This window comes from Limosilactobacillus secundus, assembly GCF_020784695.1.
In the GTDB taxonomy this organism is placed as follows: domain Bacteria; phylum Bacillota; class Bacilli; order Lactobacillales; family Lactobacillaceae; genus Limosilactobacillus; species Limosilactobacillus reuteri_F.
On sequence record NZ_JAJGUA010000004.1, the window covers coordinates 1 to 51,586 of the forward strand.

Annotated in this window: 54 protein-coding genes, 9 tRNA genes, 2 pseudogenes, 1 riboswitch and 1 other annotated feature; of the genes and pseudogenes, 14 read left to right on the forward strand and 51 right to left on the reverse strand. The window is 38.3% G+C overall.

The genetic code is table 11. From position 1 onward, the window contains the following. Positions 1 to 172: 172 nt before the first annotated feature. Positions 173 to 243, reverse strand: a tRNA-Gly gene (locus LMB57_RS00025). Between the two features lie 63 nt (positions 244 to 306). Then, positions 307 to 579, reverse strand: a complete 273-nt coding sequence (locus LMB57_RS00030) for a hypothetical protein (protein WP_003664174.1) — start codon at positions 577 to 579, stop codon at positions 307 to 309. Between the two features lie 141 nt (positions 580 to 720). Between LMB57_RS00030 and LMB57_RS00035 the strand changes: the two genes are divergently transcribed. Next, positions 721 to 1,056 (forward strand): hypothetical protein, encoded by a 336-nt coding sequence (locus tag LMB57_RS00035; protein ID WP_229271701.1) that lies wholly within the window; start codon positions 721 to 723, stop codon positions 1,054 to 1,056. On the opposite strand, the gene folP is transcribed toward LMB57_RS00035, so the two are convergent. From folP to LMB57_RS00095, 12 genes and pseudogenes are all read right to left on the reverse strand, one after another. After that, positions 1,022 to 2,185 carry a dihydropteroate synthase gene (folP, locus tag LMB57_RS00040; protein ID WP_229271700.1) on the reverse strand — a complete coding sequence of 388 codons (1,164 nt, stop codon included), beginning with the start codon at positions 2,183 to 2,185 and terminating at the stop codon, positions 1,022 to 1,024. The genes LMB57_RS00035 and folP overlap by 35 nt on opposite strands. Position 2,186: 1 nt before the next feature. Then, positions 2,187 to 2,774, reverse strand: a complete 588-nt coding sequence (locus tag LMB57_RS00045; RefSeq protein ID WP_229271699.1) for a non-canonical purine NTP pyrophosphatase — start codon at positions 2,772 to 2,774, stop codon at positions 2,187 to 2,189. Next, entirely contained in the window at positions 2,764 to 4,023 is a 1,260-nt protein-coding gene (locus LMB57_RS00050) for a bifunctional folylpolyglutamate synthase/dihydrofolate synthase (RefSeq protein WP_229271698.1), read from the reverse strand. The genes LMB57_RS00045 and LMB57_RS00050 overlap by 11 nt, the downstream gene beginning before the upstream one ends. Beyond that, complete coding sequence (gene folE, locus LMB57_RS00055; RefSeq protein WP_229271697.1) at positions 4,010 to 4,588, reverse strand: GTP cyclohydrolase I FolE; 579 nt, start codon at positions 4,586 to 4,588, stop codon at positions 4,010 to 4,012. The genes LMB57_RS00050 and folE overlap by 14 nt, the downstream gene beginning before the upstream one ends. After that, the gene (gene folK / locus LMB57_RS00060; protein WP_229271696.1) at positions 4,570 to 5,082 is read right to left on the reverse strand and encodes a 2-amino-4-hydroxy-6-hydroxymethyldihydropteridine diphosphokinase; all 513 of its coding nucleotides are present in this window, start codon (positions 5,080 to 5,082) and stop codon (positions 4,570 to 4,572) included. The genes folE and folK overlap by 19 nt, the downstream gene beginning before the upstream one ends. Before the next feature lie 2 nt (positions 5,083 to 5,084). Beyond that, positions 5,085 to 5,444 carry a dihydroneopterin aldolase gene (gene folB, locus LMB57_RS00065; RefSeq protein ID WP_324255210.1) on the reverse strand — a complete coding sequence of 120 codons (360 nt, stop codon included), beginning with the start codon at positions 5,442 to 5,444 and terminating at the stop codon, positions 5,085 to 5,087. 63 nt (positions 5,445 to 5,507) lie between these two features. Then, the gene (locus tag LMB57_RS00070) at positions 5,508 to 5,903 is read right to left on the reverse strand and encodes an ASCH domain-containing protein (RefSeq protein ID WP_229271694.1); all 396 of its coding nucleotides are present in this window, start codon (positions 5,901 to 5,903) and stop codon (positions 5,508 to 5,510) included. Between the two features lie 120 nt (positions 5,904 to 6,023). Further along, positions 6,024 to 6,098: pseudogene (locus LMB57_RS00075) on the reverse strand (hypothetical protein); the annotation flags it as partial. 311 nt (positions 6,099 to 6,409) lie between these two features. Continuing rightward, positions 6,410 to 7,183: a DUF1828 domain-containing protein gene (locus LMB57_RS00080; RefSeq protein ID WP_229271693.1), complete on the reverse strand. Its 774-nt coding sequence runs from the start codon at positions 7,181 to 7,183 to the stop codon at positions 6,410 to 6,412. Positions 7,184 to 7,196: 13 nt separating this feature from the next. Further along, on the reverse strand, positions 7,197 to 7,625 hold the full coding sequence (locus tag LMB57_RS00085; protein WP_229271692.1) for a DUF6978 family protein: 429 nt from the start codon (positions 7,623 to 7,625) through the stop codon (positions 7,197 to 7,199). Between the two features lie 36 nt (positions 7,626 to 7,661). Continuing rightward, positions 7,662 to 8,297, reverse strand: coding sequence for a sunset domain-containing protein (locus LMB57_RS00090; protein WP_229275839.1), 636 nt, complete (start codon positions 8,295 to 8,297; stop codon positions 7,662 to 7,664). Between the two features lie 201 nt (positions 8,298 to 8,498). Next, positions 8,499 to 9,128 (reverse strand): helix-turn-helix domain-containing protein, encoded by a 630-nt coding sequence (locus LMB57_RS00095; protein WP_229278018.1) that lies wholly within the window; start codon positions 9,126 to 9,128, stop codon positions 8,499 to 8,501. A 163-nt stretch (positions 9,129 to 9,291) separates the two neighbouring features. On the opposite strand from LMB57_RS00095, the gene LMB57_RS00100 reads away from it, so the two are divergent. The 4 genes from LMB57_RS00100 (at position 9,292) to LMB57_RS00115 (ending at position 11,337) form a co-directional block, all read left to right on the forward strand. Further along, the gene (locus LMB57_RS00100) at positions 9,292 to 9,537 is read left to right on the forward strand and encodes a helix-turn-helix domain-containing protein (protein ID WP_229271689.1); all 246 of its coding nucleotides are present in this window, start codon (positions 9,292 to 9,294) and stop codon (positions 9,535 to 9,537) included. 293 nt (positions 9,538 to 9,830) lie between these two features. Beyond that, positions 9,831 to 10,565 (forward strand): Rha family transcriptional regulator, encoded by a 735-nt coding sequence (locus LMB57_RS00105; RefSeq protein ID WP_229271688.1) that lies wholly within the window; start codon positions 9,831 to 9,833, stop codon positions 10,563 to 10,565. Positions 10,566 to 10,582: 17 nt separating this feature from the next. After that, positions 10,583 to 10,936, forward strand: a complete 354-nt coding sequence (locus LMB57_RS00110; RefSeq protein ID WP_229271687.1) for a hypothetical protein — start codon at positions 10,583 to 10,585, stop codon at positions 10,934 to 10,936. 98 nt (positions 10,937 to 11,034) lie between these two features. After that, positions 11,035 to 11,337: a hypothetical protein gene (locus tag LMB57_RS00115; protein ID WP_229271686.1), complete on the forward strand. Its 303-nt coding sequence runs from the start codon at positions 11,035 to 11,037 to the stop codon at positions 11,335 to 11,337. A gap of 288 nt (positions 11,338 to 11,625) precedes the next feature. Here LMB57_RS00115 and LMB57_RS00120 read toward each other — a convergent pair. The 7 genes from LMB57_RS00120 to LMB57_RS00150 form a co-directional block, all read right to left on the reverse strand. Then, positions 11,626 to 11,709, reverse strand: a tRNA-Leu gene (locus LMB57_RS00120). An 82-nt stretch (positions 11,710 to 11,791) separates the two neighbouring features. Then, positions 11,792 to 12,070 carry a heavy metal-binding domain-containing protein gene (locus LMB57_RS00125; RefSeq protein ID WP_003664194.1) on the reverse strand — a complete coding sequence of 93 codons (279 nt, stop codon included), beginning with the start codon at positions 12,068 to 12,070 and terminating at the stop codon, positions 11,792 to 11,794. A gap of 344 nt (positions 12,071 to 12,414) precedes the next feature. After that, entirely contained in the window at positions 12,415 to 13,092 is a 678-nt protein-coding gene (locus tag LMB57_RS00130; RefSeq protein WP_229271685.1) for a CPBP family intramembrane glutamic endopeptidase, read from the reverse strand. After that, positions 13,076 to 13,321 carry a hypothetical protein gene (locus tag LMB57_RS00135; protein WP_267493681.1) on the reverse strand — a complete coding sequence of 82 codons (246 nt, stop codon included), beginning with the start codon at positions 13,319 to 13,321 and terminating at the stop codon, positions 13,076 to 13,078. The genes LMB57_RS00130 and LMB57_RS00135 overlap by 17 nt, the downstream gene beginning before the upstream one ends. A 125-nt stretch (positions 13,322 to 13,446) precedes the next feature. After that, positions 13,447 to 14,370, reverse strand: coding sequence for a ribokinase (gene rbsK, locus LMB57_RS00140; protein WP_003668535.1), 924 nt, complete (start codon positions 14,368 to 14,370; stop codon positions 13,447 to 13,449). 56 nt (positions 14,371 to 14,426) lie between these two features. Then, positions 14,427 to 15,443: a ribose utilization transcriptional repressor RbsR gene (gene rbsR / locus LMB57_RS00145; protein WP_229271683.1), complete on the reverse strand. Its 1,017-nt coding sequence runs from the start codon at positions 15,441 to 15,443 to the stop codon at positions 14,427 to 14,429. A gap of 81 nt (positions 15,444 to 15,524) precedes the next feature. Continuing rightward, entirely contained in the window at positions 15,525 to 16,133 is a 609-nt protein-coding gene (locus tag LMB57_RS00150; RefSeq protein ID WP_229271682.1) for a hypothetical protein, read from the reverse strand. A 215-nt stretch (positions 16,134 to 16,348) separates the two neighbouring features. Here LMB57_RS00150 and LMB57_RS00155 point away from each other — a divergent pair, with 215 nt between their 5' ends. Further along, on the forward strand, positions 16,349 to 16,981 hold the full coding sequence (locus LMB57_RS00155) for a deoxynucleoside kinase (protein ID WP_229271681.1): 633 nt from the start codon (positions 16,349 to 16,351) through the stop codon (positions 16,979 to 16,981). A 34-nt stretch (positions 16,982 to 17,015) separates the two neighbouring features. On the opposite strand, the gene LMB57_RS00160 is transcribed toward LMB57_RS00155, so the two are convergent. From LMB57_RS00160 to pepV, 3 genes are all read right to left on the reverse strand, one after another. Beyond that, positions 17,016 to 18,065 carry a glycoside hydrolase family 73 protein gene (locus tag LMB57_RS00160; protein ID WP_229271680.1) on the reverse strand — a complete coding sequence of 350 codons (1,050 nt, stop codon included), beginning with the start codon at positions 18,063 to 18,065 and terminating at the stop codon, positions 17,016 to 17,018. An 89-nt stretch (positions 18,066 to 18,154) separates the two neighbouring features. Beyond that, a complete protein-coding gene (locus LMB57_RS00165) occupies positions 18,155 to 18,667 on the reverse strand; it encodes a universal stress protein (protein WP_229271679.1) in 513 nt (170 codons plus the stop codon). 25 nt (positions 18,668 to 18,692) lie between these two features. After that, positions 18,693 to 20,096 (reverse strand): dipeptidase PepV, encoded by a 1,404-nt coding sequence (gene pepV / locus LMB57_RS00170; protein WP_229271678.1) that lies wholly within the window; start codon positions 20,094 to 20,096, stop codon positions 18,693 to 18,695. Between the two features lie 88 nt (positions 20,097 to 20,184). Here pepV and LMB57_RS00175 point away from each other — a divergent pair, with 88 nt between their 5' ends. Then, on the forward strand, positions 20,185 to 21,045 hold the full coding sequence (locus LMB57_RS00175; RefSeq protein ID WP_229271677.1) for an NAD(P)H-hydrate dehydratase: 861 nt from the start codon (positions 20,185 to 20,187) through the stop codon (positions 21,043 to 21,045). 64 nt (positions 21,046 to 21,109) lie between these two features. On the opposite strand, the gene LMB57_RS00180 is transcribed toward LMB57_RS00175, so the two are convergent. From LMB57_RS00180 to LMB57_RS00205, 6 genes are all read right to left on the reverse strand, one after another. Further along, positions 21,110 to 22,759, reverse strand: coding sequence for a putative polysaccharide biosynthesis protein (locus LMB57_RS00180; RefSeq protein ID WP_229271676.1), 1,650 nt, complete (start codon positions 22,757 to 22,759; stop codon positions 21,110 to 21,112). A 114-nt stretch (positions 22,760 to 22,873) separates the two neighbouring features. Beyond that, positions 22,874 to 23,137, reverse strand: a complete 264-nt coding sequence (locus tag LMB57_RS00185) for a type II toxin-antitoxin system HicB family antitoxin (protein ID WP_229271675.1) — start codon at positions 23,135 to 23,137, stop codon at positions 22,874 to 22,876. A gap of 62 nt (positions 23,138 to 23,199) precedes the next feature. After that, complete coding sequence (gene leuS / locus LMB57_RS00190; RefSeq protein WP_229271674.1) at positions 23,200 to 25,620, reverse strand: leucine--tRNA ligase; 2,421 nt, start codon at positions 25,618 to 25,620, stop codon at positions 23,200 to 23,202. A gap of 60 nt (positions 25,621 to 25,680) precedes the next feature. After that, positions 25,681 to 25,889 (reverse strand) — a binding site (T-box leader). A 52-nt stretch (positions 25,890 to 25,941) separates the two neighbouring features. Then, a complete protein-coding gene (metK, locus tag LMB57_RS00195) occupies positions 25,942 to 27,129 on the reverse strand; it encodes a methionine adenosyltransferase (RefSeq protein WP_003664212.1) in 1,188 nt (395 codons plus the stop codon). Then, a riboswitch (SMK box riboswitch) is annotated at positions 27,127 to 27,239 on the reverse strand. It overlaps the preceding gene by 3 nt. Positions 27,240 to 27,289: 50 nt before the next feature. Next, complete coding sequence (locus tag LMB57_RS00200) at positions 27,290 to 27,829, reverse strand: DNA-3-methyladenine glycosylase I (protein ID WP_229271673.1); 540 nt, start codon at positions 27,827 to 27,829, stop codon at positions 27,290 to 27,292. Between the two features lie 72 nt (positions 27,830 to 27,901). Next, complete coding sequence (locus tag LMB57_RS00205) at positions 27,902 to 29,341, reverse strand: MFS transporter (protein ID WP_229271672.1); 1,440 nt, start codon at positions 29,339 to 29,341, stop codon at positions 27,902 to 27,904. Between the two features lie 123 nt (positions 29,342 to 29,464). Here LMB57_RS00205 and LMB57_RS00210 point away from each other — a divergent pair, with 123 nt between their 5' ends. Beyond that, positions 29,465 to 29,920 carry a Fur family transcriptional regulator gene (locus LMB57_RS00210; protein ID WP_229271671.1) on the forward strand — a complete coding sequence of 152 codons (456 nt, stop codon included), beginning with the start codon at positions 29,465 to 29,467 and terminating at the stop codon, positions 29,918 to 29,920. Positions 29,921 to 29,950: 30 nt separating this feature from the next. Here the strand turns inward: LMB57_RS00210 and LMB57_RS00215 are convergent, their stop codons facing one another. Together LMB57_RS00215 and LMB57_RS00220 are read right to left on the reverse strand one after the other, a co-directional pair. Next, positions 29,951 to 30,109, reverse strand: a complete 159-nt coding sequence (locus LMB57_RS00215; RefSeq protein ID WP_229271670.1) for a hypothetical protein — start codon at positions 30,107 to 30,109, stop codon at positions 29,951 to 29,953. A gap of 109 nt (positions 30,110 to 30,218) precedes the next feature. Then, positions 30,219 to 30,596, reverse strand: a pseudogene (locus LMB57_RS00220) (amino acid permease); the annotation flags it as partial. Positions 30,597 to 30,684: 88 nt separating this feature from the next. On the opposite strand from LMB57_RS00220, the gene LMB57_RS00225 reads away from it, so the two are divergent. From LMB57_RS00225 to LMB57_RS00235, 3 genes are all read left to right on the forward strand, one after another. Continuing rightward, a complete protein-coding gene (locus tag LMB57_RS00225; RefSeq protein ID WP_324255208.1) occupies positions 30,685 to 31,296 on the forward strand; it encodes a VanZ family protein in 612 nt (203 codons plus the stop codon). Between the two features lie 11 nt (positions 31,297 to 31,307). Beyond that, a complete protein-coding gene (locus tag LMB57_RS00230; RefSeq protein ID WP_003664220.1) occupies positions 31,308 to 31,475 on the forward strand; it encodes a hypothetical protein in 168 nt (55 codons plus the stop codon). Positions 31,476 to 31,801: 326 nt separating this feature from the next. Then, the gene (locus LMB57_RS00235; protein WP_229271668.1) at positions 31,802 to 32,326 is read left to right on the forward strand and encodes an HdeD family acid-resistance protein; all 525 of its coding nucleotides are present in this window, start codon (positions 31,802 to 31,804) and stop codon (positions 32,324 to 32,326) included. Between the two features lie 23 nt (positions 32,327 to 32,349). Here LMB57_RS00235 and LMB57_RS00240 read toward each other — a convergent pair whose 3' ends face one another. The 3 genes from LMB57_RS00240 to LMB57_RS00250 all read right to left on the reverse strand — a co-directional run bounded on the left by LMB57_RS00240 (position 32,350) and on the right by LMB57_RS00250 (position 34,859). Then, complete coding sequence (locus LMB57_RS00240; protein ID WP_229271667.1) at positions 32,350 to 32,796, reverse strand: hypothetical protein; 447 nt, start codon at positions 32,794 to 32,796, stop codon at positions 32,350 to 32,352. After that, positions 32,793 to 34,292: a Y-family DNA polymerase gene (locus LMB57_RS00245; protein ID WP_229271666.1), complete on the reverse strand. Its 1,500-nt coding sequence runs from the start codon at positions 34,290 to 34,292 to the stop codon at positions 32,793 to 32,795. Before LMB57_RS00245 ends, LMB57_RS00240 begins: the two co-directional genes overlap by 4 nt. Positions 34,293 to 34,427: 135 nt before the next feature. Next, complete coding sequence (locus LMB57_RS00250; protein ID WP_003670784.1) at positions 34,428 to 34,859, reverse strand: Hsp20/alpha crystallin family protein; 432 nt, start codon at positions 34,857 to 34,859, stop codon at positions 34,428 to 34,430. A 132-nt stretch (positions 34,860 to 34,991) separates the two neighbouring features. On the opposite strand from LMB57_RS00250, the gene LMB57_RS00255 reads away from it, so the two are divergent. Beyond that, entirely contained in the window at positions 34,992 to 35,840 is an 849-nt protein-coding gene (locus tag LMB57_RS00255) for an aldo/keto reductase (protein ID WP_229271665.1), read from the forward strand. A 90-nt stretch (positions 35,841 to 35,930) separates the two neighbouring features. Here LMB57_RS00255 and preA read toward each other — a convergent pair whose 3' ends face one another. Then, positions 35,931 to 37,229, reverse strand: a complete 1,299-nt coding sequence (gene preA, locus LMB57_RS00260; RefSeq protein WP_229278019.1) for an NAD-dependent dihydropyrimidine dehydrogenase subunit PreA — start codon at positions 37,227 to 37,229, stop codon at positions 35,931 to 35,933. Then, positions 37,222 to 38,463, reverse strand: a complete 1,242-nt coding sequence (locus LMB57_RS00265) for an NAD(P)-dependent oxidoreductase (protein ID WP_229271663.1) — start codon at positions 38,461 to 38,463, stop codon at positions 37,222 to 37,224. The genes preA and LMB57_RS00265 overlap by 8 nt, the downstream gene beginning before the upstream one ends. Positions 38,464 to 38,758: 295 nt before the next feature. Between LMB57_RS00265 and LMB57_RS00270 the strand changes: the two genes are divergently transcribed. Continuing rightward, on the forward strand, positions 38,759 to 39,520 hold the full coding sequence (locus tag LMB57_RS00270) for an exodeoxyribonuclease III (protein ID WP_229271662.1): 762 nt from the start codon (positions 38,759 to 38,761) through the stop codon (positions 39,518 to 39,520). Positions 39,521 to 39,640: 120 nt separating this feature from the next. Here LMB57_RS00270 and apf (LMB57_RS00275) read toward each other — a convergent pair whose 3' ends face one another. The 6 genes from apf (LMB57_RS00275) to nrdD form a co-directional block, all read right to left on the reverse strand. Beyond that, positions 39,641 to 40,348 (reverse strand): aggregation-promoting factor, encoded by a 708-nt coding sequence (gene apf / locus LMB57_RS00275; protein WP_229271661.1) that lies wholly within the window; start codon positions 40,346 to 40,348, stop codon positions 39,641 to 39,643. A 328-nt stretch (positions 40,349 to 40,676) separates the two neighbouring features. Then, positions 40,677 to 42,377: a phosphoenolpyruvate carboxykinase (ATP) gene (locus tag LMB57_RS00280; RefSeq protein WP_113897429.1), complete on the reverse strand. Its 1,701-nt coding sequence runs from the start codon at positions 42,375 to 42,377 to the stop codon at positions 40,677 to 40,679. A 154-nt stretch (positions 42,378 to 42,531) separates the two neighbouring features. Beyond that, the gene (apf, locus tag LMB57_RS00285; RefSeq protein WP_229271660.1) at positions 42,532 to 43,365 is read right to left on the reverse strand and encodes an aggregation-promoting factor; all 834 of its coding nucleotides are present in this window, start codon (positions 43,363 to 43,365) and stop codon (positions 42,532 to 42,534) included. A gap of 372 nt (positions 43,366 to 43,737) precedes the next feature. Continuing rightward, positions 43,738 to 44,637, reverse strand: a complete 900-nt coding sequence (locus LMB57_RS00290; protein ID WP_324255209.1) for a SufD family Fe-S cluster assembly protein — start codon at positions 44,635 to 44,637, stop codon at positions 43,738 to 43,740. 8 nt (positions 44,638 to 44,645) lie between these two features. Beyond that, entirely contained in the window at positions 44,646 to 45,224 is a 579-nt protein-coding gene (gene nrdG / locus LMB57_RS00295; RefSeq protein WP_035157640.1) for an anaerobic ribonucleoside-triphosphate reductase activating protein, read from the reverse strand. 61 nt (positions 45,225 to 45,285) lie between these two features. Further along, positions 45,286 to 47,520: an anaerobic ribonucleoside-triphosphate reductase gene (nrdD, locus tag LMB57_RS00300; protein ID WP_229271658.1), complete on the reverse strand. Its 2,235-nt coding sequence runs from the start codon at positions 47,518 to 47,520 to the stop codon at positions 45,286 to 45,288. Between the two features lie 404 nt (positions 47,521 to 47,924). Here nrdD and LMB57_RS00305 point away from each other — a divergent pair, with 404 nt between their 5' ends. After that, positions 47,925 to 49,322, forward strand: coding sequence for a DHA2 family efflux MFS transporter permease subunit (locus LMB57_RS00305; protein WP_229271657.1), 1,398 nt, complete (start codon positions 47,925 to 47,927; stop codon positions 49,320 to 49,322). Positions 49,323 to 49,502: 180 nt separating this feature from the next. On the opposite strand, the gene LMB57_RS00310 is transcribed toward LMB57_RS00305, so the two are convergent. The 8 genes from LMB57_RS00310 to LMB57_RS00345 form a co-directional block, all read right to left on the reverse strand. Next, a complete protein-coding gene (locus LMB57_RS00310) occupies positions 49,503 to 50,054 on the reverse strand; it encodes a GNAT family N-acetyltransferase (RefSeq protein WP_229271656.1) in 552 nt (183 codons plus the stop codon). 843 nt (positions 50,055 to 50,897) lie between these two features. Further along, positions 50,898 to 50,982, reverse strand: a tRNA-Leu gene (locus tag LMB57_RS00315). Between the two features lie 14 nt (positions 50,983 to 50,996). Then, a tRNA-Cys gene (locus tag LMB57_RS00320) sits at positions 50,997 to 51,067 on the reverse strand. Positions 51,068 to 51,103: 36 nt separating this feature from the next. Then, positions 51,104 to 51,178 (reverse strand) — tRNA-His (locus LMB57_RS00325). A 17-nt stretch (positions 51,179 to 51,195) separates the two neighbouring features. Continuing rightward, a tRNA-Trp gene (locus tag LMB57_RS00330) sits at positions 51,196 to 51,266 on the reverse strand. Positions 51,267 to 51,273: 7 nt separating this feature from the next. Continuing rightward, positions 51,274 to 51,356: transfer RNA gene (locus LMB57_RS00335), tRNA-Tyr, on the reverse strand. A 5-nt stretch (positions 51,357 to 51,361) separates the two neighbouring features. Further along, positions 51,362 to 51,434 (reverse strand) — tRNA-Phe (locus tag LMB57_RS00340). A 36-nt stretch (positions 51,435 to 51,470) separates the two neighbouring features. Then, positions 51,471 to 51,543: transfer RNA gene (locus tag LMB57_RS00345), tRNA-Val, on the reverse strand. Between the last annotated feature and the right edge of the window lie 43 nt (positions 51,544 to 51,586).

Genomic DNA, 51,586 nt, shown 5'->3' on the forward strand with positions numbered 1-51,586 from the left:
TCTTAAGGCAAAAGAGGCCTTTTTATATAATTTTTATCGCCCACCCGCATAGCAGGTGGTTTTTTGTTTCGTGCACTCGCTCTGCTCGCGCACTCAACCAGGCCTAAAGACATTAATCTAAAAAAGCTGAGGCTAGGAGAAAGTTTTCTCCTAGCCTCAGCTTTTTTATAAGAGCGGGTAACGAGAATCGAACTCGCGACGCAACCTTGGGAAGGTTGAGTTTTACCACTAAACTATACCCGCATTAACTAACTAAGTTCAATACTTAGTTAGTATATACCTCTTCTAACTATTTGTCATCTTTTTTTAAGATTTTTTTGAAGATTTAGCATCTTCTGCTGTTTCTTCGTCATCCTTTTTTTCTTCACGAGGAACAGCCTTTACCATCTTAGCTTCTTTTTGGCGAATAACAGCGCGGCCATTTAATTCGTTAACCCCACTTTTATCAGACGGATCAAAATCTTGGATAGATACCATAATTGAATTAGTATAAACCTTTTCAACAACACCAGAAAATTCATGTTCGAGGGGACCGAATTTCTTTCCTTTTACAATATCGCCAATTTCAAAATCTGCCACTTGATTTCACCTCAAATATTATTTATTTTTACGCAAGCAATATACGTACCATACACTTTTTTTATTATATTTTCAAGTCAAAAGCATATAGTCAGTTCCTCTCATTAATGCTAAAATCAAAGCCGAAAGGAGTTTACCCATATGTTCAAAATAATAGTGGCGGTCTTAATCATTATTTTGATTCTCACCACTACCACTGGTTTACATGCAAAAATTGAACGGAAAGTGACTAACTGGCTTGAACTAAGCCGCTTATTCTTTTTCCTTTTATTGACCGCTTCGATTGTCCATACCTTTCTTCATTTTAAAACTCAGCTTCTGAGCAACCTAGTATGGATCATCTTTTTAATTCTAATCTATATCTTAATGGAAACTGCTTTCCGCCTTAAACGGGAAACATTTGGCAATCCCTATCTAACAGCCTTACTTTTTGTTGCCCTTATTATTGCCTTGGGGATTGGTTGTTGGTGGATCTAAACCAGTAACTATTTTCAATAGTGTCGATCATTTTCACTAATTGACTAGTTTCCTCAACATCATGAACTCGTAAAACACGACCGCCTCGCAAATACATTGCTGTCTCAGCAATCAATGTTACGCCGAGACGGTCTTCTTTTGCTAAGTTAAATAATTTTTGACCAAAACCTTTTCGGGAGATCGCAACCATAATTGGACGATGGAGGTAATTAAGCTGGTCAACGTTGCGCATCATCGCATAATCTTGATAACCGTCAGCAACCTTGGCATACCCAATTCCTTGGTCTAAAATCACTCGTTCAAGATCAATACCAGCAGCCGCTATTGTCCCAAGATTATGTTCAAAAAATTTCTGCATCGCTACGGTAAGGTTATCATAGTCATGGGTTCGGCTGCTATGCATCGTTACCATTCCAACATTTGCTTTAGCCATCAAAATTAGTTTTTGTTTTGAATTAAATGCCTGCACATCATTGATAATATCTACCCCAGCCTTAATTGCCGCCGCCATTACTGGAAGTTTATACGTATCAACTGCGATAGCAACCTGGGGATAGTTTTCACGAAGAAGCTGAATGGCCGGCATAATTCGCGCAATTTCTTCTTCAGGATCAACCTCTTTAAAGCCACCCGGTTTCGTAGTTTGCCCCCCGACTTCAATTACGTTTGCACCGGCAGCTACCATCTTAGCAATTTGATCGACGATAGCGGAGTAGGATTGAAATTTACCTCCATCATAAAATGAATCAGGAGTTACATTTAAAATCCCATAAATCACTGGTTGCTCTGTCAGATCAAAAGTAAGCCGACCTGCACGCCAAATAATTTGGTGATGACGATAAACCTGCTCAAGAGAAGCAATTAATTCTTGGTCGTTCTCCCACCGCTCTTTCACCCGCGCTATTAGTTCTTTTAGAGAAAGGAGCGGAAAAGAAAATTCTACGCGCTTTTCAACACAAGCGACGGGAGTATCAAAATGACGGATAAATTGCTCCACCATTCCAGTCGTCTCCACATCTGGACACTCCCAAGTCAATAAAAGCTGCTGATGGCGATTAACTTGGTCGGCCAAGATCGCGGACACTAACTTCGAATGGTCTTTAGTAACTAACTTTTCAGTAACTTTCATTTTATTCTCCTAATTGATCTAATAAATTTTTAACAGCCCGTGCACGATATAAATAAGAAATACGGGTCGGCTGATCCATTTCGGCAAGCGTTTGTGATTCGCCAGCTGGAATAAAAATCCGATCAAAACCGGTCGCATTAACTCCGCGTTCAGCATGAGCAATTGTCCCCTTTAATTGACCATGACCAATTTTAACCACTTGATTATTTATCGCTAGGGCAATTGTTGTTTTCATTATAAATTGTCGTGATTTACCATCGACTAAGTGAATCAAATAATCATTTAAATCACCATTGGGAACTTCTTGCGCCAATTCCCGCGCTGTCTGCACCCCGTACCTTCCAGGAAAAGCCGGAAGCTCTAAACCGGAATCATCGGCAATTATTTTTGCTGCCGGTAGTTGTTGACTGATAAAGAGGGCCTTCGCCTTTGCGTTTTCTTCATAACTCACTGTTGATTCAGGAGGAAAAGCTTGTTGAGGCAACTTTTTTCGATACCCTTCACCATGTTGGTGGTAAAAATTTAGAATGGTTTCAATTTCTTTAATTTTATGAATATTATGGGTTGCAATAATAAAGTTATTTTTCATCTAAATTGGCCTCGATATCTTTAATCGTATAAAAAGAACCCGTTACGATAATTAAATCATTCGGCTCTGCAATCTTTTTTGCCATCACTAACCCTTTTCGTGGATTATCAGCAATAGTCGCTTGAGGCAAAACTGATTTTAATTCATTTGCTTCAAGAGCGCGGGTGGGATGGTTAGGAGTAGTAATTATTATCTCATCTGCCATTTGCTGATAAATTTTAACCATCGGACTAATATTTTTATCAGCGAGGAAGCCAAGAACCATAATTACTTTATTATGGGGAAACTTAGAAATAGTTTGGGTAAGTTGCTTGGCTGCATCTGGATTATGGGCCCCATCCAAAATAATAGGAGGATGATCAGCAATTTTTTGCATTCGACCAGCAATCTTCACTGTCGCAAGCGTAGATAGTAAAGGCCGCCAAGAAGTGACAAGCCCTCGTTGAAAAAGAAAATTAAATACACTGACAACGGTTCCTAAATTTTCACTTTGGAAAGTCCCCAACAAATTAAAGGGAACTTTATATATTTTGTGGTTAGCTTTTAGGATCGCCTTTCCATCAACAATTGTTTGAGTATCTGCTTGCGTCAATCCTACTCCTTGTTGATGAGCCTTTTCCTTAATAATTGTCAAAGCGTCTTTTTCTTGATGTGGCGCTAAAAATACTTGCTTAGTCCCCGTCTTGATAATCCCTGCTTTAGCCTGAGCAATTTTAGTAATCGTTGGGCCTAAGATCCGCGTATGATCAAGGGCAATATGCGTTATCACACTAATAAAAGGCGCATTGATAATATTGGTTGCATCATCTTGTCCGCCTAAGCCGCATTCAACGACTGCCCAATCCACTTTTTGATCCGCAAAATATTGCAGCATTATTAAGGTCCACCACTCAAAAATGGTAATATCATCAGGTGAAATATCAGTCGGCAGGTGCTTGATGATCTTTTGGTAAGTGATTACAAAGTCTTCTTTACTAATCAAATGTTCATTAACCTTAATTTGCTCCCGCTCATCTACCAAAGCCGGACTACTAAAATAGCCGACCCGGTATCCAGCATTTTGCAAACCCTGTTCTAACATTGTCCCGGTCGAGCCTTTTCCGTTTGTCCCCGCAATATGGATAATTTTAAAGCGCTGGTCAGGATTTTCTAACCGAGTAAGAATTCGTCGTAAAAATTTTACCCGATCCTGTTGTCCTCCCAACATTTGGCGGTTAAAACCCGCGTTAATTCGTTCATAGGTCTGCACGATAATTCCTCGTTTGATTTAGAAATTCTTGTTTCAAATCACGGTCAGTCTTAAATTGACCTGTAAACTTATCAGTATAAGTAAATTGACCAGCCTTATTAACACCCCGCATTTCCATACAAAGGTGACGGGCCGCAATAGTCACTGCAACCCCGGCTGGATCAAGGATTCGTTGCAACTCGGCTACTAAGTCTGTTGTAATGCGTTCTTGCATCCCGGGTTTCTTCGTTACAAAATCTAACAACCGGGGAATCTTACTGAGACCAATAACTTTCTTATCTTTGGGGACATAAGCCACATTCGCGTATCCGAAAAAGGGCAGCAAATGGTGTTCACACATTGAATAAAAAGGAATGTGCTGCACTAATACCATTTCCGGCACATCATCAACATGAAAAACCTTATAGTTGGCCATTTCTTCTGGTTGATGATTAAGGGAAGAAAAAACTTCTTGGTACATTTTGGCAACGCGCTGAGGTGTTTCTGCCAATCCTTCTCGTTCCGGATCTTCCCCGATTGCAATTAATAAATCTTTAACAGCCCTTGCTATTTTTTGTTGGTCCATGAAAACACCTCTTGTCCATATATCTTTTTAAGCCAATTATGATCTGAAGTCTTATTTAACAAGTGATCCAATTGTTGATAATAAGGATCATTTTGATTAGTAATTTCGCGCATTGGCAATAAAACAAACTGTCGGTTAGCCATTTCTGGATGAGGGATCGTTAACGTTGGGGTTTTAATACGTTGATGACCAAAATCAATAATATCAAGGTCAATTGTCCGTGGGCCCCAATGAATGAGCCGGCGTCGATGTAACTCCTGTTCGATATTGTGAAGGTGGTCGAGAAGTTGCTGAGCTGTTAACTCGGTCGCAACCTTAACCGCAATATTATAAAAAGAATCTTGTTTGACATCCCCCACCGGTTCTGTTTCATAAACTGAGGAGATCGTCGTAACATCAATTTTAGGTGGCACATTCAGCATCTGAATAGCTTTTTGAAGGTTTGTTAACCGGTCGCCCATATTACTCCCAATGCTTAGATATGCTTCAGTCATAATTACTTGCTCCCTGCTACTTCAATTTCGACATTATCGAAAATTCCAGCGATTGGCACACTATATTTACGAATGCGAAGACGAATCTCATCAAGCATCGGGTATGTCTTGAAAAGCTCATGCAATAAGTTATTAGCAAGGCTTTCAATCAAATTGTAGTTATGATGGGCAACAAACTCCGCGATGGTTTCATAAATATCAGCATAACTGACAGTTTCCTCTAATTCATCGGTTTTAACCATCGTTTCAATTGGATAGTCCATTTCACAGTCAATTTCAATTTTTTGACCAAGCTTTTTCTCTTCTGCAAACACACCATTGTAAGTATTAAATGCCATGTTGTTAATTCTAATCTTTCCGATAAGCTATTGCCCCTTCATTTTTTATTTTCTATCATAACGCATAAGTTAGTTGGTGAAAATATCTTAATAGATTAAGGGGGCAATCTTTTCTTGGTACCATTGCTTACCAGCTTTTGAGAAAGGGTTAGTAAATGGCGCAGGTTTAATCAAGCGGTCATCGACGTTAAACAATTTTAACTGTCCCTTAACTTTTAACGGTTCAATCCAATAAGAACCACCTTCCTCAAATGGAGCAATTATCCACGCGTAGTATTTTTGTTCACCATCGTCCCGTTCTGCAATTCCAATGATCTTGGCAACACATAACGCATGACCAGATACCGCCCCACGTGTCTTCTTAGCACTATTGCAAATTAAAAGGTCTCCACGATATTTAGTTGTCCATGTCCTGTATTCCTCTGTTTTTGTGCCATTTAAGATTTCCATTCCATATTCAGGATGAATTGATAAAGCTTTCATCTTGGTCTTCCTTTGCAGTTTTATTTCAATATAAAGAAAAAAGCCCGGCAAATCAATGTTTACCGAGCTATTATGATGCTTCATAGAGTTCATACCAGCGCCAATAATACTTAGCTAGTGTCATACAAGGTTTACCTGGTCTAACTCTGCTTCTAGTTTATTGGCTGCTTGCAGTGCTTCACGCTTTAAATTAAAACAGCCGGCTGATTTCTGATGCCACTTTCCCTCATTATCTTGATAGCTTGCATAACCGTAGTATCCTTCTTACATAACTCATAAAATTACCTCTTTCAATCGCACAGCTTGCCAACGTGGAATATTGGAGGTATGTATTTGAGTTTCGTAGCCGTATTTTCGGTCACCAAAAAGGGATAGACTGAGCGCAGTTTTGCGTTGAGTAAAGATTTGTCCAATTCTGGACAGATGTACTCACCCCAAAATTGAGGTGAGTAAGATGTGCGCAATTATGCGCAGATCTAATCAGCCGAGTTTTCGACCAGTTTAAATTATGCAGTTAGTAAATCGGTAATACGATCCATTTCACTAAATGGAACTGCACTAATACCTACATCATTTGCAATCTTCATTGACTGTTTGCTTGGGCTTGCAACTTTTTCGTTATAAATAAGTAAAAAGGTTGGATCAGTATAATCAAATTCAACATTATTTTTAATATCGTTAACTTGAAAAGCTGTTTGCATCATATTTCCATTACTTATATTATTTGCTACATCAACTACTTTAAGTGGATGATGTTTTCTTTGAGGAACGACATAAGGCAATGGATAATTTACTCCACTGCGTCCAACGAAGCTACTTGGTATACCACCAAGATCTTTTTTCTTGAGTGTTGATATAACATCATCAACAAACATCTTTTTAACTCGGGAGTGTTGTGTGAATGAAAGATCACCAATTTTTAGAATTGCTGATGTTAAATTTAATTTCATTATAGGAAAGTCAGAAGGTGTACCAGTGTTAAATAAGATGCCTTCGTTTGAGAGAGAGACTTCATATTGATTACAAATCCTTCTTAACAATTGTTGGCGTGTATCAGACAAATTTACGTTCATCATCTTTAGATTATCAAGAGTATAACCATCATCATCTAGTTTAATTTTATGGTTCTTAATTTGTGATAGATAAAGAGTAACATTGTCTCCGATATTATCAGTAAACGGAGTAACGATTTCTTCAGCATCATCCAATTTGTTTATTTGATAACTTTTACTTAAAAAATGATAGTAATCATCTAATAGTTCTTGAGTTGTCTTAGTCATTATTGACACCTCCTTATACTAGATTATTTGAAATTGTTAATTCTTTGATTTCAAAGTTATTATAGACTAAAAAAGCTTTTAGTGATTTTAGCACATCATCAGATAAATAGGGATAATTTTTAAGTTCTGAAAGAGGGAAAGCGTCAATACCATTGTTATGTGCTTCATCAAAAATATGCACATGTGGTGTTGAAATATGACAATGTGTTTTCCCATTTATATCAACACGAATAAGAGTACCTTTTGAACTCCGCAAAATGTAGGTAAGATTATTCACTCTATGATGTCCCTTACGATTCTGAATTACAGTAAATTTTTCTTTTGTATTAAATTTTCCGTGCCCACTCATACTAACTTGAGTAAATTGAGCAGCCATATTGATGTTATAATCATCCAATTCTTTGGGCAAATCATGTAATCGTTGATATTCTTCGTTTTTCATTCATTCACATTCTTTCTCCGGAGAGGGCTTTTTTAATTATCTTGCAGATTTACGATAACCAGCAGCTTGTGCTTCGGCTTCAGTATTAAAGTAAACTGCATTAGCTGAGTTCATGCGATAGCCTTGCTGATCTGGAGTATGGTAAACCATCGTGCGTGAATTACCAACTATTGTGCCTTGTTGGTCGGTCTCCATATCACCCTTAGTGGTGTTAGCATCGTCATTGCTTGTAGCAGTTGAGTTATCTTTATCGTTCGTGCTGTAATCAGCGTTACTTTCATTTGAAGAAGTGTCCACTGAATCCCCTTCGCTATCTGACAATTCATCGTCCTCACTGTCGCTGCTTGATTCATCTTCACTGCTACTACTTTTCTCCTCATTATCATTACTCGAGGAGGATGCCTTAGCTGAGCTAGCAGATTGCGATACCGTTTCTGAATTACCTGACATAGCGCCATAAATTCCGCTGCATATTAACAATAATACGAAGGCTGGTAATACTCTTTGCAATAGCAACGTTTTTCTATTGTTACTGTTTTTAATTGCTTTAACGACATAATAAATAATTGCTCCAAGCGATACTAATGCTCCCAAAAGCATTAGATATTTAAATAGCCAGACAATAATAATGAATAGGAAAAGTCCTCCCAATACCGTGTCTCTATTTTTCATAAAATCCCCCAAATTATAAATCTAATAATTATTTTTTCTTGCATTACAACAATATTCCAAAATTAGCTATCTAATAGCTTATGGAAGTAAGTTACATAGGATTCAACTATGAGTGAAATTGTATTGAACATAGTAATAATGACATTTTGCAGTTAACTATAATAGAACTACTAATATATCAATAACTTTTTAGACGTGATGTTATTTTTTATTATTATGTTTAGTTTTTTGTAGTCTTTCTTGTGCTTCATGGACTACATGAGGATCATATTTTTCAAAATATAATTCATCAATTTCTTGAATACATTCTTTAGCGACACTATCACCTTTCTGCGCACTAAAAAACATTTCACTAACCCTGCTAAGAGTACCAGTATACGCTGCAACTGGTTCAGGTAAATCATCAAAACCATTAGTAAATTTTGAATCGGCTATTATTTTTTTATAGTTTTCTTTTTCTTCTGGCTGATTTGAAAAGAGTGCATCAATAATCAGATTTGCTTCTTCAAACTGTCTTTTACTGTAGTCATGAGTCGAAAGGTCATTTTCAAATAATTTCTGAATTATGTTCCAATTAATCTTCCCATTCTCATCAAACATTAAAGGTTCTAAGCTATCACTTTCATCTTTTATGTAATTACTTATACCTTGTAAATATGGAGTTGGAACGTTCAAATAATCAGCCATTTTTACCCATGAGGCTAAAGAGGGCTCACGCAAAGCTTTTTCATAATATGCAATTGCTTGCTCCGAAACTCCTAATAATTTTGCTAAATCTTTTTGAGTTTTATGTTGTGATAGTCGAATTTCTTTAATTCGATTATTATTCATAGGCTCTTTTTTATTTTTCGACACGATTTTCACCACTCTTTCACTACATAATAATAAGTCCTTTTTAATGTTTAATCAACAAATAGTTGACCTAACTATTTGTTGGGTGTATCTTATTAGCCGTAAGCCAACAATTTGTTGACATCAAAAGAGATGATACTAGATGCCAATGTTTCTAACAGATAATCAAGTTACAGCATTAAAACGGAAACGTGGGGAACTCAATTTATCTACTGTAACGCTTGGACGTCAACTTGATTTAAGTCGGTGGACGCTAGACAACATCTTTAAGCGCAACCATCGCAAGGTAACGCCAGATACTTATAAGAAGTTGAGCGATTGGCTCATTGATGAGTACGCCACAGCAGATATTAAAGACAATACCGCAGTAGTAACACAGGATAAGTAAGAGGATGTTTTGAATGAATGATATTTAATTCTTGCTATTTACGACAAGAACGACACAAACACAGCAGTTTCACTTTATGGAGCGTTTCATAGCAAGGAAAAAGTTAAGAAATATCGAAAAGACTTAGCTTATAAGTTTGTTGGTGACATGTTCAACACCACTGACAGAAAAGAGATTGAGCAAAAAAGCGCTGATGAGCTGAAATGGAATTTAGAAATGCTTTACGTCAAGCGTGTTAAGGACGTTTACCCGTGTCCTAATTTGACAGTTGAAGAACCGATGGAGGTTTAATCATGACATCAGATATTTTATTCAACGTGATTATTAAAAATCGCAATGCAGTAGTTAATAGTCGGGACGTGGCCAAAGTTTTTCATAAGCAACATAAAAACATTTTGCGTGATATTGACCACCTAAAAAGTGACTGGAGTAATTTTACTCGGCTCAAAAGTGAGCCCAGTAAAACACTGAACCCAAATTTGAGCCCAGTGGATTTAGAAACGTTGAACCACGTTAGCAAAATGAAGTTTGATGATTGTTTCATCCCCTCAACCTATATCACCAAAGACGGGCGAACAGTTCGCTCATATGATATGAACCGAGACGGCTTTATGTTGCTAACAATGGGCTTTAATGGACGTGACGCCTTAGCATTTAAATTAGCCTATATTTCTCGCTTTAATGAAATGGAGCAGGAACTAACCAAGCGTAACACCCTGTACGACTTAGAAAAGTATTTGCGTAAGCAATTAACCGATACTATCCAGCAGTATTACACAGGCGACAACTTAGGGCGTGAAATTATGCAACTAACTAATTTGTTGTACATGGTAGCAACGGGCCACAATGCAGCCAAGCTCAAACGTGATAGAGGTTTCTCTAAAGATGTATCAGCATTTGCAGAAGTCCTCACTAGTGATGAGCGAGAAGCGTATATCAGCACTGAAAATAAAATGATTGGCTTATATACAAGTGGTGTTAGTGGCTATCAAGAACTTAAACACCGATTAAGTAAAAAGCCGGTTTAATGATTGGAGTTGAGAAGATGGAAAGTTTACAAGTGCAGTTGCCAGATGATTTACAGGAAGCAATCAAAGCAATGATTGGGGATGCACTTAGCGAAGCGATTAAGGATGTTCAAACTAAAAACAGCTTCCCGCCTTATCTAAACAAGGGAGAAGCTAACACCTATTGTGGCGTATCACGGGGTATCTTTAATTCATGGATTAAGAAGTACGATATCCCCACTATACAGATTGACATCCCCAAAGACAATAAAAGACTTGCTGATATTTTTGATATGTTAATCCATAATTGCTATGAAATTGAGGACATCCAATTAGGAATTAATAACATTATGAACGCTGCTAATCAAATGCCACAATATCAAGATGAATAATCATTAGCCAATCTATTAATACAGCACCTACCCGAGTACACTAAGCAAACATTGGAACAACCCTCTAGTAATGATTAAGACGCAGAGGTGATACATTCATGAACCTAACAGCATTTGAGAGAAACCTTTCTAACTTTAGCGCTGGATATGAGACCTATACTAAATTGATGAGTGATATTAAACGATTAGACAACCTAATCCAAGCCAACGAGAAGCAATTAAACGATAGCTTAATCAAGATACCATTTACCCACTTGCATTTTGTTGATGGTCTAGGTATTTTCAAACATCAAACGCCTACCCTACTCAAACAAAACAGGCAATTAATATTTAAATACAATCATCAACTAATAAAAGTTTCTAACTCACTTCATGAGCGGTTAGCGGTGCAATTTAAGTAGTTCTTACACCCATAAATAGCTAATTACCACCTCATATATTAGCAACGCTGATATTAATATCCCCTACTCGATTTAAAACCTCTTTGGGGATGTTTCTAATTTCCCACTGGCAAAATAAAAAACCACCTAAAAACAGGTGGCCCACGTTGGCAAGAAGATATATTATTTTGTCGTGAAATTGTCGTGGATTTAATTAAAAATAGCGTTCTATAGTGTAAACCTAAAATCAAAAATGCTGATATATCAACGATTTAGACACTATTGAAAAGTATTTAAAATACAAAAAAATGCCTCAGGCAGGATTCGAACCTGTACATGGATAACCATACAACGACCTGAACGTTGCGCGTCTGCCAGTTCCGCCACTGAGGCACTAACTATTTTGTAACATTATTAAGTATACCGAACTCATCAAAAATTACAAGTATTTTTATTAACAATCCTCAATTTGCTCTTATTTAACAAATTGAATCATTGTTCCATATGCAGTTAGGACCAAGAATTTGGGTGCAACCTGCATATTGGCAACATCCGTAGTAAAACGAACCCCAACAACACCATCTGCACCTTTTTCACTGGCCCGCCGCTTTAATTTTTCTTGAACATCACTAAATAATTGGTCCATGGACTCAAATGAATCAATTGCTTCGGTAGGCATCGCCAAATGACTGGTCGCATTAACAATCCCTAAAATGCGGTGAGCTTGAGGAAACCCCTCAGTTGATAAAAACATCTATTATCCTCCCTAAATTCTTTACCATTTAAAAATAACAAAGAGGCCGAAACATTTCCAGCCTCTTTTGTTTATCGCGGAAAGAATCTGCTACTTTGCTAAGGAACTAATTATTAATTCATTTTTGATTCTAACTTCCGCAAAGTCGCATTTATATCATCAACCTAGTGCACCCTGGTGACCTTATTACATAAATATTCAGTCTAAAATTTCATGTCACACTTATGTTGCTTCTATCCTACTATTAACTTCTTCGGTGCTAGATTGATATAGGGGATCTTACCACTCTAATCTTTCCACACTTATAATGTACCACCATCTGTAAGCGATTTCAACGTTTAGCTTTAGATAACTTGAACTAAGAGTACATACATCGCAAACGCATTATTAATCATATGAATTGCAATTGAATTTCGAATGTCGTCCGTTCGCAAATAAACATAGGCCAAGACCATCCCCATATAAGCATAGATCAAGAAACTAATGGGATTAGTACTCATATGACCTGTAGAAAATACTACCCCCGAGAGGATAACTTTAGGCAAAATGTTGCCACGCTTAAAGAACATATTTGTCAATGTACCACGAAAAATAAATTCTTCAGCAATTGGACTTAGAACAACCGCCGAAAAACAAAATACGATCGTAATTACTTCATTATGACCAAGCATGCTTCCTAGTGCCGCATTATTCGCTGTCTCAGTTTGATGATAGATAAGTTGATTGAGATAGCTAAGAACATCCATTCCCAAAATAATCGCTAGGTAACCACCAACAATCCAACCAACCTTTATTCCTGCGGGCTGTCCTAATTGGTTATAAGCTTCATATGTCCGGTGTGCCCACCAAATAATCGCTAACATCAAACCAATGAATAAGGCCATAAAACCATCCACAATGAGTTGGTTAGTCCTTGAATAACGTAGAGCAAAATTAACTGCCATCGGGGGAACTTCAATTGCAATTACCATCAGTGCAATTAAAATCACCTTAGATATCCACCGTCTAATTACTTTTATCATTATTTTTCTCTTCCTTTGCTCGTTTCTCACGCATTCGCTGGATACTCCACCGGGTAGAAATCTTTGTCACAATGATATTTGCAACCACGAAACCAATTACCCATAGAAGGTACATTATCCATCCAGAGATATAATGTTCAGCAGTTAGCCATACTAGAATCGCAAAGATGATAAATGGCGGAATAACCACCTTAAGAATAAATTCTGCTTTCACAAAGAAAACCTCCATTATTATTTGTTCAACAGTTTACTAAATTGATACGTTAAGCGCAAGGTTGCTGAAAAAGATAGAAAGGCTGAGAAAAGTTTTCGCTTTCCTCAGCCTTTCCATTTTTAATTTATATTTAAATAAATCTAGTTATTCTTTGATGCAGCAACTACTTCGTCATAAGTAGGAATTGATGGTAATGCACCAAGCTTTTGAACAGCTAATGAACTTGCTCGTTGAGCGTAGACAATTGCCTTTTCAATGTTACTCATATCAGGCTTTAATTGGGATGAAAGAGCACCAATGAAGGTATCACCAGCAGCAGTGGTATCAACAGCATTAACCTTAAAAGCAGGAATGAAGTTGTAACCATCTTGAGTACAGTAGAAGGCACCCTTTGCTCCAACAGTAATAATTAAGTTACGGACACCCATTTGAGCAAACTTTGCAGCTGACATAAGCATTGAAGTTTCGTCTGTAATAATAATCCCTGTTAAAGCAGCACTTTCTGTTTCATTTGGAATAATTAAGTCTGTTAACTTCAATAAGTCAGGGTTAATTTCATGAGCAGGCGCAGGATTCAAGATTGTCTTTACACCATTTTCCTTTGCAATTTGGAATGCCCGTAAAGTAGCTTCTTGTGGAGTTTCAAATTGAGCAATCACAAAATCAGCAGCGGCAATTTGATCGCGAGCATCTTCTACTTCCTTAACGCTTAATTGTTGGTTAGCTCCTCCGTACACTAAGATACTGTTTTGACCACTTTCATCAAGCAAGATGGCGGCAGATCCAGTACCTGCTTGATCGTCAACGTGGATCCCAGTTGTGTCGACGTTGTTGTTCTTGAGGTCATTGATCATCATCTTACCACCAGCGTCATCACCAACTTGACCAACAAAAGCTGTTTCCGCGCCTGAACGTGCAGCAGCAACGGCTTGGTTTGCTCCTTTTCCCCCAGCAGCATTAGTTTTACTTAAAGCGGCAATCGTTTCCCCAGGTAATGGCATCCGCTTAACCTTCATTGTTGTATCAACATTTAAACTACCTACAATTGTTACATGATTTGTCATTTGTTTATTTCCTCCTTAAACAATTGGCATCTAATTGATAATATCATCATACCATATTATTTTGGACGATAGGAACTTGTACTATCTCGTTTAATTAATTTTACTGGAAAGTTTTGAACGCGGGCTTCAGCACTACTATGGCTAATCTGTTCAATGAGCATTTTAGTAGCTCCAGCGCCAAGGTCAAAAATTGGCTGTTGTACCGTAGTTAATCGTGGATAAACATAGTCGTCCCAGTAGATATTATCATAACCAATTACAGAAATATCTTCAGGAACCTTAACGTCTAATTCGTGCAACCCACGCAACAATCCAATTGCCATTTCATCGTTTGCCGCAAAAACAGCAGAAGCACCAGTTGCTAAAACATCTTTTGCTGCTTCATATCCGCCATTCTTCGTCAAGGGTGCCCGAATAACATCGTGAATAGGATCTAAACTTAGGTTATTTTCTTTAATAATATTTTTGAACCCATTCATTCGGTGATTTAAGTTTTCAGTTGGATTATCAGAGGTAAGAACGGCAATATGTTTGTGCCCAAGTCCAATGAGGTGTTTAGCCGCAATTTGGCCACCAAGGTAATCATTCGTTTGAACTCGATCACCCTCTTGCGTATGATTCTGATCAAACAAGATGTAAGGAATCTCATTAAAGGAGATAACTTCTTTAATTGTCTCTGTAGTCATCGTTGCACTAGCAATCACTAATCCACTAATTGATCGTTCAATCATCTGGGAAAGGTAATACTTTTCCAATTTTGGATCACGGTTGGCACTAAAGACAAGTGGAATGAATTCTGCTTCACGGGCAATACTCTGCACTCCCTCAACAAAAGTACCAAAAAATGGGTTAGCAATATTGGGAACTAGTACCCCAATTGTCTTGGCACTCTTTAAAATTAAGTTCCGGGCATTAAAGTCAGGAACGTATTTATATTTATCCCGTAATGTTAAAACACGTTCCTGGGTCGCCGTACTGAACCGATCACCTTTATTATTCAAAATTTGCGAAACAGTGGTTACAGAAACACCAGCTTCTTTTGCTAAATCACGAATTGTTATTTTCTTTTTCATGGCTGTTCAACCTCTTTAGTAAACAGTTTTATCTAGTTAATAACATTTAATTAATTTAAACTATCTCAACTCATATTGCAATCACATTTCGTTAAAAATATCATTAAAAATCTGTTTCCCGGTTGCCATTTGAGTACCTCGAACACGGAGATAGTCAATCTTTGCTCGCAAAATATCATATTCCCATAATGATGACAGGTCATGGTCATTATAGTAATGAATTGTTACTTTAATGGGTGTGAGAGCAGTAATTATTCCTGTAAAATCATCACTCCCCTTATACTTTTCAGTGCCAATCACTACTGGAAGGCGGTTCTCATAGGAATCATTGAGAAGGTTTGATAATAGGTTCCCTTGGGTAATTGCTGGATGATTATCAATAAATTTTTGTACTTGCCAAATATCAAAATAGTTGTGATCATGGGCAACTTTAGTTTTTTCAGAAACCGCCATTAGGTAGTCACTATGGCGTTCCGTATAAAGAATACTTTTAATCCGGATAGCAATTAATCCGTTGATTTTACCATCCCAATCAATGCTGATCATCAAACAAAATACTGGATCGAGAGCAACGACAAAGCCGACATTAAAATAATCATCATTTGGCAAGTTATGAACCTCAATTAATGTTCCTTGCTGCTTGGCCATTGTTAATTGAACGCGATTTTCACTTTCACTTTCTTTTCTCATCTTTACTTCCTTAATATTAATTTTTCACATGATTAGATTTTTAAAATTTAATCACATCTCTACTTTTATTATAATCGCTACCAATGTAGATGCGATAACTTTTACCACGATAAGTTAAATCTGGTAACCACCAAATATTGTAAAATTAGTTATGTCATTCCACAATATTTTGTAGTAAGATATTTTTTGTGACAAAAAAGTAAAGAGGGGCCATTATGGTGATTATTACAGCAGGGATGATTGGTGTCGGTAAAACAACTTTAACCGAGAAGATTGCCGAACACTTACATACAAAAGCATTTTTTGAACCAGTCGGAGAAAATCCAGTTTTACCACTGTATTATAAAAATCCAAAACAGTACGGCTTTTTACTCCAAATTTATTTTTTAAACAAGCGTTTCTCAATGATTAAACAAGCACTCACTGATGATAACAATGTGCTTGACCGGTCGATTTACGAAGATGCCTTGTTTACGCGAGAAAATAACGCCGAGGGTAACATCACTGATACTGAATTAGAAGTATACTTAAAGCTTCTCGACAATATGATGAGTGACCTCCAACAATTACCTAAGCGCGCACCAGACTTAATGGTTTATTCTGAAACTGATTTTGAAACCATCTTATACCGAATTAAAAAGCGCGGGCGGGATTACGAGCAAATTGATACTAATCCAGAGTTAAAGGATTACTATTACAAGATGTGGAATGCCTACAAGCAATGGTACAAAGATTACGATGCTAGTCCAAAAATGAAAATTGATTTAGAGCGTTATGACCTTGAAGATCCTAAGAACGTTGAGGCGGTCTTAGCAATGATTGATGAACGGTTGAAGTCGTTACGCTAAATAATTGATAAGAGCATGATTAGAGTTTTACCTTTTAATCATGCTCTTTCTTTTTCTTTAACAAACGACGAAAAATTTCAATCATTCCTGCCGTCCCCACTCCACCAAGCAAAGGAACATATTGAGGGATATTAATATCGTTTTTCCTCGCTTGAACGGGATGTTTGTCAACAATTGGTGTCACCTTACTCTCCTCTTTACTGTCTGTCACCGGAACAGGATTAGCCTTTTCATTGCTGATGTTAACTTGATCATCATATTTAGTAAGTTGGTAAGTATCAATCAGCTGATTTAGCTTCCGATCATACTCCGGATCTGTTGCATATCGTCCGCAAAGTGCTCGTGTAGCTTCACGATAATTTTTGGTATTTTGACAGTGAACTCCTTGATAAAGTGGGGCTTCTAATGTTTGAGCATAATCTCTTAACGCTTCATATTCACTTGCATACTGCCGAAAATTACTAACAACCTGAAACTTATGTCCTTGCTCGTCATATTCAGTCGTGGGTTGAGCAACTGTTTGACGGGTAAAATACCCCTTAACCCCAAAAAGATTATTATTAGGCGCCTTTCCCAACGTACTGCATCCCCAATCGCTCTCTAAGGCCGCTTGTGCAATAATAATTGACGGATACAAATCATATTCCCGACCAATTTGTTGAGCAGCTGGGGCTATTCGATTAATAAATCGTGCTTGGCCTGCAGAAGGTTGTTGAGGTTGATAAACTTGCTCATCTTTTTTATCTTTTTCTAGCAGCCGCCTTTGTTCAGCAGAAGTTTCAGTTGATGATTGGACTATTTTATGCTCGGGCTCTTCATCTGCCCTTGTCAAAGCATTATTTTGCTCATTTTCCTTTGCTTGAGTAACATTTTCATATTCTGTTAAATAAGCATCAATATATTCTTCATCATGATTAACTAAGGTCTCTTCATCAATTGGCTTTGCACGTTTCACATCTTCATTTGCATCAAATTGTGCTTGTTGGATAGTGTCCGCTTTAATCGGTTGTCCATTAAGACTTGTTAAAACAATTAATGCACTCGTAATAGCACGACGATTTAACACAATAAAACACTCCTTCATAATGTCCTATAGTATATATACGTGAAAATTATGAATTTGCATTTTTAAACTAGAAAAGACTAGAAGAAAATTCTCCTAGTCTTTATGTTTTACATTTCAGGATATGTCGTTTCCTTGATATCCAACTTTTGATTCTTCAAGTTTGTTTTAACAACGGTAACATCACATGGTGCTTCACGAATAGTATAAGCAGCCGTTGAACCAACGAGCAGACGACCGACAACATTTAATCCGGTTGCGCCAATAATGATTAAATCAATATCATTTTCTTTAGGATAACGTTCCGCCAGTTCAACCTTAGCGTTACCAACCTTCACATCGGTTTTAATATCTTTTATTCCAGCGGCTTCTGCTTTTTTCTTGTAGTCAGCTAATTTCTTTTGCATCGTTTCGATTGCGGAATCATAAATGCTATGACTAACAAAGCCGTATCCACCAGGACCAGTACTTGGATAACGTTCACCATTGATAATACTTAGTAAATATAACTTGGCATCATTGGTCTTAGCAATGTCAACCGCTTTTTCAAAAGCCATATCAGCTTGCTTTGAACCATCAACACCAACAAGAATATTTTGATAACTCATTCTTGACACCTCCATCTTCTGTCTTTATTTTAGCACAAAATTAATCAGTAACGAGATTATTAATTGCTTCCATGTAAATCGCCATCGATGTAATTAAATCATTAACAGGTTGATATTCATTAGCCTGATGCATTGTATTTGGTGTATGCGGCATTAAAGCACCAAAGGCAACGCCCCGCTTCATTAAACGACCGTAAGTTCCTCCACCAACGACTTCTGGTTTTGCATTTACATCTCCAGTTTGGTCAATATAAGCTTGCATCAATGTCTTAACGATTGGATCTTCAGGGTCAACATAGTGAGGTTCTTGTGCTGGTCCTTGTTTAACATTAATTTCCAACTTATCAGCAATTGCTTTAACCGTTTCTTCTAGCTTATCTGGTGTCATGCCTTTAGGGAAGCGGAAGTTCATATCAATGTGACCACCCTTGTCCGCATTAAAGTTTAAGATTCCGGCATTCATGGTCAATTCACCCATTACCGGATCAGTGTAAGCACTATCAAAACCATCCATTCGCGTATCTAAATGAAGATAGTCAGCTAAGAATTCAATGAAACTCTTTGCGCCCCCACCAAAGTCATATCGGTTTAAGAACTTTGCAAGGTAGGTTGCTGCATTGATTCCCTTTTCTGGTTCCATTCCATGGGCAGCTTTTCCGATGACAGTAATTTTAAGACCTTTATCTGTTGATTCAATATTACCTTCAACCGGATTTTCTTCAATAAAGTGACCAAAATCATTCGTAACTTCTTGAGGATTATCTGTTCGAATAAGGGCCATTGCTTCCCGCGGTACCATGTTGAAACGCAAACCAGATTCAAAACTAACTAGTTGTGTTGATGCATTCCCATTGCCAGCAGGAACATCAAGTAAGAGTGATACTTGACCCTTTTCACCGTTAATTACTGGGAATTCCGCATCTGGTGAAAAACCAAGTGTTGGGGCTGGTTCAACTTCAAAGTAACGGTGCATTCCAGTCCAATTACTTTCTTCATCAGTTCCAACAATAAAACGAACTTTCTTGTTAAACTTTACACCTTGATCTTTCAAATACTTCAAGGCATAGTAAGCGGCCATTCCAGGTCCCTTATCATCAGAAGCACCACGACCATATAAGTTGCCATCCTTGATAACTGGGTCAAATGGATCCGTATCCCAGCCCTTACCAGCAGGCATTACATCAAGATGGGCTAAAATGGCAAGTGTCTCATCACCTTCACCCCATTCAGCATACCCAACAAGGTTATCGATGTTCTTTACTTTAAAACCGTCTTGTTCTGCCATCTCTAAAAATGCTTTTAGCGCTTGGGCGGGACGAGGGCCAAGCGGATATTCATCTGTTGCCGCCGAATCATCACGGACACTGGGGATCTTCATTAATGCGACGAGATCATTTAAATAGTTTTCTTTTTGTGCCTCTGCGGCTTTCATCCAATCAGTCAAGATTAATCCCTCCAAAATATTCTACTTTGACTAATTTTAATGATACCATTAAATTGTCTATTAAATAAAATAATAAGGAGTCTTAACTGTGAAAAAACTTACTGACCAAATCTTAAAGGATGTTATTACTCCCCGTCCTGAAGACAGTTTCAAAGGTACTTTTGGTAAGGTTACCCTTATCGGTGGCAATCGTAATTTTGGTGGCGCAATTATTATGGCGTCAACCGCGGCTGTCTGTGCTGGTGCCGGTCTTGTAACAACTGCCACTGATGAAATCAACGCTAGTGCCCTCCATGCGCAGTTGCCAGAAGCGATGTTCGCTGATTTTACTGATGATGCCTTAGTCGCTGATCTTACTAAAGCTGCTACCAGTGTGGTTGTTGGGCCAGGTCTTGGAAATGATGAAACAAGTTTACGAATTTTGAAGAATGTTTTTGCTCATACAACCGAGAAACAAAATGTGATCATTGATGGGTCAGCAATTACCCTTATGGCGATGGAAAAGCTTGAACAACCACAGGGAAACATTATTTATACTCCTCATGAAATGGAATGGCAACGGCTCTCTGGAATCAAGATTGGTGATCAAACCGAAAATAAAAACAAGGCGGCTCAAGAAAAACTTGGTGCTACTGTTGTCTTAAAGAAACACCATACGGAAATTTATACTAGTGACCAAGTATATCAATTGCCAATCGGTACCCCGGCCCAAGCGGTTGGTGGAATGGGTGATACTCTTGCCGGGATGGTGGGAGGTTTCACTGCTGAGTTTAACGAGAAGGCAGATAAAGCCGTCCTCGCTGCCGTTTATGCGCACAGTGCGATTGCAGAAAAGATCGCCGAAAGCCAGTATGTCGTTCTCCCTCACCAAATTAGTCGTGCTCTCCCAACCTTCATGAAAAAGATGGAGGGGATGAATGAAGACCACCATATTGGTTTTTTGAATTAAGAAATTTTAGGACATTAAAAAGGTTCAGAGCAAATTCTCACTCTGAACCTTTTTGTGTGCATTGTTATTTAATGTGTAAAATCGTTCGTAACCTTGCTACTCGTGGTCCCAATAGCTGATCAGCTAGGCGTGACTTTAAGCAGAGGTAAAGATAAATTCCTGCTCCGACTATTACTCCTGGAATCAAGGAGAAGAAAGCTGTGTAGCGCCCATATGGACTAACAAAATGGCCAATGATTAACATTACAATCTTTGTCCCAGCAAACATCACTAAGGAGTAAGCTAAAATCTGGTTAGTTGGTAGGGCCATCTTATCAAATCGTAGGTGAAATTCCATATTAAAGGAATGCAGGATCATATAGTTAATCACAAACATTGAAAGCCCAGTTGAAACCAGTGGTCCTAATCCTTCAAAAATCCAAATACATGGGAACTGGAGGATAAATTTAATTACGATTCCGATGGCTAAGAACATCATCATTTTTTTATTCTCAGAAATCCCCTGCATCATCGCTGCGGCCACAGTATACAAGCCTAACATAATCGAAATGTAAGCCGCAAATTGCAGTACCACGACCCCTGCCGCATCATAACGGTAAAAGACGGTGTAGATTTGCTGGGCAACCGCGGATAATCCAAGAGCTGCCGGAATCATCACGAAATAGAATAGCAAGAGAACATTTTGAATCTGTTTCCGCATATCCTCTTGATCGTTCTGGGCTCGGGCTGTCGCAAGCAAAGGAATAACTGTTGCGGCTAATGCGGAAGCCAATGAAATAACAATCATGTAAAGCTTATTGGCATTGAACGCAAACAAGGCATAAGTAACATCCATCTGATATTTAGTAAAGTGACCAACTAATGGCATCATCCGTTTAAAAGTATATTGGTCAATTAATTGGAAAATCGTTACCCCTGATTCAATAATGATGAACGGAATTGACTGATAAATAATCTTAAAAATTAATGTTTGGGTTGAAACCTCAGTGTTTACTTCACCATGTGCAACCAAGTCATTCATTTCACGTTGGTGACGCATCCAGGCAATTCCCAAGACGATCACTGCACCAATTGCCCCGATAAAGGCCGCAAATGTTGATTGGGAAACAGCACTAACCCAATTACCATTTTGAATCTTCATGATGAAATAAGTAGCCGCCAACATATAAATAACCCGAAAAAGCTGTTCAACAAATTGTGAAATTGCCGAGGGTGCCATCCAGTTATATCCTTGTAAAAATCCTCGGGTAATCGACATCCCCGGAATAATCAAAATAGCCCAAGCTAATGAACGGATAACCGGAATCATATTTGGATCTCCATTATCCATTAAACGGGCCCCAAACATCATTACTGTCGTACAAATTACACCCATTGCCATCGCAACGTACATTCCAGAATGATACAGTCGGCGACTAACGCCATACTGATTTATTCCATTATAATGCGCGACCATTTTAGAAATTGCAGAAGGAATACCTGCCGTTGCAATCACTAAAAACATATTATAAATATTGTAACCCTGAGCATATAAGGCATTCGCTTCATTACTGTAAGCTCCTAACCATGTGACCCACGGAATAATGTACAGCGCCCCTAAGATTCGCGAAGTAATACTACCAGCTGTCATCCAAGCTGATCCTGTAATCATTTTTGTTCGCGAATCTTTTTTAACGGTGGTGCTGCTCAAATCATTTACTTTATTTTCTTCCATGATTTGTTGCAATCCTACCTTTTTTATTTTAATCGAGTTTACGCAATCTTAATCATTTTATCGTGAATAAAAAGCTGGCGCAATTCGATTTACTCTTTTTAATATTTCTTTAACCTAGTATTGTTCCAAATCGACAGTTACCATTTTAATGATTTGATCTGGATGTTGTTGCTCTAATATCTCTAATGAGCTTACGGCAGGGGGCTCTTCAAAGTGGCCGAGCTTATCATTAAGGGTAATCGCTAAGCCCAATTTAGCAAAATCCATTGCCTCATCCATTGTTTTTCCCTGAGTAAATGCTTCCGGTAAATCTGGAAAATCAACTTGAATTTCATTATCTTTCGGGGTAAAAATTGCTGGGTAACTCACTATTTCCATAACTGGTCTCCTCAAATAAAAAGAAGCAGGAAAATATAAATTCCCTGCTCTTCATTAATTTACTATTTTGCAACGATATTAACGATTTTGTTAGGGACAACAATGACTTTCTTAATGTCTTTGCCGTCAGTAAACTTCTTAACATGTTCGTTTGCTAAAGCAAGTTGTTGTGCTTCATCACGGTCAGTATCCTTGGCCATCTTAATCTTAGCCCGTACCTTACCGTTAACCTGAACGATCATTTCAACTTCATCTTCAACTAAGGCTTTTGGATCGTAAGTTGGCCATGGTTGGTAAGTGATTGTCTCACTCTCACCGAATTGACTCCAGAGTTCCTCAGCCATGTGAGGCATGATTGGGGCAATCATCTTTACAAAGCCTTTCATGTATTCAACTGGTAAATCATCAACCTTGTAGGCTTCGTTTACAAAGACCATCAATTGAGAAATAGCCGTATTGAAGTGCATCCGTTCGTAGTCTTCGGTAACCTTCTTAACAGTTTGATTGTAAACCTTGGTAAGCTTGCCATCGTTGAAAGTAGATACCCGGTCACGGAGGTGGTTATTATCATCCATTAACAACCGCCATACACGATGAACCCACTTATTAGCACCATGAAGTCCCTTTTCATCCCAAGGCACAGATTCCTCAAGTGGTCCCATGAACATTTCATAAAGACGTAAAGTATCAGCCCCATATTGGTCAACAATGTCATCAGGGTTAACAACATTACCTTTGGACTTCGACATCTTTTCATGGTTTGAACCAAGAATCATCCCCTGGTTAACAAGCTTCATGAATGGTTCTTTAGTTGGTACGAGACCGAGGTCATAAAGAACCTTATGCCAGAATCGAGCATAGAGCAAGTGAAGAACAGCGTGTTCAGCCCCACCAACATAGAGATCAACTGGTGACCAATAATCAAGCGCTTCTTTTGAGGCAAATTCCTTGTCATTATGAGGATCGGTGTACCGAAGCCAGTACCATGATGAACCGGCCCACTGTGGCATGGTATTAGTCTCACGAAGACCATGACGACCATTTTCGTCATAAACGTTAACCCAATCTTCAACATTCGCCAATGGACTTTCACCAGTTCCTGATGGTTCGATGTTATCAGTCTTTGGCAATTCAAGTGGGAGTTCATCTTCTGGAACTAATGAGGTTGTCCCATCATCCCAGTGGATAACTGGAATTGGTTCCCCCCAGTAACGTTGCCGACTGAAGATCCAGTCACGAAGACGGTAGTTAACCTTCTTATGACCAGCATCGTGTTCTTCAAGCCAATCAATCATCTTTTGCTTTGCATCAGCAATGTTCAAGCCATCAAGGAAACCAGAATTAATGTGTTTACCGTCACCATCAAAAGCACCTTCTGACACATCTGTTCCTTCAATAACAGGCTTAATTGGCAAGTCAAACTTAGTAGCAAAGTCATAATCACGTTGATCTCCGGAAGGAACAGCCATTACTGCTCCAGTTCCATATGAAGCAAGCACGTAATCACTAATCCAAATTGGTAGTTTTTCACCGTTAACTGGATTAATAACGTAAGAACCAGTAAATACACCAGTCTTGTCCTTGTTTAAGTCAGTCCGCTCAAGATCAGACCGCCGTGATGCTTCTTCCTTGTACTTTTCAACTTCCGCCTTGTGTTCTGGTGTTGTCAATTGATCAACTAATTCTTGTTCGGGAGCAAGAACAACATAAGAAGCACCAAAGAGCGTATCTGCCCGCGTCGTAAACACTTCAATCTTAGTATCTTCATTCCCCACAACTGGGAAAAATACTGAAGCACCTTCTGAACGACCAATCCAGTTACGTTGCATTTCCTTAACGCTTTCCGGCCAGTCAACAAGATCAAGATCATCAATCAAACGATCCGCATAAGCAGTAATCTTTAAAACCCATTGGCGCATTGGCTTACGATAGACGGGATAGCCGCCACGTTTAGTCTTGCCATCTTCAACTTCTTCGTTGGCAACAACTGTCCCACCCATAAAATCAGGGGCCCAGTTAACCATAATTTCACTTTCGTAAGCAAGCCCCTTCTTATAGAGCTGTTCAAAAATCCATTGAGTCCACTTGTAGAATTTAGGATCAGTCGTATTTACTTCCCGGTCCCAGTCATATGAGAAGCCAAGTGATTGGATTTGGTCACGGAAATGATCAATATTTTTGTTCGTAAAGTCCTTAGGGTTGTGGCCAGTCTTTAATGCGTATTGTTCAGCTGGTAATCCAAATGCATCCCACCCCATTGGATGTAAGACATTAAATCCTTGCATCCGTTTCATCCGTGACATTACATCCGTAGCTGTATAACCTTCTGGGTGACCAACGTGGAGTCCTTGACCAGATGGATATGGGAACATGTCTAATGCATAATACTTCTTTTGGTCCTTATTAAGGTCTGCTTTAAAAGTTTCATTCTTCTTCCAAAACTTTTGCCACTTTTTTTCAATCGTCTTATGATCGTAAGCCATATTTTCTACTCCTTGTTCTGATTTTAATAATCGTAATAAAAAAGTCCCGTAGAAATCAATCTACGAGACGAAATAACTCCGCGGTACCACCCGTTTTCCATGGAATCCATGGCGCTTAGGACCTTAACGCGGTAAACGTCATTACCTACTAAAATTCAGTAATAATCACATCTAGATGAGTTCGTAAATGACCAGTCTCCTGTTCACACCACCACAGGATCTCTGCTGACCTCGTCAAAAACTACTATTTCTATTACGATCAAATATTTAACGCCTATTTTAACAACCACCGTTAATGATTGCAAGCGTGTAACTAAATTATTAGCCTAAAATTTCTTTTAATTCGTCAACTTTATCAAGGTGTTCCCATGGTAAATCCACATCAGTCCGACCAAAGTGACCATAAGCAGCAGTTTGCTTGTAAATTGGCCGCTTCAAGTCAAGCATTTCAATAATTCCAGCTGGACGTAAATCAAATACTTTTCGAACAGCGGCAATTAATTCTTCTTCTGAACGGGTACCGGTACCATAAGTATTAATCATGATCGATACTGGTTCTGCTACCCCGATGGCATAAGCAACTTGAATTTCAGCCTTCTTAGCATAACCCGCTGCAACAATGTTTTTAGCAATGTAGCGCGCAGCATAACTAGCAGAACGGTCAACCTTAGTAGCATCCTTGCCAGAAAAGGCTCCACCACCATGATGGGCAGCTCCACCATAAGTATCAACAATAATCTTTCGTCCAGTTAAACCAGCATCCCCTTGAGGTCCACCGATTACAAAGCGACCGGTTGGATTAATGAAGTACTTAGTTTGGTCATCAAGGTACTCAGCTGGAATGACTGCTTCAATCACTTGTTCTTTAATATCCTTTTTAATTTGATCAAGTGAAACCTCTGGATCATGCTGGGTACTTAAAACAACGGTATCAACACGTAATGGCTTGTCATTCTCATCGTATTCTACAGTTACTTCGGCCTTTGCATCTGGACGAAGGTAAGAGATAACACCATCCTTACGTAGTTGAGCAATCTTACGCATTAATTTATGGCTTAAAACCAATGTCAATGGCATGTATTCAGGTGTTTCGTCAGTAGCGTAACCAAACATCAATCCTTGGTCACCGGCACCAATCTTATCAAGCGGGTCAGCTTCACCTTCACGCGTTTCTAAGGAGTCATCAACCCCTTGCGCAATGTCTGGTGATTGTTCATCGATCGCAGTGATAACCGCACAGTTATCAGCATCGAAACCGTACTTGCCATCTGTATAACCGATCTTACGAATTGTGTCCCGCACAATCTGTTGGATATTAACATAGGCCTTAGTAGAAACTTCACCAAAGACTAATACTAATCCAGTAGTAACTGATGTTTCCACTGCAACCCGTGAATCAGGATCCTTCTTAAGCAATTCATCTAAAATCGCGTCACTGATTTGGTCAGCAATCTTATCTGGATGTCCCTCTGATACTGATTCGGATGTAAATAAATGTCGTTCTGCCATTTTCTAATTCCCCCATATTCTATTGAAACTTTCAAATAGTTTGTAGTTGCGGTTACAAGGCATCTTCACGTTCAGACGTGAATCCTATCGGGAATTGCTTTATAACGAGAATAATCTTAGCACAATTATTAACCAACAATCAATGTTAATCCATACATTCTTACTTCAAACGGGCATTGACCATCCCCACTGCCGTCATGAAAGAGTAAATAATTGTCGGGCCAACAAATTTAAAGCCATCCTTCCGCATTTGCTTGGCTATTTCTTCTGAAGCCGGTGTTTTAGGAGCTAATTTAATATCGGTAGTTAATCCCAAGTCTTGAGGTTGATCACCAACAAAGTGCCACACATAATTGTCAAATGTCTTTCCCGTTTTCCGTAATTTTAAAATCACTTGCGCATTATTAATTACCGCTAATATTTTACAACGATTACGAATAATAGTTTCATCTTCACATAATCGATTAATATCCTCATCAGTAAAGCACGCAACTTTTTCAATATTAAAATTAGCAAATGCCTGATTAAATGCTTCTCGTCGCCGCCAGATTGTTTGCCAGGTTAAACCGGCCTGAAATAATTCTAAAGATAACATTGCAAATAACTGCTGGTCATCATGAACTGGAAATCCCCAATAGTGATCATAATAGTTTTGCATTTCCGGTGTAGTATTAGCCCATCGTGGTCGTTTAAGTGTCATTATTAATACCTCTTTTTTAAATAAATAGGGAGCAGAAATTACCTCCTCCCTATTTTATATACGAATTTTTGGTTATTTTGTACTTTTTTCTTTATTAGTATTTTTTAGCATAAATGCTAGTATGAGACCAATCAATTCAGTGATGATCATGCCGATAAATACTAAATGATAGCCGTGAAGGGAAGCGATTTGAGCCGAACTTCCCCGCTGAAGTGCATTTGTAGTAGCAACCGTTAAGATCAGTGTTGAAATAGTAACACCCGCGGAACCGAGAACTTGCCGGACAATCGTAATTACGGCTGTTCCATGGGGTACTAATTCATCTGGCAAAGCATTTGCTCCCAGTGTAACAGCTGGCATCATCACAAACGCATTTCCTCCTTCAATCACCATTGCACAAATGATCATTCCCAGCAAGCTGAGATGGTTAAGGACGGTTAAGCCAGCAACCCAGCCGATAATAATCATAAACATTCCTACCAGCATTGTCGGTTTAAACCCAATCTTATCAGCTAATTTTCCGGACAAAGGATTCAAAATACTAAGAAAAACTGCTCCCGGCACTAGGGACATTCCTGAAACAAATGGATTAACTTTCAATACTCCTTGATAATAAAGAGGAAAAATAATTGTCGTTACAATTAATGCGATATACGAAATTGATGTCAAAAGAATTGCTAAATCATAATTAAAAGTCTTCAATACCCGCAATTCCAACAGTGGATGCTTGAGATGAAGCTGCCGAATACAGAACCAGATAACCGCAATAAGACTAACGATAAAGATTCCTGTATTTATTCCCCATGCAGGATTCTTTTTTCCGGTTTGGTCAACAACGTACATAATCCCAATCAATCCAACTAGTAAGATTACTGATAGCCAATCAAGGTTTGTTTCATGCCGCTCCATTACATCTTGGATCAACCCACTAGCAGCCATTAAAATAATTACCGAAATGACAAGCATGAACAGGATAAAAAGGCTCTTCCAGCTAAAGAATTTTAGAACAATTCCTGAAACAATCGGTCCACAGGCAAGAGCGGATCCCATTACTAAACCAGCAATTCCCATTGTTGAACCCCGCTCTTCTTTAGGCGTAATTTCAAGCAAAACGGTTTGATAAGATGGGAATAAAACTCCGACAGCAAAAGCTTCCATGGCCCGTCCAATCATCATAAACCAAAAGCCATTAATTCCCCAAGATGATGGTGTTAAAACAATCATCAAAGATCCGATATCAAATAGCCCCAGTGCTCCAATGAACATTGCCTTAAAACTCATATTGTTGAGCATCCATGGGCTAATTGGCATGCTGACACACATTACGAGCATAAAACCAGTCGTCAACCATTGAACTGTTGATGCTGAAACCCCAAAAGCATTCATTAAAGTTGGATAGGCAGTTGACAACGATGATTGACTAATTGACATCGTAAAGGTACCAACTAATAAAGTAAAAATAAACCAAAAGCGACGATATCTTTTTCCATTACGTGCGATACTTTGAGCCATATCACTCTCTCCCTCTTTAGAATAATTATTATCTGACTGCTAAATATTATAGGTTTTGAATTAGTGAATGTAAATGTTATAATGTTATTAGATTATAATTATTTTAAGAAAGGGGACGACATTATGGCAGAAGCAGAATTTGATCGAGCGCTTGACCATCTCCGCGAAAACAAGGTTCGTCTTACTCCCCAACGGAAAACCATCTTAAATTACTTAATCAACCATCATACTCATCCGAGCGTTGAAATGATTTATGATGACCTTAAAGACTCAGTTGCCAATATCAGCATGGCAACTGTATACAATACTCTAAAGCTCTTCGTTGATTACAATCTTGTAATTGAGCTAAAAAATGGTGATGGTAGTGCCCACTTTGACTATTTCGGCCATCCGCATTATCATGTCGTCTGCGATAATTGTGGTAAGATCTCTGATGTTTTTGATGAGCATTTTACTGCAATCACGAAAGAATTAACGGTTATGACTCATGAAAAGACTGGTTATCTAGTTACAGGAAATAACATCGAAGTCCATGGCATTTGTCCCGAGTGTCAACGTAAATTACATTTGAATCGTTAGTAAAAATTCCCCGAAAACTCGGGGAATTTTTTATGCTTTCTTTTGTGTTAATGAAGCAACGGCAAGAATTGCAAACCAAGCTAAAGTTAGTATAAGAGCAATTAAAGTTTGCTTCTCTATACATAAAATAATTAGCACAATAAAAAGAAAAACTAAAATAATATAGTCAGTAAAAGATGCGCCTGGCATCTTAAAAGTCCTTGATTGTAGTTGCTGCCGAATATATCTTAGGTGTACCAAAATGATGATAGCCCATACAAAGAGAAAACTTGTGGTAGCAACGCTGGAAACATAGGAAAGTTCCTAATCCCGGTAGCCATTGGGGAACTTGAGAAAACCATAGTTGAAAATATAAGCCAATGGCGGTAACTTCGGCCATCGCCAATGCTAGCCAACACGCCCAATATGTCCAGCCCATTACAAAACTCACACGATTACCAAGATAATCCCGAATCGCATCCATAAACGAATGATAATGTAAATCGGAAAGAAGCAATTCTTCTAGGGCTCGCATAATTCCAAAACAAATAATTCCAGTAATTAAATATGCTAAAAGAATGACGTGAATTACCTTCCCCGCTCCGAGAAATAATCCCGTCCCAATCGTTCCACCAAGCGCCCTTAATTGAATATGACGGCTTTTAAGTTTACGTGTAAATTCTTGTTTTTCTGCCATAATCCTCTCTTCCTCAATAATTGAAGTTTTATTAATCCTAGGCAGGTTTACTAGCCATTACTAAAAAAATCAACTATGATATATAACATTGAAAACCTATTGTATAGTATTTTTCGTAGAAGGAGAAATTACATTGCACGCACTAGTTCATTGGATCCCATTTTTCATTTATTTTTTTGCAGGCTCTGTCCTTATCACCCATAACCACCTTTGGGAAAAATTTCCTAACTTTGGCCAGCATATTACAATTGCAACCTTTTTTATCTACTTAACTGCAATTGACTGGCTCTGCTTAACCCCTTCAATATTTAATTTTAGTTCTGCTAATAAACTTTTATTTTATTTTCACGGGGTACCATTTAATATCATCCCCCTCCAAGGACTCAGCCAAGAATTTTTCTTAAACATTGTGATGACTTTACCACTAGGAGTTTATCTTTATTTGATTAATCACCAAATGCCTTTCAGTCGTGCTATTCTCTATGGCTTTTTCTTCAGCCTATTTATCGAGTGTAACCAATTTGTTTGCGACCTTCTTTTCCATATTGGAAGAGTTGCTGATGTGGATGATTTGATTAGCAATACTATCGGAACTACAATTGGTTTTGCAGTAACAATCATACTTGATCAAACGATTTTTCATCAAGTTATTAAACAATTTATGTTAGTAGGTGGAAAATCTGATAAACTGAATAACTGAGGTGGTAAAAGATGATTACAAATGAACAAAGAGCGCACGATATTGCTCTTACCTTACTACAATCACGAGCAAAAGATCTAAAGCCAATTGAAGCATATCATGAATATGTCAATTCATTATTACCAATCTTAAAGGAGATTGATAAGGATTTTCCCAACGGGATTAAAGAGCACCTTTAATTTCCTGGAAAATTACGACAAAAGGGACTATAACATAAGTCAAGTTGCTTTCATAAAAAGCAAATATGCAGTACAACAATAGGCCTCCAACGTCCGGCAAAAACGAACGTTGGAGGCCTATTGTTGCTTACGGGGACTCCCAGAGCTAGCTTTGCGTCGAAAAACGAAGTCATAAGTGACTTCTGTCTCGCCCCCCCTTTTGCTATTTCATCCTAATATTATAACTACTTTTATTATAACTACTTTATTGATAATCTCTTTCTTCTTGTTTTATCAATCCAATTGAATTATGATATTAATGATTTTATTTTTAGGGAGGTTTTTCAATGTTTGAAGAAACTAAAAGAGGCTTTGACTGGTTTAGCTTAATTATCGGGGTCTTATTTATCATTGCTGGAATCGCATCATTCATGCGCCCAGATAAAACCCTTCACTTCTTAGCCATTGTTGCTGGAATTGCTTTTATTTTCCGCGGAATTTATGAATTATGGTTCCGTCAACAAATTAGTCAAGTCTTGGAAGAATCATCAGGTTGGTTAATTTTTTCTGCAATTTTAGATATTATTTTAGGAATTATTTTTCTGTTCCAACCAAGTTTTGGTGTACTCTTTATTGCTATTATCTTCGCTATCTGGTTTATTCTTGACTCAATCACTGAATTGCTCAGTGCCAAGTTTTTCAAGGAATTTCATCGAGGATACTACTGGTTCATTGTAATTCTAGCAATTTTGAGCTTGGTATTAGGGGTTATTCTTTTATTTAGCCCATTACTTTCTGCTATTACAGTGGTATGGTTAGTTTCAACATTCTTGATTGTTTTCGGAATTATGAAACTTATTCAAGCATTTTAACTTATACCTTGCGTTAAAAGAGATCAGTTTTGCTGGTCTCTTTTAATTTTACGAATATTTTGAATTACAATCTTTTTTCCATCATCAAATATTAGGTGATGAGCATGATGATCAATTCGTTTTAATTGACCTGTGTATTCTTCATAAAAACCTGTTCTACCATTAAAAAATTCAACCTTTACTATCGGATGCGATTGATCTCGTTCAATCATGGCAAGTTGAAATTTTATTCGATGCCTCATCTCAGCTGTGGGATAAGTTTTATGACCATACTTTTCCCCTACCTTTGCTAATAATTGATGATAGCCAGTCAAGGCTGCAAAAGGAGAAAACTGAGCAGCCCGATCTTTCGTGGACATTGGTGTATGAGCTTGAGAAATATGTCGAGGGATGTTGATAATATCCCGATATTTTGAGATATCACTGAACAAGCTTTTTTCTATTTTCAATAGATCTTCATTTTCCCTCATGCTTGATGTCCCCCAATCTGATTATTTCTTTCTAAAATAGTGGCACCTTTTTTCAAATCAGCCGCTCGAATAATGGCGTTTTTACCATATTCATTTTGCAAATCAAGGACAAGTCTTTGCAGTTTTTGATCATTTTTTTGAACTTGGGAACGATTTTTATGTTTTTTTGTTGAGTCAGTAAATAAATCTAACTGCTCATTATAATTCGCCAATCGAGCAAGCGTTGGTGAGAGAAGGTGGTTCGCTATTACCGTAATTTTGCGAACTGTCAATCGCCGATCAAGGCCAGAATCATATAGCTTCATAAATGCCTCCATTAATTCTGTACCAGATGAAGTTGGTAAGGGAAGATTAGTCCTTCTATGCATTGGCTTTGGTACCTGGCGTCCATAGAAGTCTGTCACTAATGACCCTTGGTAATCCTCAGATATGTTAGAAATATCATATGCGATCCTTAAAGCAACTTGATCAGTTACTAAGTTTTGCTTGGTTAACTGAAGAGCTAGCGAATTAACCATCTCTTGAATCACTAACCGGGTTTCTGTAAAGCTATAAGGTCGTGGTAATACCTGGCCAGAATATATCCCGTGATCAGATGAATGATAATTCTTGATATCTTTAATGGACGCGGGCTCGTATCCCCATGCATGGTCAATAATGATTTCCGCATTTTTTCCAAATTCGCGGTATAATACTTCCTCATTCATTGGATCAGATAATTTTCCCAATGAACAACGAGCAATATCTCCCATTGTATGCAGACCCAGCTTTTTTAGTCGGCGCGCATATCCAGGACCAATTCGCCAAAAGTCTGTTAGGGGCTGGTGCGCCCAAAGGTAACGGCGAAAAGTATGTTCATTCATCTGTGCAATCCGGACCCCGTCTTTATCTCCTGGAATTCGTTTAGCTACTATATCCATCGCTACTTTCGCTAAGAAAAGATTGGTCCCAATCCCTGCCGTTGCAGTAATTTGCGTCTCTGCTTTGATTGTTTGGATAATTTCCTTAGCTAAGGAACGGGCGCTAACATGGTATTCATTAAGATAATCAGTAATATCCATCATTACCTCATCAATAGAATAAACGTGGATCTTTTCTGGTGGTAAATAGCGTAAATAAATTTCATAGATGGCGGCACTTTTTTCAAGATAAAAATTCATTCGTGGACGTGCGATCTTATAACCAATTTTAAGTTCCGGTGATTTTAATAGTTCATTCCGATAGATTGAAACAACTGGTGATAATCGCTGGCGAGCCATTTCTTCGGCACGACAATTATTCAAGTACGCTACCCGTTGTTCTACCTCATACAATCGCGGACGACCAGCAACGCCAAATTTTTTCAAAGCTGGTGAGACGGCAAGACAAATTGTCTTACTAGTTCGCGATTCGTCGGCAACTACTAGGTTAACATTTAAAGGATCGAGCCCATACTCAGTACATTCGACCGAGGCATAAAATGATTTTAAATCAATTGCCATATATGTTTGCCCCATTGTAATGTACCTCCATTGCTTTAGTAAATACTATTATATCCTTTGCCGAACATATGTTCAAGAAACGAACAAAAAAATAAGGAGATTGAAAAAAACTTTTGTTTTTTCTCAACCTCCTTATTTAACTTAATTTAATTATTCAATATCAATATGATTTTCATCGTCATCAGTCTCGTCCTTCTTAGGAAGAGTAATTGTCAAAACACCATTCTTATATTGAGCCTTGATATCCTTCTTATTTACATCTGGTAAACGGTATTGCCGACTCATTTGGCCATACCGCCGCTCAGAATGCAAAACGTTGCCATCCTTGTCACCATCATCATCAAAGGTATCCCGATGACCAGTAACTGTCAAAATATCATTAGCATAATTAATGTGAATATCCTTCTTATCAAATCCAGGCATGTCAATCTTTACGGTATAATTCTTGTCATCTTCTGTAACATCTGTCTTCATGTGATCAGCAACTGGAGTTAGGTTAGAGAAGAAATCATCGTTCATCCAGTTACGCATGTTCATCAAACTATCAAATAAGTTATTACGGTTTTGTAATTCATTAGCCATAAAGAATGCTTCCTTTCTTTCTTATTCACTGTCTATGTTAAATGCTTTCAAATAAAATGCAACTAATATGCTAGGGCCCATTGACTAAAAAGAATATAATAAAAGTAGGAAAACAGAAAGGAGCTGCGCAAGATGAAAAAAGTCACAATCAATAATGTTTCAATGCCTGCAATTGGAATTGGAACATGGAATATGGGTGATTCCCTCGTCAATCGCTCAACAGAAATTAAAGCAATCCAAACAGCAATTGACGCTGGCGCACAAGCTATTGACACGGCGGAAATGTATGGCGATGGTCGTTCTGAAGCGCTTGTAGCTGAGGCCATCAAACCATATAGCCGAGAAAAGCTATTCTTAATTGATAAAGTTCTTCCTTCAAATGCCAGTAAGATAAAACTTGAGCATAGTTTAGATCAAAGCTTAGCAGCCGTAGGAACAGACTATTTTGACCTTTATCTTTTACACTGGCGGGGTGGGATTCCGTTAGCAGAAACAGTCAACGAATTAGAAAGAGTTAAAAAGGCAGGAAAGATTAAAGCATGGGGGGTCTCAAACTTCGATGTCAGTGATCTTGAAGAATTATGGCGCCTAAAAAATGGCACTGATTGCGTTGCCAACGAAGATCTCTATAATCTCGATAGTCGCGGAATTGAATTTGACCTCCTTCCCTTAATGAAACAGCATCAACTCCCATTAATAGCCTATTCCCCGCTTGCACAAGGTGATAGCTTATCGGGAAAGTTAACTGAGAATCCGCTACTAAAAGAAATTGCCGCAGATCACCATGTGACCGTTAGTCAGATCATGCTTGCATGGGTTTTGAGAATTGGAAATGTCCTTGCTATTCCAAAGAGCAGTAACCCAAAACATGCTGAAGAAAATGTTGCAGCTGGTAATATTGAACTAAGTGATGATGAACTACTCGCTTTACAAAAAGAGTTTCCATCACCAAACAAAAAAGAACCCCTTGCAGTAATTTAATAGCGACGTGGCGTAGTAATAGACTAAAAATCGAACTACAACTTTGTAAAAGGCAAAATTGTAGTTCGATTTTTATATAAGGCAAGCTAATTAATTTTCTTGATTAGCCTTTACTGGGTGATAGCGATGAAGACGTTGAGATCCTACATCAATTTCTGCTGGGTTGCCTTTGTGACCCGGCTTAATCTCAACAAGGCCTAACTTAATAGCCCCCACTGGACAAACAAGTGCACAAAGTTGACAACCGACACACTTACTCTTATCAAAGACTGGTTGCCGTTTTTCATCATCCCAAGTTAAAGCTTGGTGGGCACCATCTTGACATGAGATAAAGCAACGACCACAACCGATACACTTATCCCAATCGATCTTAGGGTAAACCTTGTAATTTCGGTCAAGTTGGTTAGTAGGGATAATATTCTTATTAGCTAAGCCGACAAGATCTTGAAGGTGGTCTACATGTTGTTCTTCCATATAATGCATTAAACCATTAGTAAGATCATCAATGATACGATAACCATATTCCATGATCGCAGTTGTAACTTGGAGAGTAGTGGCACCCAAAAGAATAAATTCAGCAGCATCTTCCCAGGTCTCAATTCCCCCAATCCCAGAAATTGGTAGTTGTTCAAGGCCAGCTGCTGAGCGTAATTGTTGTAAGAAACGTAAAGCAATTGGTTTAACAGCTTTCCCAGATAATCCAGAAACAGCAGATTTACCATCAATATTTGGTAAACCAACCTTCTTCTTAAGATCAACATCAACAATTGATTTAACCGTATTGATTGCGGAGAAGCCATCTGCCCCTCCTTCTAGACATGCCTTAACAACCGGAACCATCGTCGTAATATTGGGTGTCATCTTTGCAAGAACTGGAAGACTCGTCCCGCGTTTAACAGCTTCACAATTCTTCTTACATAATTCTGGATTAGTTCCCACATCAGAACCCATGGTATGGGAGGTCATCTGCGGACAAGAGAAGTTTAATTCAATCATATCAGCTCCAGCCTCAGTTACTAACTTGGCTAAGTTGGTCCAGTCTTCCAAGGTTTCACCCATAATCGAAGCAATCAAGACCTTATTGGGATATTCCTCTTTTAACCGTCGCATATCAGCCAAGTCCTGTTCCAAGGGGTGTTCTGATAATTGTTCCATATTCTTAAAAGCAACAAAATGCATGTCTTCCTTGGCTAATTCATCGAATCGGGGAGAAACTTCATCAATCTTAAAGTGTGTTGGTGATAAAGTCTTATATACGATTCCACCCCAACCAGCGTCATACGCATTCTTACACATTTCGTAACAGTTCCCAACAGGTGAGGACGACAAGCAAAATGGATTTTCAAAATGAACGCCTAAAAAGTCTACAGATAAATCTTTTTTAATCATTTTCTTGTCCTCCTAACAACCGATCTATTTCTTCTGCTACTTCTTTTCCTTTCTGTACAGCTACTACAACGGTTTTATTTCCGGCAACAATATCACCAGTCGCAAAGACTTTGGGATCTTTTGTCCGGAATCGTGGTTCACGGAATGGAATTTCATTATGCTGTAAGTCAATGTCTAGTCCTTCTGCATTAGCTTTTTGACCAACTGCTAAAATAATCTTATCAGCAGTAATAGTTAATTCACTCTTAATCTTCCGGTGAGTAAAGGTAGCACGATTCTGATGAACTTCTTTGGGAACGTAACCATCAACAATTGTTACACCAGCTTCTTGAGCACCGGCAAGTTCTTTTTTAGAAGCTTTGAATTCATCAAACTGCTCATAAACAACATCGGTGACATAAGGAACGTTAAGCTTCTTTAAGGTTGTTACAACATCCATTGCAACATCCCCACCACCAATAACAAGGACATTTTGCGGAAGATCTTCTAAATTGCCCTTACTTTCTTTTGCCCGGGCTAGGAATGAGATTGCTGATTCGGTACAGATATTGTGTTCAAACATTGGAAGCATCTTTGCTTCACTTGTCCCAATAGCAACAATTACTGCATTGTAACGAGCTTTAAGGTCATCCATTGAAATATCTTTACCGACAGTTGTGTTATAGACAATGTGAGCACCAAGGTCGACAATTCGTTGAACTTCATAATCCACAATTTCTTCCGGCAACCGATACTCAGGAATGCCATAGGTCAAGTAACCGCCAGCCTTAGCAGCTTTTTCATAGATATCAACTGCATAGCCCTTTTCACGGAGAGTCGTAGCTGCCTGTAAACCTGATGAGCCACTACCAATGATGGCAATACTCATCCCGTTTGGCTTACCGGCTTTAAGGATCTTCATATTCATCTTTCGTTCCATATCAGTGACATACCGTTGAATCCCACCGATATCAATTGGTCCGTCGATTTTAGCCCGAGTACAGGCCTTTTCACAGTAACGTTCAGTTGGACAAACACGCGCACAGATTGATCCTAACGCATTGTTTTCCCGAATCGTTTCAGCTGCCCCTTTGACATTACGAAAAAGAACGCTTCGAATAAATTTTGCCGGATTAGTATGTGCTGGGCAGGCTTGTGAACATGGTGCATCATGACATAATAAACATCGTGCAGCTTCCTGCATTACGGTTGTCATCGTGTAACCTTTCGACTCTGTTTCATACTTTGAAGTCATTAGACACCCTCCTCTAAGTTGTGACTCTTTGACAATTTTGTGATAAACGTAACTTTATATATAAATAATATTATATAAACACTTTCAAGATAAGTAGGCGATCCCCTTAATATATGGCATCATTTATTCTTAAAGTTGGTATTTTTGTATATACAATATGAATATTTTTATTTAACATCTCCAACTGTTTTTGTATCAAACCTCACAAAAAGAGTCTTATCACTTAAGAAAAAAGTAAATTCCTTGTACAATTATTACAGAGACAAGATTTGGTTAAATTGAAAGAAGGATTAACATGAAATTTATTTCTTGGAGTGTCAATGGCTTAAAATCAGCCATTACTCATGGATTTGTCGAAGATTTTAAACGCCAAGATGCTGACTTCTTCTGTCTACAACGAACACGATTGGATAAAGGTGAAAAACCGATTCAAATTCCTAATTATTACCAATACTGGAATTATGCGGAAAAGAAGGGATATTCTGGTACCGCCATTTTCACTAAATATAAGCCAGAAAACGTTATATATGGAATGAATAATTCAATCTTTGACAAAGAAGGGCGGCTAATCACGCTTGAATATCCAAACTTCTATTTGATTGATGTATACGTCCCAGTTTCAGGGGAAAAGTTGCAACACCTTGATTATCGTCTTGACTGGGATCGTGCTTTCCTTGATTATGTTACTAATTTGCAAAGTAGTAAGCCAGTAATCATTGGTGGTGATATGAGCGTTGCCTATCAACCAATTGACCTAGCAGAGCCAACAGAAGATCATCATAAAGCCGGCTTTACAAAACAAGAACGAGTTGATTTTGGTAAATTGCTTAATGCCGGCTTTACGGATACTTTCCGTTATCTCCACCCTAATTTACATGGTGCCTATACCTGGTGGAGTTATCGTTATGATGCACGGGAACGAAATGTAGGTTGGCGTCTCGACTACTTCTTAGTTTCTGATGTATGGAAAGAACGAATTGAAGAAGCCAAGATTCTTTCAGATGTTAAAGGTTCAAGTCACTGTCCGATTGAACTTATTGCTAATGTTGAATTATAAGAAAACCGAACTGAATTTTATAATAGTTAAACGAAAAGAGGTTGGAAAAACTAAAATTTTTCCAACCTCTTTTATCGTATGTTTGAAATTTGTTGATTATCTATTTTATTAAATCTTATTTTAGTACCAACCGTGTGATTGCCAGAATGATTGAGCAGCACTCCATGAACCGTAACGGCTAGCTACGTATTGATCAGCTACTCGTTCTTGGTTAGCTTCTGAGTAGTCACCGTTTAAGTATGATGCTGACAATTGGTACTTACCAATGTATTGACCATTCCGTGCACTGTAGCTACCACCTGATTCGCGAGCTGCGATCCAAGCCTTGGCAGCAGCATCATTTCCAGCTACATTTGAGTTATAGCCAGTTGATGCTTGAGCACTAGATGGTTGTTGTACATTTTGTGTTTGTGGAGTTTGTACTTGTTGTTGAGCAACCGGTGCTCCTTGGTTTGATTGTACTTGTTGGTTTTGTTGTGCTTGATTTTCAGCAGGTGTAGCTTGTGTATCTGCTTGTGGTGCAACATTTGCGGCTGGTAAAGTAGCAACTTCTTCTTGAGTAGCTGGTGCAACTTCACCATCATCCTTGATTACTAATTGTTGACCAACGTAAATCAAGTTCTTATCAGCAATATTATTATGGTTTGCTAATGTATCTACAAAAGTTAGATCGTGACCTAATTTGTAAGAAATCCCAGAAAGGGTGTCACCTGCTTGCACCGTGTAAATACTATCGGCGTTTGCAGTCGTTGCAGTAGCTACTGTTCCTAATGCAACTGCACCAGTAATCGCTGCTGTAATCTTGGCTACTTTCTTAGATAACTTCATTATAAATTCAATCCATCCTTTTCTCTTAATTAATCAAATAACTCATTTCAACGATAACTACTATACAGGATTAGGGTTACGAACGGGTTACTAGGACTTATCAAATTTCGTTATTTCTGTAATTTTTTGTAACAAACGTTCGCTGATTTTTTTATAGTCGCTCAAACGTTGATTTAATCGCTTTTGAGTAACTCGTAAAATTATAACTAGAATTATCTCATGTAAAAATTATTCAAAAAAACTGCTCATTTTTTCTTGACGACACAAAAAGCGCCCTGTAACAGACTGTTTGTTACAGGGCGATGACAAAATTGTCTTAATCGTAATCTTAATTATTCATCAAAACATCAAGCAATTCTTGAGCTGATTCTTTCAAAGCATCTTTTGACTTATCATTACCAAGGTGAGTAAAGATTTCTCCCACGTATACATCTTGGTCAAATAACTTTGTAAAGACCTTGTCAATAATTGGCTTAGTTAATTCTGGTTCTTGAACTGGACCAAATGGGTTAGCAAAGAATGTCTTGCTCATTCCAACTTCATCAGTTGTTCCAAGAGCTTTCCGTTGCCCAGCAATAAATACTTTTTCTGCCTCTTCCTTTGTATCAAAACGATGAATACCAACTTCATCACTATAATTGTTAGCGTATAGCCACATATCAATATGGTGATGTTTGATTACATTTTCGTAGGTATCAGCAGGAATAATAACCCGGGCATTCTTTTGTTCAGGATTAAGGTAAACACCACGGTCCATGTTATTGAAGGCCACGGCACTACTCAAATCATCAAGACGAACAAAGGCACCCGTTTCTGTTCCTTGAGCATATACCCCTGGTTCACCATCAGTAAGGGTAAAGCTTCCCATGTCATCAAAGATTGTTTCCATGCTAACAATCTTATCGTCAGCTAATTCTTGCAATGCTTCAATTGATTCTGACTTTCCGGCACCTGAATCACCGAAGAAAACAACATTCTTTTCTTTACCATTAGTAAATTTAATCTTCAACATGGAACCGTGAATTGGCAAGCGGCCATTGTAAATTTGATGAAGGTTATGGAGCGTCAAGCACATCTTCTTCATGTAACCAAAGTAAGTAGTCTTATCTGTGTAAGGTACTTCACCGACCCATAAATCATTCTTTTCGTCACGATAGTAATGAGAAACCATGCCTTCTGTTTCTTTTAGACCGAAAAGAAGAATCATATCAGGTTTTTGCCCCTTAATCTCATCAGGGGATGCAATTTCAAATAAGTTCGAAAGAGCGATCCCATTTACCAAGTAATCAACATTGAAGTAAATAAAAGCTAAACTTTCACCAATCTTAGCTGGGTAACAATACCATTTACCACGTTCACCACGGAAACGTTCGATCGGGTTATCTTTTACTTCAGAAAAGACCCCTTCCCGTTTGTTGCTCTTAGTATGCATCATCATTGGCGGACGAAGCATCACGGTATTAATAAAATCAATATCCTTTAATTCTTCATAACCAGCTGGAATCTTCCAATCTTGTTGTTGAACTAAAATTGTTGCGTTAGTTGCCGCATTAACTTGTCGATAAGTCCGGTTTTCAAAACCTTGGAGCTTTTCTTCGAGGATCCGGTATGCTTTACGCACTAAGTCGTTGAATTGAGTATCAATAGTCCGGAATTCGTTACCGATAATCTGATTATCACTAAGATTAATTACTGATACCCGTAATAGTGAACGATAGTATGAGTATAATTCTTCAACACTCTCAAGAATATCTTTAGGGTCATATTCATCAAATGCACTATCATCATCAAAAAGAACTTTCTTTAAGATATCAACAAACTTGTTAACAGTGGCATTATCAAAAGCATCATCATCATTATCAGGGTTACGCGAAGCTAAATACAGACGAACAATTTCCTTTACTTCATCACTATTAATTAATGAAGGAATATCAGTAAAGTAATTTTGACTATAGTTTAACGTTGCAACACTGCGGTCAGGATTTACATATAATGATTTTGTATCAATAATCTGACTCTCTTTTGACATGGATCTCATCCTTTCATCACTTGAATAACTCTATTATAATATATTTTTTAAGATTAGGATGAAAATAATATTAACTTTTTTTCATTTTACAAAAAAGAGGAAATCATCCCTTTTACTGAGACAATTTCCTACTTTAACAATTAATAATTAAATTTTAGTACCAACCATGTGATTGCCAGAATGATTGAGCAGCACTCCATGAACCATAACGGCTAGTTACGTATTGGTCAGCTACTCGTTCTTGGTTAGCTTCTGAGTAGTCACCATTTAAGTATGATGCTGACAATTGGTACTTACCAACGTATTGACCGTTACGAGCACTGTAGCTACCGCCTGATTCGCGAGCTGCAATCCAAGCCTTAGCCGCAGCATCATTACCACTAACACTTGCGCTGTAGTTTGAACTAGTAGCTTGTGCTTGTACTGGTGCACTATAGCTTTGTTGAGCAGCAGCTGAAACAGTTGATTGTTGTGGAGCTACTGATTGAACTGGTGCTTGTTGTTGAACCGGTGCTTGGGATTGTACTGGAGCCTGTGATTGAGTAGGAGCAGAAACCGGTGCAGCTGAAGATTGTACTTGGCTAGTTGCTACTGGAGCTTGACTAGGTTGTTGGCTTTCAACACTAGCTGATACCGGAGCCTGACTAGGTTGTTGACTTTCAACACTAGCTGATGCTGGAGCTTGAGATACTTCAGGTAAGGTAGCTGCTTGTTGAGCAGTAGCTTGGGTCACTTCACCGTCGTCTTTAATTACTAACTTTTGACCAACATAAATTAAGTTCTTATTGGCAATTTGATTAGTTGAAACTAAAGAGTCAACATAAGTTAAGTCATGACCTAACTTATAGGAAATACTTGATAAAGTATCACCACTTTGCACCGTGTAAACAGAATCAGCGTTAGCAGTAGTTGCAGTAGCAAATGTTCCCAAAGCAACAGCACCTGCAACGGCAGCAGTGATTTTCGCGATGTTCTTAGTTAACTTCATAAAGAAAAATCCCATCCTTTTCATAAAATTCTTTTTTATTAATTAGTTATTTATTAATTTAGTTTAAGTTGTTGAGTTCTCATATCTCTCAACAACTATTACTATACTCCCTTAAAATTACATACGGATTACTCCGAAATATCAATTCAGTTGATTTTCGTAATACTTTGTAATAAAAATTTTAATAGTCTGTCAAGTAAATCAACCTCGGCCACGCCCTGATGGCAACTTAGGCCTGGCTAACTTTCCCCCAGAATTAGCCAAAATTTGTAACATAATAATAAATAAGTCGCTGAATTGTTCTTAAAAGAAGAATTTCAACGACTTATTTTTCGTTATTAATATTTTCTTGTAACATTGCTGTAATTAACTTTAGTTCTGTTCAGCACTCATTATTTGTTTTAACCAGCTCTCACTACTAGCTAATTCTTTTAATGGATGAATATCCTCGCTAATTGTCAGTGGTTCTCCGGCTTTTACTTTAAAAGGTGCTTCATTGACCATTTCAGGATCCCGATACTGGGTAAGAGTGGCAGAAGTTCCCTTACCAAAACCATCGACCATTGCAGTTAAATGTTGTGTCCCGCTTAAAGCAATCGTCGGAGCCCACTGCGTATTTTGCCCATCCAGAAAACTATAAAGATCAACAGTCGCTTTAGTTTGAACTTGACTCGCTACTTCAAACTGCAACGTTGACCCATGAGCCTGATATGCATGGATTGTCCGATAGATATTTTTACTAGTTGAGTGATTTGCCTGGCGGTACGTGACATGCGCGTTAGCTCCTACTAAAATCTCTGTCCCTTCATATGATGGCAATATCGTATCATTAACCATTCGTTCTTCAATTATTGCATGAGCTCCTGCACTGATAACAATAATATTATGAACGTTTGCAGAGTTAAGGTGAGGATTAAAAACAATTGGACGCTCCCGAATAATTTGTGGACGCAGATATATAAACTGGCCACAATTAATATTTGCAAGGTGGGTGGCCACTAACTGGCTATCCTGCCAAAAGATGGCCTTCTCCATCAAATTTTCCTGTAGTAACGTTGAATATTCATTAACAGCTTCTTCAAGAGGCATCGCTGTTAACCTATCTTCCTGTAAGGAAAGCCAGCCCTTGCTTACGCCAGTTGTCCCTTTTTGCCAGTAATCTATCCATTCTTCTTGGCCCGGTAAAGTTGGGAAACGTGCTTGGAGTAGAACTGCCAGTTGACGTTTTTTCTCTAACCATGCTGGCTCTTGCTTCCAAATTTTTGCCATCATTTTCTCCTCTAATGAACAAGTTTATCCCAAATAACCACTTTCCCCGTTTGAAGAGATTGCGGAACATCAATAATTCGTTGGTTAGAACTCCCCCTAAATTGAAGGGTAAGGTCCTTTTTAGCCAGCAAGAATCGGCCATCGACTAAGATATCGAGATAGTGCAGAAGTTCAAGTTTATCGCTCGACTCCTTCATTAATTCTTCCCAAGTATATCCAGACCAAGACCAAATATCCTTTTCATGGCCGAATTCTTTCCGGACCCGTTTAACTAACTTAAGGCAAACCTGAGTATTAAGAAATGGTTCACCGCCCAATAAAGTTAATCCTTGAACATAGCTTTGAGAAAGATCTTCAATAATCTGGTCTTCTAAATCCTGGGTGTAGGGTTGTCCGTAATGAAAATTCTGCGCCGCCTTGTTATAGCAACCAGGGCAATTAAAAAGACAGCCACTAACATATAAACTACACCGGACCCCTTCTCCATCCACAAAATTAAAGGGCTTATAGTCTGCAATATATTGTAGTGAATGATCCTTCGCTAACCATTCTTGTGGTTTAGGGTTACGGGGTAATCGTGTTTCTACCATTTATTTTTCCTCCTATATAATAAAAGACCGGTAGCTTTGCGAGCAACTGGCCTTTTGATAATTAAATTTGATCACCAGTAATATGAGCATGGGCTTTATTATCCATTTGCCGGTGCTGTTCAAATTCAGCTGCATTCTTGATCATTCCTGCATTCATATGTTTAACCCGGTGAATAATTTCCTCATGCCGTCCATGAACCATTGGTCGCTGCTGAGGGTTACCAAGATAACCACATGTCCGCTTAACAACATCACAAGTTGCTGGGTCATGGTTTCCACACTGCGGACACTTAAAACCACGAGCAGTTGCTTCAAATTCACCTTTGAATCCACACTTAAAACACTGATCAATTGAAGTATTCGTTCCAAGATAACCTACATGCTCATATGCCCAGTCCCAAACCGCTTCTAAAGCTTTTGGATTTTGGCGCAAGTTAGGATATTCGCAATAATGAATAAAGCCACCGGCCGCATACTTAGGAAAAGCCTCTTCAAATGATAATTTTTCAAATGGTGTCGGATGTTTACGGACATCATAGTGGAAGCTATTTGTGTAGTATTCCTTATCAGTTACATCTTCAACCCGACCAAACTTCTTCAAATCATCTTGACAGAATGTATCTGTTAACGATTCGGCAGGAGTGGAATAAAGACTAAAGTGGTATCCTTCTTCTTTTTCCCATTCAGCACATAAATCATGCATTGCCTTAGTAATTGCAATTGCAAAGTCATGTGCTTCTTTATTATGCTCCCAATTTGACCCATAGAAAGTCGTACATACTTCATATAAACCAATATAACCTAGCGAAACGGTCGCCCGACTATTCTTAAAGACTTCATCGACACTATCAGTCTTTTTTAACCGTTTACCAAATGCACCATACATATACAGGAGGGGAGCATTTTCCGGTTTAGCTTCTTTAGTGCGCTTAATCCGGTAATCCAAGGCAATCTTACAAATATTCATCTTCTCTTGAAAGATCTCCCAGAAGAGTTGCTTATCGCCATGAGCCTCAAGGGCAATCCGTGGCAAGTTAACCGTCACAACCCCTAAGTTCATCCGTCCTGAGTTTACTTCTTTACCAGTTTCTGGATCTGTCCATCCCTGTAAGAACGAACGGCAACCCATTGGTGTCTTAAAACTTCCTGTTAATTCCTTAATCTTGTCATACATCAAAAGATCTGGATACATCCGCTTCGTTGAACATTCAAGCGCTAGTTGCTTGATATCATAATTAGGATCTTCGGGGTCAAGATTTAAGCCTCGTTTAATAGTAAAAGTTAATTTAGGAAAGATGGCTGTACGATGTTCTTTACCAAGGCCCTTAATCCGGATCTTCAAAATGGCTTTTTGGATTTCCCGAGCAATCCAGCTTGTCCCTAAGCCAAAGTTAATGGTCGTAAATGGGGTTTGGCCCTGGCTAGAATAAAGGGTATTAATCTCGTATTCTAAAGCCTGCATTGCATCGTAAATATCTTTTTTAGTCTTCTCACGAGCAAATTCTTCCCGTTTCTCTGGTACTATCCACTCTTCAGCATCCTTCATATGCTTTTCGTAATTTAGCTTTGCATATGGTTCTAATAATTGATCAATCCGATTAGCAGAACATCCCCCATATTGCAGGGACGCCACGTTAGCAATAATCTGCGACATCTGCGCGGTTGCCGTTTGAATCGAGCGTGGTGAAGAAACCCAGGCATTACCAATCTTAAATCCATGCTTAAACATCTCATCAAAGTCAATTAAACAACAGTTAGTTTCAGGCGTTACCGGTGAATAGTCAAGGTCATGCCAGTGAATATCACCACGAAGATGCGCCTTGGCCACAATACCAGGAAGCATTCGTAATCCTAATGCACGACTCACAACTCCTGCTTCAAGGTCCCGTTGAGTATTAAAAACATGACTATCTTTATTAGCGTTTTCGTGAACAATTCGTGAGTTTCGATCGAAAAGCTGCTCTAACTTATTTTGGGGATTAGTAGCTTCAGCAAATGCTTCTTCATCATGCTGGCGATAATCACGATAAACTTTTGCCAATTCTTCATGGTTCGCATTAACCAGTCCTTTAACAAAAAGATCCGCAATTTTTTTAGTAGTGACAGTTGTTTGATTAAGTAGGGCATCTAATAAGGCAACATAAACACTTTGGCTAGTCTGCTCATCAGCGTTGAGCGCATTTAAAACAAGGTTAATCTTATAGGAATAAAATGGTGTAACTGTTCCATCACGTTTAACTACTTGAATACTTGTCAAACTTTTAAGATCCTTCTTATCGATTATTTGCACTTTCATTTTTATTTCCCCTCTCGTAATTAACGTTATCTATCATAGCTCAAAATACAACTTATAGGAAGTATTGACATTCAAAACACTATATGTTGTGGTCGATTTAGTTTCTTAAATATTTGTTTATACTCTATTCTGATCTACCAGGAATAAAATGAAATCACAAGTAACGACGCTATTTTGAGATTCTTAGGTGACCTTTTAAATCATTTATTTTTAAATTCCTATTATCACCGAATAGAATTTTTTGTACCAAAAAGATCAAATTTGAAAACGTTAAACCTAACTTAATAATCTTAATTAGTATACTTAAGATTATTAGTTATTAAAAAAATAACTTACGAGCAGATAGAGCAATTTGCTAGACTAATCCTTGTGCAATTTTTAGGATAAAAGGAGTTTTTATATTTATGGAAAATGCTTTACAAGCTCGTAAACAAGCAGCACATCCTAAATTAATGATGGTTAGTATGCTGCTGGGAGCTTTTGTCGGAATGTTTAGTGAGACTTCATTAAATATTGCCTTGCCAAAATTGATGGCTGCTTTTCAAGTAAGTACGTCAGCAATTCAATGGTTAGTTACTGGATATATGTTAATTATTGGGATTATCTTGCCACTTTCCAGTATAATTACTAAGTGGTTTACAACTCGCCAAGTCATTATTTTTGCATTAATTGACTTCATGGTTGGGGCTTGCATCTCTGCTTTAGCGCATAATTTTACTATTTTGCTGATTGGACGAATGATTCAGGGAATCGGAACAGGTTTAATTCTTCCATTAATGTTTGCAGTAGCAATGCAAATCTTCCCACCGAAACAAATAGGAGCAGTTCTAGGAATGTGTGCCCTCGTAATCATGTTTGCCCCTGCAATTGGTCCTACTTTAACTGGACTAATTCTTGCTAAGCTATCATGGCAATGGATCTTCTGGTTATTTATCCCGTTTTTATTTATTGCCTTAGTCTTTGCGATTATTTCATTAGAAAATGTTGGCGAAATTACTAGGCCACATGTTGATATGCTTTCAATTATTGAGTCGGCAGTAGGGTGTTCGGGACTGGTTATCGGTGCTAGTTTAGCGAGTGAAGACGGTTGGACTTCACCAGCAGTTCTTAGTGCATTAATAATCGGTGTTATTGTTTTAATTTTTTATATCCATCGGCAACTTCATCTGGAAGAACCAATTTTAAATCTTCGTATCTTTAAATATCCGGCCTTCACAATTGGTTCTTCCATCGTGATGCTTGACTTTGGAATCATTCTTTCCACGATGTATCTTTTACCGCTATTCTACCAACGAGGGCTCTTAGTTTCTGTGGCCCTTACTGGACTAGTAATGCTCCCTGGTGGAATTATCAATGCAGCTACTTCTGCAATTGCAGGTCGCCTTTACGATAGTATCGGGGCTAAACGTCCTGCCTTAATTGGTTTTATCCTTGCCCTATTTGGCGCTTTGATGCTGGCCTTTACTACACCACATAGTTCCATTATTTACGTTGTATGCGCGCATGTTATTTTAATGATTGGTTGTCCTTTAGCAATGTCTCCTGCCCAAACTAGTGCTTTAAGTGCGCTTTCAGGATTAGAATCTGGAGACGGCAGTACAATCATGAACACAATGCAACAAGTTATTGGTGCACTTGCAACAGCCTTAGCGACTAGTTGCTTAGCTTGGGGGAGTTCTTCTATTAGTGGATCGGAAGCTGTTCGCTTTACTAATGGTTTCCACTACGGTATTTACTTTGCAATAGTCTTAATTGTGGTGGCATTGCTCTTATCATTCAAAATTAAAGATCAGAAAAACTAAAATAGGACTGTGACATAAGTTAAGATACTTTTATAAAAAGCAAATACGCAGTACAACAATGGCCTCTAATGTCCGGCAAAACCGAACATTAGAGGCCTATTGTTGCTTGCGGGGGCTCCCAGAGGCTAGCTTCGCGTCGAAAAACGAAGTCACAAGTGACTTCTGTCTCGCCCCCTATTTTTACTCTTTAATAATTTTATATGGTAAGTAATGACGTCGATGCTTAGTCAAATAGCTATCCATTAGTTGTTGGTAAAGCTGTGGATTTACATTAGGTTGTGTACTTAAAAGATCAAATTTTTCATTATCTTTTTCAACGGTATAAAAGCCAGTTTTGATAAACCCGTTTTTGGCGTAGAAACGATGTCGTCTGATTCGTTGTTCATTATTAGCGGCCTGGCTATTTGGACGTTCAGCACTAAGGGTGACTATTTTTCCGGCATAACGTTTCTTTAGCATACCTAAAGTTGCGCTCCCAAGACCCTGACCATGATACCGCGGATCAATTGCCAAGAAGAAAATGTAGGCTATTCGTTTATTGTAAACTGTGTAGAAAAAGCCCACCCACTTTTCTTCATTATAAATACTGCAAAATTCAGCTTTTCCAGCCTGGGCCCGCATTCTAAGCAAGGATAATGGTAAAAGTTCATTTTGTGGAAATACGGTATTATAAACCTGCTTGATATTCTTAAAATCATTTGACTTTGTAGACACTTTACGTACTTCGATCATTTAACGATTCCTCCATTTACGTAATGGTACCTAAAAAGACAACAACAGACAAGAACCTAATTTAAACTTTATTAGTTTTTTTAAAGAAGAAACACTTTAATTCAGGTGATGGGCAAAAATTACAGGAGTTAATATTATGCTAGTCTCTAGTTCGTATTACTTCTTAATTGACTTTTAGTAAATAATTCTATTACCAATAGTTCATGACTGTTCATCCATTAAAAATTTTTGTTTCTTTTATTATTGAAGAGGCTGAGAGAAAATTTTTGTTTTCTCTCAGCCTCAACTGCTTTTATGAACACTAGTAATATAACATGGAACTAGCTTCACGTTGCCACAAGGCGCGAGTCTAAGTACGAATGATAATCAGCCCGTGCCGTGCTAGTCATTGCATTGGCCTAGCTTAGCCCACTGTCATGTCGAGAAAGTTATTTCCTACTCTCTTCAATCATCCTTATTTCGAACCTTTAATCCCCACTTGCCGAGTCTATAACTTGCGTATACACCTATTGCTAAAATTATAATACTGATAATTATTTTCATTAATTCAACCTCTCTTCTCATAATTCTTGGAGACATCGAATAAAACCAGTCAATTATAGACTTGCACCTTTTCATTATTATTCTAATTTAATTTTAACATATGCTTTCTTCATAAAAAACATCTTTTATACCGATTAGCTTTTAAGAGGTTTCCCAAATTCTAACAATGATGCACAAAAGACGTACAAATCGAATCAAAGTAAAATTATTTTAAAATCAAAAACACCTGTAACCTTTGATACAAAAGAGTTACAGGTGTTAACTTTAGCTTAGCTGATACTTCGCATTCCTGCTTAAATATGCCTCCGGTGGGGGTCGAACCCACACTCCCTCAACGGGAACTGGATTTTGAGTCCAGCGCGTCTGCCAATTCCGCCACAGAGGCATCAGCTAACTAAAAGGTGGTAATCGGATTTGAACCGATGATAAAGGTTTTGCAGACCTCTGCCTTACCACTTGGCTATACCACCAAATAGTTAAGATTAAGTAATACGCTTAATCAAAAGGGCGGTATGTGGGATTTGAACCCACGCGTGCCGGACCCACAAACCGGTGTGTTAACCAAACTTCACCAATACCGCCAAAATATTCAGTTAAGCAGGGATAGTAGGAATCGAACCCACAATGACGGTTTTGGAGACCGTAGTTATACCGTTTAACTATATCCCTATAAAAATGGGGGAGAGTGGATTCGAACCACCGAACCCGAAGGAACGGTTTTACAGACCGTCGCGTTTAGCCAGACTTCGCTACTCCCCCATAAATGGCGCGGGACGGAATCGAACCGCCGACACACGGAGCTTCAATCCGTTGCTCTACCAACTGAGCTACCGAGCCATTGTGTCATGGGTGTATACAACTATTAAGCTGTAATGGAGGATACAGGGCTCGAACCTGTGACCCCCTGCTTGTAAGGCAGATGCTCTCCCAACTGAGCTAATCCTCCAAAAGTGACCCGTGCGGGATTTGAACCCACGATACCAGCGTGA

Coding starts and splice junctions, on each gene's coding strand:
- LMB57_RS00265 (WP_229271663.1), bottom strand. CDS start 38,463: ATGACTTCAAAGTATGAAACAGAGTCGAAAGGTTACACGATGACAACC.
- LMB57_RS00200 (WP_229271673.1), bottom strand. CDS start 27,829: ATGACACTTAAACGACCACGATGGGCTAATACTACACCGGAAATGCAA.
- LMB57_RS00150 (WP_229271682.1), bottom strand. CDS start 16,133: ATGAGAAAAGAAAGTGAAAGTGAAAATCGCGTTCAATTAACAATGGCC.
- LMB57_RS00070 (WP_229271694.1), bottom strand. CDS start 5,903: ATGAAAGCTTTATCAATTCATCCTGAATATGGAATGGAAATCTTAAAT.
- LMB57_RS00160 (WP_229271680.1), bottom strand. CDS start 18,065: ATGAAGGAGTGTTTTATTGTGTTAAATCGTCGTGCTATTACGAGTGCA.
- LMB57_RS00090 (WP_229275839.1), bottom strand. CDS start 8,297: ATGAAAAATAGAGACACGGTATTGGGAGGACTTTTCCTATTCATTATT.
- LMB57_RS00135 (WP_267493681.1), bottom strand. CDS start 13,321: ATGGAGGTTTTCTTTGTGAAAGCAGAATTTATTCTTAAGGTGGTTATT.
- LMB57_RS00130 (WP_229271685.1), bottom strand. CDS start 13,092: ATGATAAAAGTAATTAGACGGTGGATATCTAAGGTGATTTTAATTGCA.
- rbsK (WP_003668535.1), bottom strand. CDS start 14,370: ATGACAAATCATGTAACAATTGTAGGTAGTTTAAATGTTGATACAACA.
- LMB57_RS00280 (WP_113897429.1), bottom strand. CDS start 42,377: ATGTCAAAAGAGAGTCAGATTATTGATACAAAATCATTATATGTAAAT.
- leuS (WP_229271674.1), bottom strand. CDS start 25,620: ATGGCTTACGATCATAAGACGATTGAAAAAAAGTGGCAAAAGTTTTGG.
- apf (WP_229271661.1), bottom strand. CDS start 40,348: ATGAAGTTATCTAAGAAAGTAGCCAAGATTACAGCAGCGATTACTGGT.
- LMB57_RS00105 (WP_229271688.1), top strand. CDS start 9,831: ATGACATCAGATATTTTATTCAACGTGATTATTAAAAATCGCAATGCA.
- LMB57_RS00185 (WP_229271675.1), bottom strand. CDS start 23,137: ATGGAAATAGTGAGTTACCCAGCAATTTTTACCCCGAAAGATAATGAA.
- LMB57_RS00205 (WP_229271672.1), bottom strand. CDS start 29,341: ATGGCTCAAAGTATCGCACGTAATGGAAAAAGATATCGTCGCTTTTGG.
- LMB57_RS00035 (WP_229271701.1), top strand. CDS start 721: ATGTTCAAAATAATAGTGGCGGTCTTAATCATTATTTTGATTCTCACC.
- LMB57_RS00155 (WP_229271681.1), top strand. CDS start 16,349: ATGGTGATTATTACAGCAGGGATGATTGGTGTCGGTAAAACAACTTTA.
- LMB57_RS00250 (WP_003670784.1), bottom strand. CDS start 34,859: ATGGCTAATGAATTACAAAACCGTAATAACTTATTTGATAGTTTGATG.
- LMB57_RS00125 (WP_003664194.1), bottom strand. CDS start 12,070: ATGTTTTTATCAACTGAGGGGTTTCCTCAAGCTCACCGCATTTTAGGG.
- LMB57_RS00255 (WP_229271665.1), top strand. CDS start 34,992: ATGAAAAAAGTCACAATCAATAATGTTTCAATGCCTGCAATTGGAATT.
- LMB57_RS00210 (WP_229271671.1), top strand. CDS start 29,465: ATGGCAGAAGCAGAATTTGATCGAGCGCTTGACCATCTCCGCGAAAAC.
- LMB57_RS00165 (WP_229271679.1), bottom strand. CDS start 18,667: ATGGAGGTGTCAAGAATGAGTTATCAAAATATTCTTGTTGGTGTTGAT.
- LMB57_RS00110 (WP_229271687.1), top strand. CDS start 10,583: ATGGAAAGTTTACAAGTGCAGTTGCCAGATGATTTACAGGAAGCAATC.
- preA (WP_229278019.1), bottom strand. CDS start 37,229: ATGATTAAAAAAGATTTATCTGTAGACTTTTTAGGCGTTCATTTTGAA.
- LMB57_RS00240 (WP_229271667.1), bottom strand. CDS start 32,796: ATGAGGGAAAATGAAGATCTATTGAAAATAGAAAAAAGCTTGTTCAGT.
- LMB57_RS00310 (WP_229271656.1), bottom strand. CDS start 50,054: ATGATCGAAGTACGTAAAGTGTCTACAAAGTCAAATGATTTTAAGAAT.
- LMB57_RS00305 (WP_229271657.1), top strand. CDS start 47,925: ATGGAAAATGCTTTACAAGCTCGTAAACAAGCAGCACATCCTAAATTA.
- rbsR (WP_229271683.1), bottom strand. CDS start 15,443: ATGAAAAAGAAAATAACAATTCGTGATTTAGCAAAAGAAGCTGGTGTT.
- LMB57_RS00085 (WP_229271692.1), bottom strand. CDS start 7,625: ATGAAAAACGAAGAATATCAACGATTACATGATTTGCCCAAAGAATTG.
- metK (WP_003664212.1), bottom strand. CDS start 27,129: ATGGCAGAACGACATTTATTTACATCCGAATCAGTATCAGAGGGACAT.
- LMB57_RS00095 (WP_229278018.1), bottom strand. CDS start 9,128: ATGAATAATAATCGAATTAAAGAAATTCGACTATCACAACATAAAACT.
- LMB57_RS00290 (WP_324255209.1), bottom strand. CDS start 44,637: ATGATGGCAAAAATTTGGAAGCAAGAGCCAGCATGGTTAGAGAAAAAA.
- LMB57_RS00215 (WP_229271670.1), bottom strand. CDS start 30,109: ATGCCAGGCGCATCTTTTACTGACTATATTATTTTAGTTTTTCTTTTT.
- LMB57_RS00080 (WP_229271693.1), bottom strand. CDS start 7,183: ATGACTAAGACAACTCAAGAACTATTAGATGATTACTATCATTTTTTA.
- folP (WP_229271700.1), bottom strand. CDS start 2,185: ATGAAAGTTACTGAAAAGTTAGTTACTAAAGACCATTCGAAGTTAGTG.
- LMB57_RS00270 (WP_229271662.1), top strand. CDS start 38,759: ATGAAATTTATTTCTTGGAGTGTCAATGGCTTAAAATCAGCCATTACT.
- LMB57_RS00115 (WP_229271686.1), top strand. CDS start 11,035: ATGAACCTAACAGCATTTGAGAGAAACCTTTCTAACTTTAGCGCTGGA.
- folK (WP_229271696.1), bottom strand. CDS start 5,082: ATGACTGAAGCATATCTAAGCATTGGGAGTAATATGGGCGACCGGTTA.
- LMB57_RS00045 (WP_229271699.1), bottom strand. CDS start 2,774: ATGAAAAATAACTTTATTATTGCAACCCATAATATTCATAAAATTAAA.
- LMB57_RS00230 (WP_003664220.1), top strand. CDS start 31,308: ATGATTACAAATGAACAAAGAGCGCACGATATTGCTCTTACCTTACTA.
- folE (WP_229271697.1), bottom strand. CDS start 4,588: ATGGACCAACAAAAAATAGCAAGGGCTGTTAAAGATTTATTAATTGCA.
- LMB57_RS00245 (WP_229271666.1), bottom strand. CDS start 34,292: ATGGGGCAAACATATATGGCAATTGATTTAAAATCATTTTATGCCTCG.
- LMB57_RS00180 (WP_229271676.1), bottom strand. CDS start 22,759: ATGGAAGAAAATAAAGTAAATGATTTGAGCAGCACCACCGTTAAAAAA.
- apf (WP_229271660.1), bottom strand. CDS start 43,365: ATGAAGTTAACTAAGAACATCGCGAAAATCACTGCTGCCGTTGCAGGT.
- LMB57_RS00100 (WP_229271689.1), top strand. CDS start 9,292: ATGCCAATGTTTCTAACAGATAATCAAGTTACAGCATTAAAACGGAAA.
- nrdD (WP_229271658.1), bottom strand. CDS start 47,520: ATGAAAGTGCAAATAATCGATAAGAAGGATCTTAAAAGTTTGACAAGT.
- LMB57_RS00235 (WP_229271668.1), top strand. CDS start 31,802: ATGTTTGAAGAAACTAAAAGAGGCTTTGACTGGTTTAGCTTAATTATC.
- nrdG (WP_035157640.1), bottom strand. CDS start 45,224: ATGGTAGAAACACGATTACCCCGTAACCCTAAACCACAAGAATGGTTA.